Annotated in this window: 41 protein-coding genes and 1 tRNA gene (1 of these 42 running past the window's edge); 26 read left to right on the forward strand and 16 right to left on the reverse strand. The window is 32.5% G+C overall.

What is annotated here, in order from left to right; genetic code table 11:
- From AC23MC_RS03000 to AC23MC_RS03020, 5 genes are all read left to right on the forward strand, one after another.
- Positions 1 to 321, forward strand: partial view of an ABC transporter permease gene (locus tag AC23MC_RS03000; RefSeq protein ID WP_487566948.1) — the end only. It extends 519 nt beyond the left edge of the window; 321 of the gene's 840 nt are visible here — the last part of the coding sequence; the start codon falls outside the window, past its left edge; it ends in the stop codon at positions 319 to 321.
- Between the two features lie 16 nt (positions 322 to 337).
- Positions 338 to 2,629 (forward strand): choice-of-anchor L domain-containing protein, encoded by a 2,292-nt coding sequence (locus tag AC23MC_RS03005; protein ID WP_487566949.1) that lies wholly within the window; start codon positions 338 to 340, stop codon positions 2,627 to 2,629.
- A 33-nt stretch (positions 2,630 to 2,662) separates the two neighbouring features.
- Positions 2,663 to 7,747: a T9SS type B sorting domain-containing protein gene (locus AC23MC_RS03010; protein ID WP_487566950.1), complete on the forward strand. Its 5,085-nt coding sequence runs from the start codon at positions 2,663 to 2,665 to the stop codon at positions 7,745 to 7,747.
- A 2-nt stretch (positions 7,748 to 7,749) separates the two neighbouring features.
- Positions 7,750 to 8,667, forward strand: coding sequence for an alpha/beta hydrolase (locus AC23MC_RS03015; protein WP_487566951.1), 918 nt, complete (start codon positions 7,750 to 7,752; stop codon positions 8,665 to 8,667).
- A gap of 142 nt (positions 8,668 to 8,809) precedes the next feature.
- Entirely contained in the window at positions 8,810 to 10,597 is a 1,788-nt protein-coding gene (locus AC23MC_RS03020) for an SPOR domain-containing protein (RefSeq protein WP_487566952.1), read from the forward strand.
- Between the two features lie 70 nt (positions 10,598 to 10,667).
- Here the strand turns inward: AC23MC_RS03020 and AC23MC_RS03025 are convergent, their stop codons facing one another.
- Positions 10,668 to 10,919 carry a type B 50S ribosomal protein L31 gene (locus AC23MC_RS03025; protein WP_487566953.1) on the reverse strand — a complete coding sequence of 84 codons (252 nt, stop codon included), beginning with the start codon at positions 10,917 to 10,919 and terminating at the stop codon, positions 10,668 to 10,670.
- 231 nt (positions 10,920 to 11,150) lie between these two features.
- Here AC23MC_RS03025 and AC23MC_RS03030 point away from each other — a divergent pair, with 231 nt between their 5' ends.
- The 7 genes from AC23MC_RS03030 to AC23MC_RS03060 all read left to right on the forward strand — a co-directional run bounded on the left by AC23MC_RS03030 (position 11,151) and on the right by AC23MC_RS03060 (position 17,717).
- The gene (locus AC23MC_RS03030; protein ID WP_487566954.1) at positions 11,151 to 11,678 is read left to right on the forward strand and encodes a DUF4199 domain-containing protein; all 528 of its coding nucleotides are present in this window, start codon (positions 11,151 to 11,153) and stop codon (positions 11,676 to 11,678) included.
- The gene (locus tag AC23MC_RS03035) at positions 11,679 to 12,638 is read left to right on the forward strand and encodes a glycosyltransferase family 2 protein (protein WP_487566955.1); all 960 of its coding nucleotides are present in this window, start codon (positions 11,679 to 11,681) and stop codon (positions 12,636 to 12,638) included. It abuts the gene before it with no gap.
- Between the two features lie 39 nt (positions 12,639 to 12,677).
- Positions 12,678 to 13,169, forward strand: a complete 492-nt coding sequence (locus tag AC23MC_RS03040; RefSeq protein WP_487566956.1) for an ORF6N domain-containing protein — start codon at positions 12,678 to 12,680, stop codon at positions 13,167 to 13,169.
- A 4-nt stretch (positions 13,170 to 13,173) separates the two neighbouring features.
- Entirely contained in the window at positions 13,174 to 14,901 is a 1,728-nt protein-coding gene (locus AC23MC_RS03045; protein WP_487566957.1) for a phospho-sugar mutase, read from the forward strand.
- Positions 14,902 to 16,728, forward strand: a complete 1,827-nt coding sequence (locus AC23MC_RS03050) for an ABC transporter ATP-binding protein (protein ID WP_487566958.1) — start codon at positions 14,902 to 14,904, stop codon at positions 16,726 to 16,728. It begins immediately after the preceding gene.
- A gap of 62 nt (positions 16,729 to 16,790) precedes the next feature.
- Complete coding sequence (locus tag AC23MC_RS03055) at positions 16,791 to 16,982, forward strand: hypothetical protein (RefSeq protein WP_487566959.1); 192 nt, start codon at positions 16,791 to 16,793, stop codon at positions 16,980 to 16,982.
- A 33-nt stretch (positions 16,983 to 17,015) separates the two neighbouring features.
- Positions 17,016 to 17,717, forward strand: a complete 702-nt coding sequence (locus AC23MC_RS03060; RefSeq protein WP_487566960.1) for a hypothetical protein — start codon at positions 17,016 to 17,018, stop codon at positions 17,715 to 17,717.
- On the opposite strand, the gene AC23MC_RS03065 is transcribed toward AC23MC_RS03060, so the two are convergent.
- Genes AC23MC_RS03065 through AC23MC_RS03075 form a run of 3 tightly spaced genes read right to left on the reverse strand, consistent with a single transcriptional unit; the run spans position 17,714 to position 22,654 of the window.
- Positions 17,714 to 18,436, reverse strand: a complete 723-nt coding sequence (locus AC23MC_RS03065; RefSeq protein ID WP_487566961.1) for a hypothetical protein — start codon at positions 18,434 to 18,436, stop codon at positions 17,714 to 17,716. The two genes, AC23MC_RS03060 and AC23MC_RS03065, sit on opposite strands and share 4 nt — an antisense overlap.
- A gap of 42 nt (positions 18,437 to 18,478) precedes the next feature.
- Positions 18,479 to 20,944 (reverse strand): TonB-dependent receptor, encoded by a 2,466-nt coding sequence (locus AC23MC_RS03070; RefSeq protein ID WP_487566962.1) that lies wholly within the window; start codon positions 20,942 to 20,944, stop codon positions 18,479 to 18,481.
- Between the two features lie 9 nt (positions 20,945 to 20,953).
- Positions 20,954 to 22,654: a M23 family metallopeptidase gene (locus AC23MC_RS03075; protein WP_487566963.1), complete on the reverse strand. Its 1,701-nt coding sequence runs from the start codon at positions 22,652 to 22,654 to the stop codon at positions 20,954 to 20,956.
- Positions 22,655 to 22,843: 189 nt separating this feature from the next.
- Between AC23MC_RS03075 and AC23MC_RS03080 the strand changes: the two genes are divergently transcribed.
- The 5 genes from AC23MC_RS03080 to AC23MC_RS03100 all read left to right on the forward strand — a co-directional run bounded on the left by AC23MC_RS03080 (position 22,844) and on the right by AC23MC_RS03100 (position 27,389).
- Positions 22,844 to 23,134 (forward strand): hypothetical protein, encoded by a 291-nt coding sequence (locus AC23MC_RS03080; protein ID WP_487566964.1) that lies wholly within the window; start codon positions 22,844 to 22,846, stop codon positions 23,132 to 23,134.
- A 6-nt stretch (positions 23,135 to 23,140) separates the two neighbouring features.
- Positions 23,141 to 23,434 (forward strand): cell division protein ZapA, encoded by a 294-nt coding sequence (locus AC23MC_RS03085; protein WP_112084614.1) that lies wholly within the window; start codon positions 23,141 to 23,143, stop codon positions 23,432 to 23,434.
- 214 nt (positions 23,435 to 23,648) lie between these two features.
- Positions 23,649 to 25,214, forward strand: a complete 1,566-nt coding sequence (rny, locus tag AC23MC_RS03090; RefSeq protein WP_487566965.1) for a ribonuclease Y — start codon at positions 23,649 to 23,651, stop codon at positions 25,212 to 25,214.
- A gap of 82 nt (positions 25,215 to 25,296) precedes the next feature.
- The gene (locus AC23MC_RS03095) at positions 25,297 to 26,859 is read left to right on the forward strand and encodes a hypothetical protein (RefSeq protein WP_487566966.1); all 1,563 of its coding nucleotides are present in this window, start codon (positions 25,297 to 25,299) and stop codon (positions 26,857 to 26,859) included.
- A 5-nt stretch (positions 26,860 to 26,864) separates the two neighbouring features.
- Positions 26,865 to 27,389, forward strand: coding sequence for a DUF4199 domain-containing protein (locus AC23MC_RS03100; protein ID WP_487566967.1), 525 nt, complete (start codon positions 26,865 to 26,867; stop codon positions 27,387 to 27,389).
- A 105-nt stretch (positions 27,390 to 27,494) separates the two neighbouring features.
- Here AC23MC_RS03100 and xerD read toward each other — a convergent pair whose 3' ends face one another.
- From xerD to AC23MC_RS03115, 3 genes are all read right to left on the reverse strand, one after another.
- The gene (xerD, locus tag AC23MC_RS03105; protein ID WP_487566968.1) at positions 27,495 to 28,391 is read right to left on the reverse strand and encodes a site-specific tyrosine recombinase XerD; all 897 of its coding nucleotides are present in this window, start codon (positions 28,389 to 28,391) and stop codon (positions 27,495 to 27,497) included.
- Between the two features lie 74 nt (positions 28,392 to 28,465).
- Complete coding sequence (locus tag AC23MC_RS03110) at positions 28,466 to 29,092, reverse strand: outer membrane beta-barrel protein (RefSeq protein ID WP_487566969.1); 627 nt, start codon at positions 29,090 to 29,092, stop codon at positions 28,466 to 28,468.
- Positions 29,093 to 29,201: 109 nt separating this feature from the next.
- Entirely contained in the window at positions 29,202 to 29,795 is a 594-nt protein-coding gene (locus AC23MC_RS03115; protein WP_487566970.1) for an outer membrane protein, read from the reverse strand.
- A 177-nt stretch (positions 29,796 to 29,972) separates the two neighbouring features.
- On the opposite strand from AC23MC_RS03115, the gene AC23MC_RS03120 reads away from it, so the two are divergent.
- Positions 29,973 to 30,515: a porin family protein gene (locus AC23MC_RS03120; RefSeq protein WP_487566971.1), complete on the forward strand. Its 543-nt coding sequence runs from the start codon at positions 29,973 to 29,975 to the stop codon at positions 30,513 to 30,515.
- Between the two features lie 81 nt (positions 30,516 to 30,596).
- Here AC23MC_RS03120 and AC23MC_RS03125 read toward each other — a convergent pair whose 3' ends face one another.
- Together AC23MC_RS03125 and AC23MC_RS03130 are read right to left on the reverse strand one after the other, a co-directional pair.
- Positions 30,597 to 32,351, reverse strand: a complete 1,755-nt coding sequence (locus AC23MC_RS03125; RefSeq protein ID WP_487566972.1) for a M14 family metallopeptidase — start codon at positions 32,349 to 32,351, stop codon at positions 30,597 to 30,599.
- A 7-nt stretch (positions 32,352 to 32,358) separates the two neighbouring features.
- On the reverse strand, positions 32,359 to 34,002 hold the full coding sequence (locus tag AC23MC_RS03130; RefSeq protein ID WP_487566973.1) for a M14 family metallopeptidase: 1,644 nt from the start codon (positions 34,000 to 34,002) through the stop codon (positions 32,359 to 32,361).
- 133 nt (positions 34,003 to 34,135) lie between these two features.
- Here AC23MC_RS03130 and aroQ point away from each other — a divergent pair, with 133 nt between their 5' ends.
- A complete protein-coding gene (gene aroQ, locus AC23MC_RS03135; protein ID WP_487566974.1) occupies positions 34,136 to 34,552 on the forward strand; it encodes a type II 3-dehydroquinate dehydratase in 417 nt (138 codons plus the stop codon).
- A 51-nt stretch (positions 34,553 to 34,603) separates the two neighbouring features.
- Positions 34,604 to 37,081, forward strand: a complete 2,478-nt coding sequence (locus tag AC23MC_RS03140; RefSeq protein ID WP_487566975.1) for a DUF5686 and carboxypeptidase regulatory-like domain-containing protein — start codon at positions 34,604 to 34,606, stop codon at positions 37,079 to 37,081.
- Between the two features lie 55 nt (positions 37,082 to 37,136).
- On the opposite strand, the gene murA is transcribed toward AC23MC_RS03140, so the two are convergent.
- The 3 genes from murA to AC23MC_RS03155 are packed head-to-tail and all read right to left on the reverse strand — an operon-like array spanning position 37,137 to position 39,466.
- On the reverse strand, positions 37,137 to 38,447 hold the full coding sequence (gene murA / locus AC23MC_RS03145) for a UDP-N-acetylglucosamine 1-carboxyvinyltransferase (RefSeq protein ID WP_487566976.1): 1,311 nt from the start codon (positions 38,445 to 38,447) through the stop codon (positions 37,137 to 37,139).
- A 15-nt stretch (positions 38,448 to 38,462) separates the two neighbouring features.
- Positions 38,463 to 39,170, reverse strand: a complete 708-nt coding sequence (locus AC23MC_RS03150; RefSeq protein ID WP_291093515.1) for a DUF4290 domain-containing protein — start codon at positions 39,168 to 39,170, stop codon at positions 38,463 to 38,465.
- 11 nt (positions 39,171 to 39,181) lie between these two features.
- A complete protein-coding gene (locus AC23MC_RS03155) occupies positions 39,182 to 39,466 on the reverse strand; it encodes a DUF493 family protein (protein ID WP_291093513.1) in 285 nt (94 codons plus the stop codon).
- Positions 39,467 to 39,688: 222 nt separating this feature from the next.
- Here AC23MC_RS03155 and AC23MC_RS03160 point away from each other — a divergent pair, with 222 nt between their 5' ends.
- From AC23MC_RS03160 to AC23MC_RS03180, 5 genes are all read left to right on the forward strand, one after another.
- Positions 39,689 to 40,228 (forward strand): AAA family ATPase, encoded by a 540-nt coding sequence (locus AC23MC_RS03160; RefSeq protein WP_487566977.1) that lies wholly within the window; start codon positions 39,689 to 39,691, stop codon positions 40,226 to 40,228.
- Positions 40,229 to 40,231: 3 nt separating this feature from the next.
- On the forward strand, positions 40,232 to 42,124 hold the full coding sequence (locus AC23MC_RS03165) for a RecQ family ATP-dependent DNA helicase (protein ID WP_487566978.1): 1,893 nt from the start codon (positions 40,232 to 40,234) through the stop codon (positions 42,122 to 42,124).
- A 1-nt stretch (position 42,125) separates the two neighbouring features.
- Positions 42,126 to 43,073, forward strand: coding sequence for a methionyl-tRNA formyltransferase (fmt, locus tag AC23MC_RS03170; RefSeq protein ID WP_487566979.1), 948 nt, complete (start codon positions 42,126 to 42,128; stop codon positions 43,071 to 43,073).
- Between the two features lie 179 nt (positions 43,074 to 43,252).
- Positions 43,253 to 43,525 (forward strand): HU family DNA-binding protein, encoded by a 273-nt coding sequence (locus AC23MC_RS03175; RefSeq protein ID WP_112084759.1) that lies wholly within the window; start codon positions 43,253 to 43,255, stop codon positions 43,523 to 43,525.
- 121 nt (positions 43,526 to 43,646) lie between these two features.
- Positions 43,647 to 44,207: a YqgE/AlgH family protein gene (locus AC23MC_RS03180; RefSeq protein ID WP_487566980.1), complete on the forward strand. Its 561-nt coding sequence runs from the start codon at positions 43,647 to 43,649 to the stop codon at positions 44,205 to 44,207.
- On the opposite strand, the gene AC23MC_RS03185 is transcribed toward AC23MC_RS03180, so the two are convergent.
- Positions 44,204 to 45,040: an aminotransferase class IV gene (locus AC23MC_RS03185; RefSeq protein WP_487566981.1), complete on the reverse strand. Its 837-nt coding sequence runs from the start codon at positions 45,038 to 45,040 to the stop codon at positions 44,204 to 44,206. The two genes, AC23MC_RS03180 and AC23MC_RS03185, sit on opposite strands and share 4 nt — an antisense overlap.
- Before the next feature lie 47 nt (positions 45,041 to 45,087).
- The gene (locus AC23MC_RS03190) at positions 45,088 to 45,480 is read right to left on the reverse strand and encodes an START-like domain-containing protein (RefSeq protein ID WP_487566982.1); all 393 of its coding nucleotides are present in this window, start codon (positions 45,478 to 45,480) and stop codon (positions 45,088 to 45,090) included.
- A gap of 148 nt (positions 45,481 to 45,628) precedes the next feature.
- On the opposite strand from AC23MC_RS03190, the gene AC23MC_RS03195 reads away from it, so the two are divergent.
- Positions 45,629 to 45,702: transfer RNA gene (locus tag AC23MC_RS03195), tRNA-Met, on the forward strand.
- A 97-nt stretch (positions 45,703 to 45,799) separates the two neighbouring features.
- On the opposite strand, the gene AC23MC_RS03200 is transcribed toward AC23MC_RS03195, so the two are convergent.
- On the reverse strand, positions 45,800 to 46,597 hold the full coding sequence (locus AC23MC_RS03200; RefSeq protein ID WP_487566983.1) for a transposase: 798 nt from the start codon (positions 46,595 to 46,597) through the stop codon (positions 45,800 to 45,802).
- A gap of 74 nt (positions 46,598 to 46,671) precedes the next feature.
- A complete protein-coding gene (locus AC23MC_RS03205) occupies positions 46,672 to 48,570 on the reverse strand; it encodes a T9SS type A sorting domain-containing protein (protein ID WP_487566984.1) in 1,899 nt (632 codons plus the stop codon).
- Between the last annotated feature and the right edge of the window lie 156 nt (positions 48,571 to 48,726).

Consider the following 48,726-nt stretch of genomic DNA (forward strand, 5'->3'; position numbering starts at 1 on the left):
AGATCCGCTTTTGCAATTGGTTTTTTGTTTGTATGGAATATTATTGAAGGAATAATCATTGGCGTTATGAAATGGAGAATCTTTAAAAATTCTGATACGGCTGATACTATCGCTCAATTTTTACCTTTGGAATCCATGTCAAATTTGATAAAAGAACCTTTCACTCGTTTAAGTGTTATTAAAAACATAGAAGAAACCATTGGTGGTGTTCCAAACGTAAAAGATTACGGCGTTCATTGGTATTCCATGCTCATTGTAATTTGCTGGATTGTTATATTTGTGTTAATGTCGTATAAAATTCTTCAGAAAAGAGATTTGTAGTATCTTTGCAAACGCTATGAAGTTTGCTAAAAACATTCTATTTCTATTCTTTTCGATTGCTTTTTCACAAAGCATCACAGCACAATACATTCAGGTTGATGACAACCGAACCGTTGAAGATTTAGTAGAAAATATTCTAATCAATTCTTCTTGTGCTAATGTGTCGAATATTTCGGTTTCCGGCTGGGCTTTTACGAGCGGAAATAGCTATGGTTATTTCAATGGTGCCGGTAGTTCTTTTCCATTTGCAGATGGTGTTATCATTTCCACAGGAAGAGCTGCTTCTGCGGTTGGTCCCAATTCAAATTTGCTGAGTGAAGGACCAAGTTCTTGGCAAGGTGACCAAGATTTGGAACAAGCAATTAATGAAGGAAATACGATTAATGCAACCGTTATCGAATTTGATTTTCTTCCGTTTGCTAACAAAGTAAGTTTTGAATATATCTTTTCATCAGAACAATATTTATCCAATCCAAATCCAAATCAATGTAATTTTTCGGATGGTTTCGCTTTTTTATTGAAAGAAGCCAGCTCATCAAATTATACCAATCTTGCTGTTGTTCCCGGCACCAATATCCCCGTAAAAATACCAACTGTTCGAGGTTCAGGAACCATTTGTACGCCAGCCAACGAAGAATATTTTGATGCTTTTAACGGAAACGAACATCCTACAAATTACAATGGTCAAACCAAAGTTTTAAAAGCCGAAAGCACTGTTACGCCCGGTGTTTTGTATCACATTAAATTAGTCATTGCTGACCAAGGAAATAATTTATATGATTCAGCTATTTTTTTAGGTGGTGGAAGTTTTTCTGTTGAAACCGATTTGGGTGTAGACCGATTAATTTCTACCGGAAATCCGCTTTGTCCTGATGATACTTTACTTTTAGATGCAACAAATGCAACTGCAATTGGTTATAAATGGTTTAGAAATACGATTGAATTAGTGGGCGAAACCAATCCAACGTTGTTGATAGATGAATTTGGACTTTATGAAGTAGAAGTTATTTTTAATCCAACTTGTTCTTCTTTTGGCGAAATTGAAATAGAATTTAGTACGAATCCAATTCCAAACAACACAACTATTACACAATGTGATTCGGATGGAGATGGTTTGGCCTTGTTCAATTTAAACGATGCAAATGCGGCTGTGATTGGGGCAAATACAAATGTTGGTTCACCTTTTTATTATCTCACACAATCAGATGCTGAAAATAATGTAAGTTCAATTGCAAACTTTTCATCTTTTCAAAACACAAGTGTTAATCAGGTAATTTATGCCCGATTACAAAATAATTTTGGGTGTTTTGGAGTTTCGGAAGTAACGCTTTCAACCTCAACAAGTACTGTAACGATTGCTTCGTTTGCTATTTGCGATGGTGATGCAGTTCAAGACGGAATAACTTCCATCGATCTGAATACTGAAATTTCTCCAACAGTTTTATCAAATTTTGCACCAGGTTTGTTAGTATATTATTATCAATCGGAAGGTGATGCTCAAGTTCGAACCAATCAAATAGCTTCACCTTTCACGAATTCAACAGCTTTTGAAGAAATTATTTTTGCACGAATTACGGACGGAGTGAGTTGTTTTGGTATTATTCCCATCACAATAAATATCAAAACATTTGAACCGGCTAATTTTGAAAACGAAGAACTTTTTCTATGCGAAAATGAATCGATAACAATTGGTGTGAATACTATTTTTGAAAGTTATGTATGGAATAATGGTGAAACAACTCCGGAAATTACAGTTTCTCAACCCGGAACTTATACAGTTGTAGTTAGTAATATTGATGGTTGTTTAGCTCAAAAAACTTTTTTGGTTACAGCTTCCGGCCCGGCAACAATTACTTCTATTTCAATAAATGACTTTCAAGGAAATAATAATACCATTCAAATCAATTATACCGGTATAGGGAATTATGTTTTTTCAATTGATGGAAGTTATTTTCAAGAAAGTCCAGTTTTTTACAATGTTGGTGCAGGCGAATATACCATCACAATTAATGATTTGAATGGTTGTGATTCCACTTTTGAATCCATCTTTGTGCTTGATTATCCTAAATTTTTCACTCCAAATGGTGATGGAATTAATGATTTTTGGAAGATTGAAAATCTCAATCAATCGTATGCCAAAATATACATATTCAACCGTTACGGAAAATTACTAAAACAAATTGGCTCCAACGGAACTGGTTGGGATGGAACATTTTCTGGTTCACAACTTCCTTCTTCTGATTATTGGTTTACATTATTTTTAGAAGACGGAAGAATCATCAAAGGACACTTCGCACTGAAAAGATAATTCGTTATCTTTGTTATCCTTTGAAAAAGAAAAATGAAAAAAATTGCTATATTTTTTCTATTATTTACGTTGAATTGTTTTGCACAATTCAGTAAAACGCATTACATACCACCCATTACCGGAGCAAGTATTCAACCTATTCAAAATCAATTTATTTATATTTCTTCGCCAAGTTTAACACCGGTTAATTTTACGATCAATTCTATTGGTGGAAATACGGTAAACGGAACTGTTTCCAGAGATCAACCCTATGTGTATAATATTGGATTTGGAGATAACACCTCTTTATTTGTTTCTACAGGAAATCTAAATACTGTTTTTAATAATAAGGGATACATTATTGAAGCAGAAGATCAAATTTATGTAGCCATTCGATTCACAGCATCCAACGAAAACAATCAAGCTAGTGGAATTGTCTCAAAAGGATTAGCCGGACTTGGAACAGACTTTAGAATTGGAGCCTTCATTAATACTGGTTTATCAAACTTTGGTTACACAAATAATCATCTTACATTTATTTCAGTTTTGGCAACTGAAAATAATACAACTGTGTCTTTTGACGACATTAAACCCGGTGTTCAATTAATTGGTAATGCTGGTGTTGGAAATGCTCCAGCAGATGTAATTCTAAATCGTGGAGAAAGCTATGTGATTGCTGTAACCGGTCCAACTTTTGCAAATCGAGATGGATTAATTGGATCTTTGGTTAGTTCAGATAAACCAATTGTGGTTAACTGTGGTTCCTTTGCAGGAACTAATGGAAATGTTGACAATAATTTAGATTTAGGAATTGACCAAATTGTTTCAGCAGAGAGAACAGGGACAGAATATATTTTTGTAAGAGGATTTGGTGATGATTTAACCGAAAGAGCTTTGATTGTTGCCCATGAAAATGCTACAGAAATTTCAATAAATGGAAGCATATTTCAAACAATAAATGCTGGCGAATATTTAGCAATTGATGGTAGTTTTTATAGCCCTGACGGCAATATGTATGTGCAAACATCTAAAAATGTATTTGCATATCAATGTGTTGGTGGAGCCATTCAGGCAAATCAAGAAATGTATTTTGTACCGCCATTAAGTTGTCAAACACCAAAAATTATTGATAATATTCCGTTAGTTAATTTAATTGGAAATATATCCTACACCACAAACAGCGGAATTAATATTGTGACAGAAACCGGTGCAGAATTGAATTTTATTGTAAACGGAATAGATTATACGTTGTCTTCGCTTCCGGTAGGAATTAATGTGCAAGGACCTTTTTCAATTACAGGAAATTCTGATTATGAAACCTATCAAATTGTAGGACTAACCGGAAACATTTCTGTTTTTTCTGATAAGCAATTATATTTATCTTATTTTGGTTCTAATAATGCTGCAACCTATGGCGGCTATTACTCTGGTTTTACTTTTCAACCTGAAATATCATTCAATCGATTAGATGTAAACTCATCTAATTGTATTCCAAATGTTAGTTTATCGGTAAATACGCTTTCTCCTTTTGATACGTATCAATGGTATTTTAATGGCTCACCAATTGATGAAGTTGATCCTGATAACAGTCCAACTCAACCCAATTATAAACCCGATCAACCCGGATTATATTATCTCTCTGCCACAATTGTAGGTTGCACCACTACTTTAACGCTGGTATCGGATGAAATTCCTGTCAGTGCTTGTCCGATCGATACCGACAACGATGGCGTTAACGATAATATTGATCAAGATTTAGACAATGACGGAATTGCCAATTGTACTGAATCGTTTGGCAACCAAGATATTAATCTAACAAATACGGCTTTAGGTTCAATTGCCGTTGGAAATTACAACAACACTTTTACCGGAACAATTACAACTGGAGGCCTAAATGCTGCAGTTGCACAACCTTTAGTTGGAAATAATGATGGAAATTTTGTCACTCAACCCGCAGATGGAAAAGATAATACAGTTTCGTATCGATTAGATTTTGCTCAACCAATTAGCTTATCAATGGAATATGTTTTAGTAGCAAACACTATTGATTTACTTTCTTCTACCGGAGAATTTATTATAGAAACTTCTGTAAATAAGACAATTACCTTACTCAATCCAAACGGGCAATTGTTAGTTGATACTAATTATGACGGAATTTTTGAAAACGATGTTACGGAATATTCTTCATTTCAAATTCGTTTCCGATTAAAGGATGCTGTTCCGCTGGCAGCAGGTTCGGGGACTTTTAAATTCATGGTTAATTTAGCTGATTATATTTCCATAACACACAAAAATATTTCTGATAATTCATCAAAAGCAACTTTCAAATTTATCGCCACTTGTGTTCCAAAAGATACTGATGGCGATGGAATTCCAGATACATTAGATTTAGACAGCGATAACGATGGTATTCCTGATAACATTGAAGCCCAAGGTCAAAATTTTATTCCTTTTACCTCAGATGATTTGAATAATGATGGTATAAGTGATGCCTACGGACTTGGATTAACTCCAACTGATACAGATGGAGATGGCATTCCTAATTATTTAGATTTAGACAGTGATAATGATGGAATTTATGATTTAAACGAATCGGGTTCAAATGCTCCTGATGCTGATTTTAATGGTGTTATTGATGGTACTAATTTTGGCACAAATGGTTTATTTTCTTCGTTAGAAACTAATCCAAATAGTGGTGTTTTAAATTATACTATTGCCGATACAAACGCAAACGGAATTGCAAATTATATTTCCTTAGATAGTGATGGTGATTTGTGTAAAGATGTTATAGAAGCCGGATTTTCAGACTTAAACGGAGATGGTTTAGTAGGAAATACAACTGTTTCTGTTGATGCAAACGGAATTGTTTTAGGCTCAGGAGGATATACCACACCAAATCAAAATTACATCATTGCTGCTCCAATTGAAATTTCTACGCAACCAACAAACCAAACAACTTGTAACTATCAAAATGCAAGCTTTACATTAAACGCAACAATTTCAGACAGTTATCAATGGCAGTTGAGTACAGACAACGGAACAACTTGGAATAACATTACAAACAACACAACTTATAACGGAACTACTTCTGCTGTTTTGCAAATAAATGGTGCTGTTAATTCGATGAACAATTATCGCTATCGTGTAATTTTGAACAGAATTGGCAATAGTTGCGAATTAATTTCTGCAGATGCTATTTTATCAATTAATCCTTCACCTATCTTAACGTCGCCAATTTCAATTGTGCAATGTGACGACGATTTTTCTATTGATGGAATTTCTGATGTAAACTTACTTCAAAAAAACGATGTAATTTCATCCAACTTTGCTAATGAAACGTTTACCTATTTTACAACACAAATTGCTGCACAAAATAATGATTCTTCACTTCAAATTACAAATCCATTGGCTTTCAACACAGGAAATTCAACGGTTTGGGTTCGTGTTGTAAATGCATTGGGATGTTATGAAGTTGGAGAAATAAATGTATTCGTTTCTGCAACACAAATCCCGAATACTTTTTTACGAACTTTTGCCAAATGTGATGATTTTGTTGATACAATTAATGATGATCGAGATGGAATTTCTACTTTTGACTTTAGTAGTGTTACCAGTGATTTGATTGCGATTTTACCTTCTTCCACACCATTTACAATAAAATACTACAAAACGGAAGCCGATGCTTTGGCAGAAACTGACATAAATGGTAACTCATTAGAAATTACTAACATCAATAATTATAGGAATAGTGACTTTCCTGGATTTCAACAAATTTGGGTTCGGGTCGATAGCACTTTGGATAATGCTTGCTATGGATTAGGTCCATTTATCGAATTAACCGTTGAACCTCTACCAACATTAAATCAAATTCCGAATATCATTAAATGTGACGATGATCAAGATGGAGAATTTCCTTTTGACACATCTACTATTGTTACTGATTTATTAGGAACTCAAAATCCAACTGATTTTATCATAACTTATTTTGATGAAAACAATGTTCCGTTACCAAGTCCGTTACCAAATCCTTTCTTAACGGCTTCGCAAACTATTAGAATTTTTGTAACCAATGCAACCACACAAGATCCGGACGGTCCATGTTCTGAAGAAACAACTTTAACTTTTGTAGTCGATAAACTTCCGTTTATAGCAAACACAATTCCAGACCAAATTAGTTGTGATGTTGATGGTGTAGAAGATGGTTCGTATGGTTTTAGTACTACAACTTTTGAAAGCTCTTTGCTAGGAAGCCAAACCGGAATGGTTATCACTTATTTTGATGAAGATGGAATTCAGATTAATCCGCTTCCGTCAACGTTTGAAACTAAAACACAAACGATTACGGCTGTTATTACGAATACATTGAATGCAAATTGCACTGCTTCAACAAACATCAATTTCATTGTTCATCCTTTACCACAATTAGAAGATGGTTTTACAGAAATAATTTGTTTTGGAGTTGATTCGATTACGTTTGATGCCGGTCTAAAAGAAGGAAATATTTCAGACTTTACCTATCAATGGTATCGCAATGATGTAATTATTGTTAATGAAACAAACTATGAATTAACCGTTGATGAAGATGGTTTTTATAAAGTTATAGTAACAAATTCATTAGGATGTATACAAGAAAGAACTGTTGAAATCGTTTACTCGCAACCTGCTACTTTTAGCGATATAATTGTTGTAGATTTAGTAGAAAACAACACAGTAACAATTATTGTAACTGGTACTGGTGATTATGTTTACAGCCTAGATTCTGCTAACGGATTATATCAAACTTCGAATATTTTTGAAAATGTGATTGCCGGAATTTATACTGTTTACGTAAAAGACACGAATGGCTGCGGAATTGTAGAACAAGAAATTGCTGTTTTGGGAGTTCCAAAATTTTTCACTCCAAACGGTGATGGGTATAATGACACTTGGAAAATTAGAGGTGCAAACGAAAAATATAACTTTAATTCGATTATTTATATTTTTAACCGTTTCGGTAAATTAATCAAACAAATAGGAACCACCGGAGAAGGTTGGGACGGAACTTTTAATGGTACTCCACTTCCTGCAGATGATTATTGGTATTCCATTCAATTTGAAGATGGAAGATCAGCCAAAGGACACTTTTCTTTAAAAAGATAATAATGAAAAAAATATTCTTACTACTACTCATTTGCTTGTGTTTTACCTCTGCTATTGCTCAAAAAATAACAGTAAAATATGGACTTTTAGAACTCTATGAAAACTTTGCATCAAAAAATGTGCAACCAAGAAATGTTGGTGTTTGGCTTCCGCAAAATTATTCTCCTAAAAAAAAATATGCCGTTTTATATATGCATGACGGACAAATGCTTTTTGATGCTGGCATAACATTTAATCAAACAGAATGGGGCGTTGATGAATGTTTGACAAAACTCTTCCGCGAAGGAAAAATAAGAAACACAATCGTAGTTGGTATTTGGAACACCAAGGAAAATAGGCATCAAGAATATTTTCCTCAAAAACCGTATGAAAATTTATCTACAGAAGACAAAGAAAAAGTTGGCCTTTCATTAGAAAAAATTGGTTTATCTAAAGAGTTCAAACCAACTTCAGATAATTATTTAAAATTTATTGTTGAAGAATTGAAGCCTTTTATAGACAATGCCTATTCCACCTTTAAACACAAAGAAGCCACTTTTATAGCCGGTTCAAGCATGGGCGGGCTAATTTCGTTGTATGCCATTTGTGAATATCCTCATATTTTTCAAGGTGCAGCATGCATATCAACACATTGGCCGGGAACTTTTGAGGCAGAAAACAACCCAATTCCGGAATCTTTTTACATTTATTTAAAAGAAAAATTACCTGAGCCAAAGAATAATAAAATCTATTTTGACTACGGTACTGTTGATCTTGATGCAATGTATCCACCCTTACAAGCCAAAGTTGATGAAATTATGCAATCAAAAGGTTTTACTAAAGAAAATTGGACAACTCAAAAGTTTGAAGGCGAAAATCATTCTGAAAATGCATGGAAAAAGCGACTACACATTCCAATGGAATTTTTACTCAAAAAATAAAAATCCATTTTTAAATTTATATTTATGATATTTTTTTGTTGAAAAAAGTTATTAAATAGGAATGTTAAAAAATAAATTAACTTCAAGAATTAAACGTGTTATAAATTGCTAAATTAGTTTACTTAAATTAGTTATGAGCACTATGAAAATTACACAGAAACTTAATCCATTACTTTTTTGCCTTCTATTACTATTTCTCTTTAATGGCGAAAATAGTTATTCGCAACTCGCAGTTCCATTTAAAGTTCGCTATCAATCATATGTAAAAGGTGATATGACTGTTATTTCTAATACAATTGTGAATCGAAAAGATAATAGAAATTCTACTTCAGACCCTTACAACGACATCACAGAAATTGCAAAATTAAATGATCAATTTGAAATGAATTACATTGATATTGACAATGATAAATCAACTTTCAGCTCAAGCTCGGCAGAATTAAATTTAGAAAATTCATCTTCAAAAAAAATTAAATATGCGGGTTTATATTGGTCTGCAACTTATAAATATGATACAGGAATTAGAGATAAAAAATGGAATTATGTTGCGGTAGATAACAACAGAGCTTCCGTAAACGAAATTAAATTAAAACTTCCCGGTCAAAATGAGTACATCAACATTAATGGTGATATTATTTTTGATGGTCTTACTGAAAAAAATTTTAAAGAAAGTGCTCCTTATGCGGTTTATGCCGATGTTACAAAACACATTCAATCTCTTCAAAATGCAAATGGAGAATATACCGTTGCAAATATTCGAGCTACTCAAGGTATAATTAGTGGCGGTGTTGCAGGTGGTTGGACATTATTTTTAGTGTATGAAGATGAAACAGAAACCGGTAAATTTATCACTTCGTTTGATGGTTTTGTTGGAATTACGGCCAGACCTGTAGAAATATTATATTCGGGATTCAGCACTCTTCCTGAAGGAAAAGTAAATGCAAAACTGGCAGGATCTGTTTTAGAAGGCGATAGAAATTTAGTTGGTGATCAATTGGAAATTAAATCCGGAGAGAGTAAAAATTACACTTTATTGAGTCATTCTTTAAAACCGATTGATAATTTCTTCAATAGTACGATTGTTATCAACGATTCCTATTTTGAAAATAGAAAACCTAATAGCATGAACACATTGGGTTTTGATACTTTTTTAATTCCTATTGAAAATGAAAACAATTCAGTTATTCAAAATAACAGTTCAAAAGTTTCTTTAAAATTAAAATCCTCCGGCGATCGCTATTCAATGTTTTTTAGTGCTTTTAATGTAGAAGTACAAGATCCTGCAAGTGAAGTGGAACAATTAATTTCGAGTCCTGAAACTACTTCTAAAATTGTAAAACCTTCTGTTTCTGAAATGTTAATTAATGCGATGCCATCGAACGTAATTAATAATGAAGAAAAAAAGGTAGCAGAAGTTGGTCAACCGGATTCGACTCAACAAACAATTGCCAATACTGCATCTGAAAAGAAAAACAGCGAACTCACTCCGGAAGAAATAAAAGCAGAAATGGAAAAACTTTTGGTGGACGAATCTTTCAAAGCAACTGAAACCAAATTTTACAGTATTCGCGACATGATTAAAGAAAGTGAAAAATTAAATGCTGAAATTGATGAAAGTAAGTCAAAAAAAAGAAGCACTGTTTTGCCGGGAGCCGATGTTTTAATCCCTAATCAACCCAAAGGATATTATGTGGTTGCCAATGTTTTTGCAAAACCAAATAACGCAGAACGATTTGAAGCTAAATTAAAAAAGAAAGGATTAGATGCTCAAATTTTATATAATCCAACAACAAATTTAAAAAGTGTTTATATTGGAAAATTTGGAACTTGGTCTGATGCAATTAAATTCTATTATTCCAATGCAGAAGGAAACTACCATGATGAATTATGGATTATGTTAGTCAATACATCAACAGGAACAATTTTATAAAAAATTACAAAACCCCTAAAAACAAAAAATCCCGATTGCTCGGGATTTTTTTATTATTTGTAGCGAGAACTTATTTAGTTCTGCTAGCGTATTTAGTTTTGAATTTATCAATACGACCTGCAGTATCGATAAGTTTAGATTTACCTGTATAAAATGGGTGAGATGTTCTTGAGATCTCCATTTTAAACACCGGATATTCAACTCCTTCGTGTGTAATTGTTTCTTTTGTTTCAACAGTAGATTTAGTGATAAAAACATCTTCATTAGACATGTCTTTAAAAGCAACTAATCTGTAATTTTCTGGGTGAATTCCTTTTTTCATTTTGTGTAAATCTTTTTCTTATTAATGGTTGTGCTTCTTTTTGCGGCTTTTCAGTTAGAAAAGGTATAAACGAGACACAACTTTTTGTTTATACTTTTTGAACGTGCAAATTTACAACTATTTTTCAATATTCAAACCTTTCAAATACATTTTTTTAAATTCTTTTAAACTTTGATTTTCCTTACCATATTTGTAATATTACTATATTTGTACATTAAATACTTTAAATTTATGGAAAACATTATCAAAAAGAACGGTTCAACTTATGGTTTGATTTTAGGAATAATTTTAGTTTTGTTTACCACCGTCATGTATGTGGTTGATTTATCATTATTTACAAGTACTTGGGTTGGAATAGTCAATTTTGTTATTATAATTGGTTTTGGAATTTATACTTCAATTGTAAATAAAAAAGTACTAAAAGGTATAATGACATACAAAGAAGCCTTTTTAAGTTTCATTCTACCTATAATTATAGGAATGGCGATATATGTTTTGTATAATATTCTTTTATTTAACGTAATTGACCCGGAAGCTAAAGGAGTCATCACTGACAACATTGTTAAAATGACAAGAGACATGATGTCTAAATTTAATGTTCCAGCCGCAGATATCAATAAAGCAATTACAGAAATTGAAAATAAAGACAATTTTGGACCTTGGCCTCAAATTCAATCGTATTTTTTTATGATTGTTTTCTATTCTGTTTTAGGTTTACTAGTTGCCTTAATTTTTAAAACTCCTTCGAATAAAGAATAAATGAATTTATCCATAGTTATTCCATTACTTAACGAAGAAGATTCAATTCGAGAACTTCATGATTGGATTGTGCTTGTCATGAATTCCAATAATTTTAGCTACGAAATTATTTTTATTGATGATGGTAGCACAGACAATTCATGGAATGTAATTGAATCACTATCTACTCAAAATCCGAACGTAAGAGCTATTCGTTTTCTAAAAAACTTCGGAAAATCGCAAGCTCTTCATGCCGGATTTGCCAAAGCTCAAGGCGATGTTGTGATTACGATGGATGCTGATTTACAAGACAATCCAGAAGAAATTCCGGAATTATATGATTTAGTTTTAAATCAAAATTTTGATTTAGTTTCCGGTTGGAAGAAAAAAAGATATGATTCTATTGTTTCTAAAAACTTACCATCTAAATTATTCAATTGGGCTGCCCGAAAAACTTCCGGTGTTCAATTGAATGATTTTAATTGTGGACTAAAAGCGTATAAAAACCTTGTAATTAAAAACATAGAAGTTTCAGGTGAAATGCATCGCTACATTCCGGTTTTAGCCAAAAATGCCGGTTTTTCTAAAATTGGTGAAAAAGTAGTGAAACACCAAGCAAGAAAATATGGCGAAACCAAATTTGGAATGGAACGTTTTATCAATGGTTTTTTGGATTTAATTACCATTTGGTTTTTGTCAAGATTTGGAAAACGACCGATGCATCTATTTGGTGCTTGGGGAGTTTTGATGTTTATTATCGGATTTTCTACTGCAGGTTACATCGGAATTTCAAAATTATACCGATTATATAATAATTTGCCGTATGATTTAGTCACCAATAGTCCGTATTTTTATATCTCATTAACAACTATGATTATTGGAACACAATTATTTTTAGCCGGATTTTTAGGAGAAATTATTTTACGCAGTAAAGAATCAAGCGAAAATTATAAAATTTCAAACGAATTAAATATGAACTAAAAAACTCAACGCCATTTAAAATTAATAAACGCCATAATCATGAAATTAGAAATTATTCAACAACAAATCATAGAGTTAAGAGGTCAAAAAGTAATGCTCGATTTTCATTTAGCCGATTTATATGAAATCGAAACAAGAACTTTAAAACAAGCCGTCAGAAGAAATAGTGATCGATTTCCTGACGATTTTATGTTTGAACTCAATGAAAGTGAAATACAATATTTGGTGTCACAATTTGTGATACCATCAAAAAGCAAATTAGGTGGTGCCAAACCTTTTGCTTTTACAGAACAAGGAGTTGCAATGCTTTCAAGCGTTTTAAATTCTGATAAAGCCATCGCTATAAACATTGCCATTATGCGAACATTTGTTTCACTAAGGCAATTTGCACTGAATTATAAAGATCTAAATGATAAAATAACTGAAATAGAAAAACAATTTCCTGACATCTATAAAATTTTAAATTTTTTAATGGATAAAGAAAATTCAACTTCATCGAAAGAACGAAATAAAATAGGATTTAAAAAATAAGAATATGAATATTCCACAAAACATTTTAGACAAAGTAAACGAATGGTTATCTCCTGTATTTGATGCAGAGACGCACAAAATAATTGAAGAAATGATGACTTCTTCGCCTAAAGAATTAGAAGAAAGTTTTTATAAAAATCTAGAATTCGGAACCGGTGGTATGCGAGGAATAATGGGTGTTGGAACCAACAGAATAAACAAATATACGCTTGGAAAAAACACACAAGGTCTTTCGGATTATATTTTAAAATCGTTTCCTAAAGAACAAACCAAAGTTGTAATTGCCTACGATTGTCGTCATAACAGCGACACATTAGCCAAAGTGGTTGCCAATGTTTTTTCAGCCAACGGAATTAAAGTTTATTTATTTTCGGCTTTACGCCCTACTCCTATTTTATCGTTTGCCTTAAAATATTTAAACTGTCATGCCGGAATTGTTTTAACCGCATCACACAATCCGCCGGAATACAATGGATACAAAGTCTATTGGCAAGATGGCGGACAATTAGTTCCACCACAAGACGAGGAAATCATCAAATTAATTGAAGAATTAAACTACAGCGAAATCAAATTTTCTGCCAACGAAGATTTAATAGAATATATTGATACGGAGGTGGATCAAGCTTTCATTAAATCATCTATTGAAAATGCTAGTTTTAACACGCCAAAAGAAGCGAAAGAAAATTTAAAAATCGTTTTCACTTCGTTACACGGAACTTCAATCACATTAGTTCCTGAAACATTGGCAAAAGCAGGTTACACGGATGTCAATATCGTGAAAGAACAAGAAGTTCCCGATGGAAATTTTCCAACCGTAAAATCACCAAATCCCGAAGAACCGGAAGCTTTATTAATGGCAACCGATTTAGCCGAAAAAATAAATGCTGATATTGTCATTGGAACCGATCCTGATGGAGATCGATTGGGAATTGCCGTTCGAAATTCTGAAGGAAAAATGACGTTATTAAACGGAAACCAAACCATGGTCATCATGACCGCCTTTTTATTGGAGCAATGGAAACGTGCTGGCAAAATCACAGGAAATGAATTTATTGGTTCTACAATTGTATCAACGCCAATGATGACAGAAATTGCTTCAGGTTATGGTGTAGAATGCAAAGTGGGATTAACCGGATTCAAATGGATTGCCAAAATGATAAAAGATTTTCCTAACCAAAAATTCATTGGTGGTGGCGAAGAAAGTTTTGGTTACATGGTGGGCGATGCCGTTCGCGATAAAGATGCTATTGCCGCTACCCTACTCGTTTGCGAAGTAGCTGCTCAAGCAAAAGCCGCCGGAAGCACGTTGTATCAAGAACTTTTAAACTTATATGTTGATTTCGGATTTTATAAAGAATATTTAATCTCTTTAACCAAAAAAGGAATTAAAGGAGCAAATGAAATCAAGCAAATGATGATTGATTTACGTGAAAATCCTTTGAAAGAAATTAATGGACAACGAGTAGTTTGTGTAGAAGATTATCAAAATTCAACTGTTTTAAATTTATTTACCAATGAAATAGAACCATTACATATTCCAAAATCGGATGTGTTGATTTATTATTTGGAAGACGGAACAAAAATCTGTGCCCGCCCAAGTGGAACTGAACCGAAAATTAAATTCTATTTTAGTGTGAATGAACCGTTGGATTCCATAGAAAATTTCAAAAAAGTGGAAGCTAATTTAGATCAAAAAATTAAAAACATCGTAGCAGAAATGCAGTTAAACTAAATGAATTATTTCAAAAAAATATTTCGCTTTGCGAAGCCCTACAAAAAATACATGTATCTGAATATTTTCTTTAATATTTTGTATGCATTATTCAGTGCAATTTCTTTTGTAGCTCTCATTCCTATGCTTACCGTTTTATTTAAAGAGGATAAGAAAATATATGAAAAGCCTCAATACAATGGTTTGTTGGAATCGAAAGATTATCTTGAAAACTACATGAGTTATTTCATCACAACAAACAATGAAACGTATGGTTCACAATACACACTTTCGTTGATGATTATTGGAATAATTACTCTTTTTTTATTGAAAAATCTCTTCAATTATTGGGCTATGTATTTCATTACATTTCTCAGAAATGGTGTTTTAAAAGATATTCGAAATGCCATGTATAAAAAAACGGTAGAACTTCCGTTGAGTTTCTTTTCAGAAAAAAGAAAAGGTGATTTAATGGCACGAATTTCTTCGGATGTATTAGAAATTCAACATTCCTTTCTATCTGTTTTAGAATTGATTGTGAGAGAACCTCTTACAATTATTTTTACCATCGGAATGATGTTTTTTATCAGTTCTGAATTAACAATTTTTGTTTTTATTTTTATTCCTGTTTCCGGAATCATCATTTCTCGAGTTGGAAAATCATTAAAAAAACAATCAGATCGGGCTCAACAAGAACAAGGCTTTTTTCTGTCCATCATCGAAGAAACGTTGGGTGGTTTAAAAGTTATTAAAGGTTTTAATTCTGAAGTTTACTTTGAAGACAAATTCAAAACTTCAACAGAAAAATTTTATAATTTATCAAACAAAATATTAAATCGCCAAAATCTATCTTCACCCATGAGTGAATTTTTAGGAATTTTGGTTATTGGTATTTTACTATTATATGGTGGAAATTTAGTTTTGGTTGAAAAAACCTTGTCTGGAGCTGCATTTATTTCCTATATGGGATTGGCTTACGGTGTTTTAACGCCAGCAAAAGCAATATCTAAAGCTTCATACGGAGTTAAAAAAGGAAATGCCGCAGCAGAGCGAGTTTTAGCAGTTTTGGAAGAAGAAAACCCAATTACTAGCAAACAAGGTTCTGTTAAAAAGGAAAATTTTGAAAATGAAATCTCGATTGAAAAAATCAATTTTAGATATGGAGAAGAAAATGTACTTAAAAACTTTTCATTAAAAATTCCGAAAGGAAAAACGGTTGCTTTGGTTGGACAATCCGGAAGCGGAAAAAGCACCATTGCTAATTTGTTAACACGTTTTTATGATGTAAATGAAGGAAGTATCAAAATTGATGGAACTGATATTCGTGATTTTAATCTACAATCCTTGCGTGGTTTAATGGGCTTAGTAACCCAAGATTCAATCTTATTTAACGATACCATCAAAAACAATATTCTTTTAGGAAAGCAAAATGCAACAGATGATGAAATCATTGAAGCCTTGAAAATTGCAAACGCCTATGAATTTGTGAAAGATTTACCAAGCGGAATAAACACAAACATTGGTGATGCGGGTGGAAAATTATCCGGCGGACAAAAGCAACGTCTTTCTATTGCAAGAGCCGTTTTGAAAAATCCACCGATTATGATTTTGGATGAAGCTACTTCTGCACTAGATACCGAAAGTGAAAAATTTGTGCAAATTGCTTTAGAAAATATGATGCAAAATAGAACTTCAATAGTTATTGCTCATCGCCTATCAACCATTCAAAAAGCAGATTTGATTGTTGTAATGCAAAAAGGCGAAATAGTCGAGCAAGGAACGCACGATGAATTGTTGACCAAAAACGGAATGTATTCTAAACTAGTTATGATGCAGTCTTTTGAATAGGTTGAAAGTTACGGGTTACGAGTTGCGTGTTGATGAAAATAATTAATCTTAACAAAAATAAAATGACAAGAACAACTTTCACAATTATTTTCATGCTAATTGTCGGAATATTCCTTTATACAATGGTTCATTTTGAAAAATTGGATTTGCTTGGGAAATTTAGTTTTATTCTAATTTTAGCTGGCTATACTGCCGGACAATATTCAACAAAATTTCCTAAAGAAAAAGAAAAATCGAATAATCCAAAAATCTAAAAAATCTAAAAATCCAACAATCTAAAATCCAAAATGTTCATCCATAATCCAACAATCAACCTTCCTGAAGATCCGGACACTATTGTTTGGAAATACTTGGATTTGTCTAAGTTTTTGGATTTGTTGCTTTCAAAGAAATTATTCATGTCGCGATCGGATAAGTTTGAAGACCAATATGAAGGAACTTTTAGCGAACCCACTTACGAAGAAATTAGAAAAATTGCCGAAAACAATCCGAAGTTTTTAGATTATTATAAATCGCATCGCGAAAAAATTGTCATCAGTAGTTGGCATATAAACGAATACGAATCGTTTGCCATGTGGCAAATTTTTACCAAAAACAATGAAGGTTTGGCAATTCAATCTACTGTAAAACGTTTACAAGAAGCTTTGAAACCCGAAAGAAAAACCGAACAATTTATTGGTGAAGTAAATTATATCGATTATAAAAAAGAATATATTCCTTTTGATGATACCTTTTTCCCTTTCTTATTTAAACGAAAAAGTTTTCAATATGAAAGAGAAGTTCGAATTATCTCTGATGTTACTCAAAATAATATTTCAGTAAATGAAGGTGTAAAAATCGACGTGGATATTCATCAATTAATTGAACGAATCTACATTCATCCCAAATCTGAAAACTGGTACAAAAATTTGGTCATTCAGTTAATGGAACAACTCGGTTTTAATTTTACGATTGAAAAATCAGATTTAGAAAGTGATATTCTGATTTAATTAAATGGTTTGTATTCGTTTAATTTCCATTCTGCGTCCATCAAATCTACAAAGTAGTAAAAAACAGCATCATCTTTATCAAAATCCCCATTTTTATTAGAGTCTTGAATTGTTCTAATATACAAACGATTTTTGACTTCCATTAAATTCCAATCTATTAACTCTTGAAAATCGGGTGTAATTTTGGTAAAATTATCTCCTGAAATATCGCTGATATAAAGCGATCTGATATCATTAGCATCTAATTTCCCATCTCGATTGGTATCCATATCCGAAATAGAATAAACTAAAATATGCTTCTTTGATTTTTGAGCAAACGTATTCAAATACGTCGCCGTTTGAATCACCATCGATTTATCTGTCAATGGCTTAGAATTCAATGAATCAATATGTTGAATGTAAATATTTTTTAAAAAACCGGTAATTTCAAAACGATTATAATTCGAAACTGCATAGCTCACACGACTTGTACTGGAAGAACCATAACTCATTTTAGATTTGGTGTCATACACTCTCACCTCACCAACCGGATGAAGTAAATAGGAAGTTCCATCCATGTGCACAGGAAGATCGGCCACTCTTATTTGAGTCGTATCAACTTTGGCTTCCACCTTGGTTGCCGACTCTTCATAAATAACTTTAGGCTTTTCTTCTTCTTGCTCTTTGCAACTGAATAAAACCAAAACCACCAAAAAACTATAATTGAAATTGAAACGCATACAAAATAGAGTTATGTTTCAAAGATATAAAATTTAATCAGATTATAACCTCGCTGTTAACTTCAAATTAAAAACTCTAGTAGTCATATAATTTGGTACACCATATTGGGTTTTTGTATAAACATCTCGAACCCAAGTGTTTGTAATTGCATTTTGATTATTAAACAAATTAAATATCTCTAAACCTAATGATAAATCTTTAAAACGTTTTAGCCAATGACCGTCTGGTTTCAACTCATTCTTTTCCGTCAAAACATATTGAAAACCGATATCTGCTCTTCGGTAATCACGCAAACGCAATTGATAATCATACGGATCGGCATAGGAAGGCGAACCTCCAGGCAAACCAGTGTTGTAAACCAAATTCAAATACATTTTTAAACTTGGAATATTTGGAACATAATCCTGAAATAAAATACCAAACTTCAAACGCTGATCAGTTGGTCGGGCAATAAAACCTTTGTCTTGATAATTTTCTTCTGTTTTTAAATAACCAAAACTAAACCATGATTCGGTTCCCGGAACAAACTCTCCGTTTAAACGCATGTCTAAACCATACACATACGCTTCTGCTTCATTATCAGCAATGTAACGAATACGAACATTGTCTAATGTATAGGTATTTACGTCGGTTAGATTTTTATAATACAATTCACTTACCAACTTGAATGGTCTGTCCCACATTTTAAAACTGTAATCATTACCAGCCACAAAATGAATTGATTGTTGGGCTTTTACATTAGGTCGAACTTGTCCGTCAAATCCGCGAAGTTCTCTGTAAAAAGGTGGTTGATGATATAATCCTCCAGAAACTCTAAAAACCATATCTTTTTCCCATTCCGGTTTAATGGCAAATTGAGCTCTTGGACTAAATACCATTTGGCTTTTTCCATCTAAATCATCGCCTGAAACTTGCCATTGATGCATACGCACTCCTGCATTGTACCAAACTTCACTAGAACCTAAATTCGATTTTCTACTCCATTGAGCATAGCCAGAAAATCGATCTATTGTTGTAAAGTTCGTAGCACGAACACTTTGAAAAGGAACCAAAGGTCCAACATACGGATTATAAGGTTGGTCGTTTACAGGAAAATCACGTGGTGGATTAATAGAAAATCCCGCAGAATCAATAACTTCCCATTCTACTAAACGATCACGAATATCTTCTTTGGTATATTTTAATCCCCATTCAAACGCATTTTCATTGAGTTTATGAAAACCTTTTACTTCTGCATTGATAATTAAAGCATCTAAATCATTTCGTCCGTGATTCAATTGAGTTCCGATTCCACGATTAAATTTTACATCACCAAAAGTTTCCGAACCGATGTTACTATCAACTTCTCCTAAAAAGTAAGCAGCAAAAATATCAAAATGCTCTTGCTCTTGCGTGTGATAAGCCGATCCGATGAACTTTAAAGTATTGTTATCATTGATATTGTAAGACGTTTTTAACGCCCCAAACAACGTTTGATACTGGTCTTTTTCTTGTCCGTCATAAAAAATTTGCAACGCAATTGGTTCATCAATAGTTCCAAAATTGGTTTGACGAGTCAACGGTTCATAGTTGTATTTATTTTGAGAAATATTTCCTAAAAATCCAAATTGCCATTTCGTATTTGGCGTAAAGGTCAAATATGTTTGCACATCTGTAAATGTTGGACGAAAGTTAGATTCCGTTTCCTGACTATTTACCAACAAACTGTTATCTCGGTAACGAACTCCGGTAATATTAGCCCATTTTTGATTTTTGCTCACGCCTTCTACTGTTAAACTTCCACCTAAAAAACTGGCTTCTAAAGCGGCTGCATAACGAGTTGGAATTCGGTATGTAATATCTAAAACCGACGACAATTTATCACCATATTTTGCCTGAAAACCTCCGGCAGAAAAGTCAACGTTTTGCACCATATCGGTATTGGTAAAACTCAACCCTTCTTGCTGACCGGAACGAATTAAAAACGGACGGTAAATTTCAATTTCATTGACATACACAAGATTTTCATCATAATTTCCACCTCGAACGGAATATTGTGTGCTTAATTCGTTGTTGGAATTAACTCCTGGCAATGACTTTAATATATTTTCAACTCCGGCATTTGCTCCAGGAATTGTTCTGATAACGGCGGGTTCAATTGTAGTTATTCCTTCTACCCTTTTTCTGTTTCCGGCTGTAACAATCACTTCACCTAATAAATCTTCAGAATCACTCATTTGAAAATTATATTCATAATCTTCATTGGTTTTTAATTCTAATCTAAGCGTAGCTTTTTTTAGAGAAACATGCGTAAAAACAAGCGTTATTTTTTGGTTTGCAGGAATCGTCAAGGCATAAAAACCATTCACATTTGTGGTAGTTCCTTTATCTTGGTAATTGATATTTACACCTTCAACCGGATTATTATTTTTATCTAAAATGATTCCTTTTATTCTGGCTGTTTGTGCATTTGCAGCAAATCCGATGCAAAAAAGCATCAATGCCACTATAAATTGTTTTGTTTTCAAAAGATGAATTTAAGGTTTTTGACTTCTAAAAAAATGTGATTCAAATATAGTAGAATTTCCGACATTATCCACAACCACAATCTTTAATTCGTTTCGTCCTTCTATAACGATGTTATCTGAAAAATCGTGTACAATCTTGTCACTTTTATAATCATAGTCAAACAAAATCCATTTTCCATTCAAATAACCGTTATAGGATTTGATTCCTGAAAGATCATCTGAAATTGTAAATTGCAGATCATTTTGTTTACTCAACCACTTTCCTTCTTGGAAATTAACGGGTTTTATTTGTGGGGCAATCACATCTTTTACCAATTTAAATTGACCTAAATTTCTAGTCCAAGTGCTAAAAACATTCTCCTTAATTTTGGTAGAATTATAGGTTATTTTGCTTCCTTTTACCGTTGCAATAAAATATTTTTCTCTTTCTTCAGGCGAAATTGAATCAATTTGAAACGTAATGTTCAAATTAGAATGAACCGGAGTGGCATCATCTTGCAAAGTCAGCACATTATCTTTCACATCAAAATTCAAATAAAAATCTTCATAAAATGAATTTTCAGGAATGAAAACAGAAATATTGTCTTTTGTAAAATTGTAATCGTTCGAAGATTTTACAAAATAGTTTGTCTTTTGTTCTTTTTTAGGAATTTTTACCAGCTGGTTTGAATATTGAATCGGAATCGTTACCGTTGTTTTATTTCCATGATAATCTGAAACTTCCATTTTATAATTGTGCGAAAGATTATTTCCAACTTTAATAATTCCATTGTTTTGATTGGAAGAAACTAAACTCAACGGATATTTTTTGGCTAAGAATAATTTTTGAACACGTTGATTCATTTTTTTGAAGCGATGGTAATCTATATAAGCATTAATATAACGCGTTTCGTCATAACTAAACGTATCAAATGTAATTTCAAATGAAGGTTTTCCGTCCAAAGTTGAACTAATTTTATACACGCCATTTTTACCGTAATTATTATCCGATTGATCGTATGTATTTACACCAATACCAATTTCGCCTTTTGCAAGAACTTTTGTAGCCAAATAACTTCCGTCTTTTTGTTGAGAAATCGGAATTTGTATTGGAATTTGCGATTGATTGACCAAACCATCTTCACTCAACGGATAAACCACAATTTCATTAATAACCGGAATTCTTGTATCTTTTACGTTTATATCCAATCCAAAAAAGAAAGGATTAATAATTTTCTCTGTTTTGGTGTCGCGGTATTCAAAATGTAAATGAGGTCCGCCGGAACCACCTGTATTTCCTGATAAAGCGATAATTTCACCTTGTTTTACAACCAAATCTTCGGGTTTTGGAAAAATATCAATTTCAAAATTTTCCAAAGCATAATGTTGCTTTTTCAAATAAGAATCAATTTTTGAAGAAGTCTTCAATAAATGACCGTAAACCGAAGTATAACCATTTGGATGAGTAATATAAATTGCTTTTCCATAACCGAAAGTGGATATTTTGATGCGGGAAACGTAACCATCTGCAACGGCAATAACATTTAAACCCTCTTTTTGTTGGGTTCTAAAATCGATTCCGGAATGAAAATGGTTTGAACGTAATTCGCCAAACGTTCCCGAAAGTGAAAGTGGAATATCTAATGGCGGAATAAAATCTTCCTTTGGATATTGATTTTGAGAAAATATCGCAATTGGGGCAAACAATACGATGTAAAAAATATATTTCATGGCTTAGAATTTTTGCTAATTTAAAAAAAGTAGTACAAAATTCAAACCAAATTCAAAAAAAATCAATATTTTACTGATTTACTTGATTTTATCTCAAAAATAAAAATGAAAACAAAATTTATTTTTTTTATTTGCGTTAATCGTTTAGGAATACTAACTTTGTAACTCGTGTAATGAATACATGCTCCTATGAGTGAAATGGTAGAAATTGTTGATTCTCTTGAAAATAGGCTCTCAAAACTGATTAGCAAAATGCAAAGTTTAGAGACAACTGTTCAGGAATTAAAGCAAGAATTGAAGAATTCTACCACAACTATACAAAAACAAGCCGCTGAAATGGAAGGTTTGAAAAAACAGTATGAAACACTCAAAATAGCCAATTCATTATTAGGCAGTGACGAAAATAAAAGAGATACGAAGCTTAAAATAAATTCATTAATTCGTGAAATTGATTACTGTATTGCACAGTTATCTGATTAATACAGCATGAACGAAAAGCTTAAAATTAAAATATCAATTGCAGACCGAGTTTATCCGTTAACGGTTGAACCTACGCAAGAAGAAGGACTTCGAAGTGCTTCTAAAAAAATTGATGTAATGATTAAGCAATTTGAAGAAAATTATGCTGTGCGAGACAAACAAGATGTGTTAGCCATGTGTGCTTTACAGTTTGCCTCGCAATTAGAGCAAAAACAAATCGAAAAAACGGAAGACAATCAGGAATCGTTAGAAAGACTGAAAAAAATAAATGATTTATTGGCCAATTATCTGGAAAAATAAATACGTTCTTACACATTAATTAAGATACTGCCTACATTAGTTTCTATTTGATAAACTCAACACTAACATTTTAGAATGAGCAAATCTTCATTACTATAGCATGCCCACCTTGTAGTGGGATCCTTGAACAGTGAGTTAGCTCAAAACTTGTCATAACGAGTTTATACAATCACCTAATGTAGGCTTTTTTTATATATAAACCTTACCTAAACAAATGGACAGTACATTACTACTTATTATCGCCGGAATTGTTGGTCTTGCAGCGGGTTTTGCAATCGCAAAAGTCATTGAAAAGAGCAATGTTTCCAATCTTATAAAAAATGCAAAAAAAGAAGCCGCTTCCATCCTAAAAGATGCAAAAGTAGAGGCTGAAAACATCAAAAAAGACAAATTACTTCAAGCAAAAGAGAAGTTTTTAGAATTAAAATCGGAACACGAAAAAGAAATCTTATCAAAAGATAAAAAAATTGCTGAAGTTGAAAAAAGAGTTCGCGACAAAGAATCACAAGTTTCAAGTGAATTGGCTAAAGCAAAAAAATCAGCTGATGATTTTGATGCTAAAATTATCGACTACAACAACCGAATTGAACTACTTGATAAAAAGCAAATTGAAGTTGAAAAACTTCACAAAAGTCAAGTTGAACAATTAGAAGTTATTTCCGGTTTATCTGCCGAAGAAGCCAAAGAGCAATTAGTCGAAAGCTTGAAAGCTGAAGCTAAAACGAAAGCGATGGCTCACATTCAAGATACTTTGGAAGAAGCTAAGTTAACTGCTCAACAAGAAGCCAAAAAAGTTATCATTAACACTATTCAACGTGTTGGTACAGAAGAAGCAGTTGAAAATTGCGTTTCTGTTTTCAATATTGAATCAGATGATGTGAAAGGTAGAATTATTGGTCGTGAAGGAAGAAATATCCGTGCTTTAGAAGCTGCAACCGGTGTTGAAATTATTGTTGACGATACGCCTGAAGCTATTATTCTTTCGTGTTTTGACCCTGTTAGAAGAGAAATTGCTCGTTTAGCTTTACATAAATTAGTAACCGACGGTCGTATTCACCCTGCCAGAATTGAAGAAGTTGTTGCTAAAACGACGAAACAAATTGATGATGAAATCATTGAAGTTGGTAAACGAACAGTAATCGATTTAGGAATTCACGGTTTACATCCGGAATTGATTAAAGTGGTAGGTAGAATGAAATACCGTTCTTCTTATGGACAAAATTTATTGCAACACTCGAGAGAAGTTGCTAAGCTTTGTGGAATCATGGCGGCAGAATTAGGTTTGAATGTGAAATTAGCTAAACGTGCCGGACTATTGCACGATATTGGTAAAGTTCCTGATACCGAAAGTGAATTACCACACGCGATATTAGGTATGCAATGGGCTGAAAAATATGGTGAAAAAGAAGAAGTTTGCAACGCCATTGGTGCTCACCACGATGAAATTGAAATGAAATATTTGATTTCACCAATTATCCAAGTTTGTGATGCGATTTCTGGTGCAAGACCGGGTGCAAGACGTCAAGTTTTAGATTCATACATTCAACGTTTAAAAGATTTAGAAGCGATTGCTTTTGGATTTAATGGTGTGAAAAGTGCATATGCCATTCAAGCCGGACGTGAATTACGTGTGATTGTAGAAAGTGAAAAAGTTTCTGATGAACAAGCTGCTAAACTTTCCTTTGAAGTTTCTCAAAAAATTCAGACTGAAATGACTTATCCGGGACAAGTGAAGATTACGGTTATTCGTGAAACGAGAGCGGTGAATATTGCTAAGTAAATTAGTAAAAAAAAAACATAAATAAATAGGGCTAACTACCCTATTTTTTTTTTACTTTTAATTCCGATAAATAATTTCAAACATGAGCGGAGAAACTTCTAGTGAAACAAAAACCTTATTTAAACAATGGCTAGAAAAATTACAACAGGAATCATGGCAGTTGGAATTACTTATTTCAGGTTTTGCATTATTTGGAATTTATTCTTCTAGAATTTTAATAGCAGATTTTGGTTTATATATTGAAAATGATATTTCTAGTGACAATTTAAAATCATTAGTAAAACCCTTTTTCATCATTTTAAAAGTAGGATGGGTTATATTCTTTTTTAATCTGTTAGGTCATGTAATCATGCGAGGTCTGTGGATCGGTGCAATTGGATTGCGATATGTTTCTCAAGAAATAGAATATGACAAGTTTAACTATTCCGAAATTTTTACTCAATTCCTCAAGAAAAAAGTTGGTAGTTATGATGATTGGATAGAACGACTGGAAATGTTATGTAGTGTAATTTTTGCTTACACATTTCTTTTGTTTGCTTTATTTATGTCTTTGGTCGTTTTTTTTATTCCTGTGATATTAATTAGGCTTGTATTAGAACTTTTCTTTAGTGGATTTGCACTAAACAATATTTTTGGTTTGACTATTGTTGCTTATGTAGGATTAGGAATATTTGTACTATTTGACCTAATTACGCTAGGCGGATTAAAAAGAATTAAAGAAAAATCAATTAGCAAAATCTACTTTTATATTTATAGATTTTATAGCACTATGACATTGTCATTTCTTTACAGACCACTGCTCTATAACTTTATTGATCATCCATATACCAAAAAATTATTTTACTTATCTATACCATATATCTTATTAGTTTTCTTAGGAGGACAAATGTTTACAAATACCTACAATCCATATTCACCGGATAGAAATACATTATTAGAAACAGGTGAATTGTTAGACGATTATTTTTATGATGATTTAAGAGAAAAGTACTTAGTTGAATATCCCAATGAGGAAAGAAAAATCAATAAAGACATAATCAAACGAGTATCATTAGAACATTTTAATATCAAGGAAAATTTTTCATCTGTATTTATTAAAATTACACCTGAACTAATTGAATTACTTGAAAACGATCCAACTTTATCTCCTTATTCTTCTAAAGGGTTATCATTTACATTCTTTAACGGAAATGAAGTTGAGGATCAAAAGATTATTTCCTTAGAAAAACAAAAATCGAAAGTAATTTCAGATTTATTAAAAGAAAAGAGAGCTGTAAAAAAAGATAAAAATGATTCTGAACAAAAATCTAAAATCCAAAATTTAGAACGACAAATCGAGATTGAAAAAGAAAAATGGAATACAATAATTAGAAAAGCAGAAATAGATAAATCTAATACAATAAAAAAAATCTATTTATCACATTTTGAAATTTTTATAGATAATAAAAATATTCCGTTAAATCAATGCGTGTACTACACTCATCCACACGGCAAAGAAAAAGGATTAAAGTGCATTTTTGAAACGGATTCATTGCCTAAAGGATTGCATCAATTCAAGTTTTACTATAATTTTTTGAAGTCAGATTTTGATTCTAACAAAATAATTGCAAAAGATTCACTAATATTACCCATTCTAAAACATTAATCAAAATGAAAAACTTGCAACCATCTATTAAATACGGAATTATTTATGGTGTTATTTCGATTTGCATTTCATTATTTACTTTTCATGTACATTACATTGGAATGATTATGCAAACCCTCTTATCGTTCGCTTTGCTAGTTATATTCCATTATTTTACGGCAAAAGCATATAAAAATCAAAACGAAGGCTATTTAAGTTACGGAGAAACGTTTAAGTATTTATTTATTATGAGTGTTGTAGGTTTTGTAATCAGTACAATATATACAATAGTTTATATGAATTATATAAACCCTGATGCGGTTGCTTTTTTAAATGAAAAAATAATTGAAGGCTTTGAATCGACTTATACTACAATGGGATTGTCCGAGGAACAAGTAATGGTAGCCATTGAAAAAATGGAAGAGGAATTTCAAAAAGAAAGTAGATTTTCTATTGGCAATATGCTATTTGGCTTTTTTACGAATATATTTTTTGTAGTTTTTTTGGTAGCGATAACATCTTTAATTTTCAAAAAAGTAAAAAAAGAGTAAACTATAAACTCAAAATAATATTCTAAAACCGTTTTAAGATTTTAAGACGGTTTTTTTTACTTGGATTTTTACTGAAAACCAATAACAGATAACTTACAACAGAAACTACTTCCTCGGATGAAACTGATTCACAATTTGCGTTAAATGCTTTCGATCTAAATGCACGTAAACCTCCGTGGTAGTAATCGATTCATGTCCCAACATTAGTTGAATAGAACGCAAGTCGGCTCCGTTTTCTAAAAGATGCGTTGCGAATGAATGACGAAATGTGTGCGGACTAATCGCTTTGTTTAAATTGATTTTTACGGCTAAGTCTTTAATAATAGTAAAAATCATCGCTCTGGTAAGCTGCTTTCCTCTTCGGTTGAGAAATAGCGTGTCTTCATGTCCTTTTTGAATGTTTAACTGCGTACGAATATGATTTTTATATAAGTCAATAAATTTTTGTGTTGTACTTCCAATCGGGACAAAACGTTGTTTGTTTCCTTTTCCAGTGATTTTGATAAAACCTTCTTCAAAAAATAAGTCCGAGATTTTGAGAGTGATTAATTCGGAAACTCGCAACCCACAACCGTACAAGGTTTCAAGCATAGCTTTGTTGCGTTCTCCTTCCTCTTTTGATAAATCAATAGCCGCAATCAAGGCATCAATGTCTTGAACGGAAAGCGTATCGGGTAATTTTCTGCCAACTTTAGGTGTCTCAATTAATTCCATTGGATTATCAGATCGATAATCTTCAAAAATTAAATAGGTAAAAAAACTTTTTAAACCGGAAATAATTCTGGCTTGCGAACGCGGATTAACTTCTTTAGAAACTGAATAAATAAAAAGCTGGATTTCCTCTTCACCAATAGTAATTGGATTTTTAGAAATAGAATTGTCATCCAAAAACTGCGTTAAACGTAATAAATCAAACGAATAATTATCGATGGTGTTTTGCGATAAACCTCGTTCAATTTTTAAATACGACTGAAAACTTTTAATATACGCTTGCCAATTCATGTTTCAAAGTTCGACAATTTGGTGGAATAAAAAAACCACGCACGAGGCGTGGTTTAAAATATTAAATTCTATTATTAGAATCTATAATTTACACCAAAGGTTACTGCTCTCCAATCACCTCCAAAAGAAAAAGTATTAGTTTTTTCAGCACCATCACCTCCATTATCATTTGTTGAATAGCCTAAAACAGCAACGCCCGCTTCAATTGAAAAATTAGACGAAACAAAATAATTCATTCCAAATCCTAAACCTAAACCAATTTCATTGCTTTCAATTGAGGATTCAGGTCCGGGAAGAAGCACTAATTCTCCATCAACAATAAAAAACTCATTATCAAACGAAGTATAATCAATATCAAACTCAGCAAATAAAGAGAATTTATTTGCAGGTGTAAAATAATAACGTCCAAAAGCACCAAGACCTAAACCAGCATTTGATGCATCTGAACCATAAATATCAAGCTTTTCTGACTGGTAACCAATAGACGCACCTACTACAATTTTCTCAGTTACAAAATAACCTACTCTAGGTGCAATTTCAAGAAAATTCACTTTGAAATCTCCTGTTTTTGAAGAACTTATTGTAAAAGCACCTGATAAAAAAAGATCTCCTTTAGCAAAGCCGCGTTCGATTTTAGCTTCTTGAGCATTAGCAGTTCCAAAAGCAGCAACTGCCAAGATTGATAAAATAATTTTTTTCATTTTTATATTTTTAAAAATTGAGTGCAAAAGTAAATAAAAAAATTACTACAAAGTATGTACAATAAAAAACCACGCTCAAGGCGTGGTTTAAAATTTTATTTCCTAAGAATTAGAATTTGTAGATAAGACCAAAGTTAATTGAACTTAAATCAACATTTAATCCAAAAGTGTTTGTTTTTTCAGCTCCGTTACCTCCATTATCATCAGTGTTGTAACCTAATCCTGCCCAACCAGCTTCGATAGCCCAGTTGTTAGACAAGAAGTAGCTAACACCAGCACCAGCATTAACTCCAAAAGTTTTAGATTTGTTTTCAACGTTTCCAACTTCAGTTTTAGAAGAACCAACACCAACAGCTAATTCACCAAATACTGAAAATTTAGCAGCTGGAGTAAAATAATATCTACCAAATGCTTCAACACCAAATCCACTAGTTTTTGTTTCTGCAACGCCATTATCAACTTTTCCTGAATCAACATCTAATCTTGCACCAAGAGCAATGTTCTCAGAAATGAAGTAACCAATAGCTGGTGAAAAATTCACTCCATTAGTTTTTACATCTCCAGTTTTAGAAGAAGAAAAACCAATACCACCACTTAGGAATAAATCTCCTTGAGCAAAACCACCATCAGTAGTTGTTGCTTCTTGTGCATTAGCAAATCCGAAAGCGAATACTGCCGCAACTGTTAAAATAATTTTTTTCATGTTTTACTTGTTTTAAAGTTATGGTACAAAATTAGAAACTCTTTTTGTAAGTAATTATTGGACAAATTGCAGTTATTAACAATTTTATCAACAATAGTTTAATATTGATCATCATTTGTTAAACAATAAAATTGCCATAAATTTGTTTTAACAATAAATCAACTAAATAATTAAAAAATGAAAAAGCTACTTTTTTTTATCGCATTCCTGACAATTGGGATAACCCAATCGAATGCTCAAATGTTGAAATTTGGTGTGAAAGCCGGAGCAAATTTTGCCAGTCTTGAAGGAGATGGTTTAGAAGGTTTAGAAACCTATACAAGTTTTCATTTTGGTGCTTTGTTAGAATTAAAAGTATTTGAGAACTTCGCTCTTCAACCGGAATTATTGTACTCTTCGCAAGGAGCTAAAGTCAATGATGACAACGTTAAAGACATCAACTTCAATTATGTTACCGTACCGGTTTTAGCAAAATTTTATTTAATTACAGATAGATTAAGTGTGGAAGCAGGACCACAATTCTCATTTTTAATTGATGATAATGTTGGTGATCAATTTGAATCAGAATCATTTGATTTTGCTGCAGTGGGTGGTTTAGGTTTGAATATTACAGATAATATTTTTGCCCAAGCCAGATATGTTGTTGGTTTAACCGAAGCTTCAAAAGATGCAGAAGTTAAAAACAGAGTGATTCAGGTTTCTCTGGGTTATCGATTCTAACCAATAAAAATTTTAAACCATATAAGTCATATAACTTTTAAGACACTCTAAACTTATATGACTTATATGGTTATTTTTTTTCTATTTTACTTTATCCGAAACAAAGCCGCCTTTGGCACTAGAAACCTCAACGGTTGCTCCGTTTGCATTTCCGCTAACAATCCAGCGAACTTTAATGCTACCCATTCCGCGAATGTTATCTACTTCGATTGATTGTGGACTGTGTTTTTGCTCTGTAAATAAATTCAAATCTTCGTTTTGAACGGTCATTCCGGCAACCACTTTTGCACCTTTTAGCGTAATGAAATCCGGTCGTTCGATTTTATTCTTCACATCAATAGACGAATGCGTTGGAATGATGCGTGTATTCATAATAGTGGCTGTAACGGCTGTTAAACCTCCGGAAAGTTTTTCAGTTTTAATATCAAGAATCTCTAATTTTGGTGTTTGATAAGCGTGATATAATGTGAAAGCCATGTTTCTATGAGCATCTTCCTGCAACATAAAACCGGGATGATTTCTAATGTAATTCTTTTTAGCTCCACCAATTTCAATTTCACCAAATTGCGGATGATTGAATGGTTTCCATTCCACATAACCATCTCCGAATAATAAGTATTTATCAAATTCGTTAAACTCATCGTTATCCCAACGACTGCCTGCATTTTTTTGATTGAATAATTTATAGGAAGTCATTAACTCATTGCTAAACGTAAAAATGCCTCGTGTTAACGACAGAAAATCAATTTCTCCTCCATAAACAGTGTATAAATCTTTGTGCAACACAAAATAATTATAACCCGGAATCATCTTTTCACCTAATTTACCGATGTTATCATACACTTCAATATCTTGTCTGCTGAACAACGCATCATCTTCGGCAGCACCCGGACCGCGGAGAAACATCCCACCATAATTATGATAACTTTGTGCTCCGGCTATGTTTGGATGGCTAACAATAAAATCTTTTACAGCTCTGGTTTCAGGCAACGTTCCGGGATAAAAAAGAGCACCTCTTTGCACATAATCGGGTTGCCAATTCCAAGCCCAGTCACGATTTGGATCGTAGGTTCCCAATTGGTCTTCGTTTACTAATCCGTCTCCATCAGCATCAAGTCCTTCGTAACCCAATAATTCATATTCACCCATTTCATCGCCCCGTACTTGATACATTCTGCTTGGGTATTTTGGATCAATTTTATATCGTCCGGTTTTAGATTTTCTTCTCATCATAACGATATTTCCATCGCCATCTAAATCATTATACTTATCTTCATTCACCAATCCATCACCATCATTATCAAAAGGACGCATTCCTGAACGAGAAGAATTAGCCGTATTCTCTTTGTGTATAAAATTTTCGCGAGCATCCGGACTAATTGTTAACGCAATATAAAATACCTTTTCCTTTAATAAAGTATTGATGAATTTTACGGTTTGAAAACTTTCTGCCAAATACCAAGCAGTATACATTGAAATTTCAACCCCTTGCAATTCGTTGGCATGAATTCCACCATCAATATAGAAACCCGGTTTATTTTCTGTTTTATCGGTTTTGAAATCGGAAACCGTTAACAACCAAATATCTCTTCCTTCAAAAGATTTTCCGATGGATTCCATTTTTACTAAGTTTGGATAGGCTTTTACCAAATCTTTTCCAAACTGCGTAATTTGAGCATAATCATGGTACCGATCCCATGACATGCGAACTTTTGGATTGGCTGGCGAACCAATTGCTCTCATTCCGTTTAAATCTTGCGGAGCAATATCATTTTTTTGAGCATTTACATTTGTCATCAACAAACATAAAATAGTAGTCAGTATATATCTTTTCATGTTTATCTTATTTCAATTCAACCTTAATTTCTTTGATTCCCGTTGTCGCACAACCCGTTGCTATTGTTGCCGTTCCCGATCCGGAAACCAACCACGAATATTCTTCTGATTCATCGGGTTGAAGCGTGTTTCGTAAAAAGTATTTTCTTCCTGAAACCATTTTCTGATTATTGTTCAGCATAATTTCGGTTTTCATGCGAGAAACGAAACGGATTTTATCACCAATTTCGGCATACGTGGGCAACATTCCTTTGTTAACCACTTTAATGGTGATGCGAAATAAATTGCTATCTAACTTTTCTACCACAGGAATTGACGTTTCAATTTTTGGCATAGCATTCATTAATTCTACCAAAAATAATTTGTGTTTTACTGCTGATTCATCTAAAAATTTAGATGGTGGATTATTCATCACATACGGAACAAATCCGCCAACTTCTGCTTTTTGGTTAGGAAAATCAGGATGTTTGATGCTTGTCCAATTCACAAAAACATTATTTAACTGATTTCTTTCTGCCCATTTAAAAAATTCAATTTCAGGATTTACTTCTGATTTTTCTCCCTTTTTAGGTTTCTCAGTTTTTGCTTCGGTTGAATCTTTTTTCTCTTCAGCTTTGTCTATCCACCAACCAGGCGTTGAAAAACTGAATTTTCCGGCATGATAATAAACAGTTTGAGCAAAATTACCTTTTGTCATCGGCAATTTTGGTCCGTCTTTGATGGCTGCTTTTTCGGTGTAAAGTTTTGAAACTTGTTCGGCAGCTTTTACATCATTTTCCAACCAACTTTTTACAATTCTACTGCTAGCCGATTTGCTGTCGAATTTTGGAGCTTCCGACAAATTGTTGTGCATACCAAATGTTAGCACACCATAAATTTGTTGATTGAGGTATAAAAAATCCAACAATGCTCTGGTTTCCGGTTCAGAAGCAACATAAACACCGGAACCTTTTTCAAAAACGGGATGATCAAACGTGAAATTTTTATCGATGTTTACACCTTCCGAAATATCCTCGTTGAATTTACCATCTTTATCATTATCAAATCCTTCGGAAATCAAATTATATTTTCCAACCTGATTTTTTGAAGGATCGGCTTTGACTAAAATTCGTTCATCATCGGGACTTTCGATATAACTTCCTGTTACATCTTCAATTCTAACTTGAGTGATAAAACCGTCGTTATTTAAATCTTCAAAACCATCTTCGCCTATTTTTCCATCACGGTCATCATCAGTTTTGGTTGCATTTCCACTTTTTTCATACTTTAATTTAGTGAAGTACGCCGAAATGGCATCAGGATTTACAGAAGGAACAAAATACAACGTTTTTTCTTCTAACAATTTAGAAAGATTGGCATCGTCAAGCAATTGCTCAATTAGTTTAACGGCAATTTGAGTACCGACTTGGTGTTTTCCATCAATTCCGGCAGTAATTAAAAGTGCGGGTTTTGCTTTTTCGGATGATGAAAGTGTTAAGAGCCAAATGTCTTTTCCGCCACTACTCTTTCCGATTGATTTAACGGAAAACGATTTGTTTTTTGAGGCTAATTCTTTGAGTTTTTGGGATAAATCTTCGTAGTTGAAGTAATCATTTTGGGCTTGACTGAATCCGAAAATGAATAGGAAGAAAAGTAGTATTTTTTTTCTCATGTGATGCTATTTAGTTAGAAGCATAAAAATAGTTGATTCAAACCTATCAAAATGTTAATATTAAACTAATGTTTTTAAGTTAAAGATTTGAAAGTATGATTTTTTTGATATTTTTACTCAAAATCGGTTAACTATGAAAATTATAATAATTAATGGTCCAAACTTAAATCTTTTAGGAAAAAGAGAACCGGACATTTATGGTAATCAATCGTTTGAAGATTTTTTTAAATCGCTTCAAGAGAAATATCCTAATTTGGAACTGTTTTATTACCAAAGCAATATAGAAGGAGAATTGATTAATAAAATTCAAGAAACCGGATTTTCATTTGATGGAATTATTTTAAATGCTGCGGCTTACACACATACTTCTGTTGGAATTGGAGATGCTGTAAAAGCCATTCAAACCCCTGTGATTGAAGTACATATTTCCAACACATTTGCTCGTGAAGAATTCAGACATCATTCCTTTATTTCGCCTAATGCTGCCGGAATAATTGTTGGATTTGGATTAAAAAGTTATGAATTGGCCCTTCTATCATTAATAAAATAAAAAAATTCACTTTCAAATTTATACTACTAACTCGTCTCGCAAAACCTACACATGAAATATTACATTGTTCTATTACTTAACTTAGTAACATTAATATCATTCGCTCAAATTAAAGGAAAAATTACTGATGAGTCAGGAAATCCTTTGCCTTTTGTAAATATTTATATTGAAAACACCTATATAGGAACAACTTCAAACGAAAATGGATTCTATGAACTTAGCGTTCAAAATCAGGAAAAAGTGGCTGTTGTTTATCAATATTTAGGATATAAAACGCAAAAACACATCTTAAACATAAACAAATTATCCTATACTTTTGATGTTAAATTAATTGAAGAAAATTATAATTTGAATGAAGTTGTTTTGAGTTCAAAAGATAATCCGGCCAATGCAATTATTCGAAATGCAATTGCAAATAAGCAAAAAAACTCAATGAAAACAGCTCGATTTACAGCTGATTTTTATTCTCGTGGAATTTTTAGATTGAAAAATGCTCCTAAGAAAATATTAGGTCAGGAATTGGGCGATTTTGATGGTGCATTAGATTCTACCGGAACCGGAATTTTGTATTTATCGGAAACCGTTTCCAAAATCATCTTTGAAAAACCTGATAATTTGAATGAAAAAATCATCGCTTCAAAAATTAGTGGCAGAGACAATGGTTATAGCTACAACACAGCCAGAGCAACCATGTATGATTTTTATGACAATACAATTAATGTAAATATCAGTATGATTTCACCACTTGCAGAAAATGCATTTAGCTATTATAAATATACTTTAGATGGTGCTTTTTATGATGAACGAAACAACTTAATCAATAAAATAAAAGTAATTCCGAGACGAGATGCAGAGCCAGTTTTTGAAGGTTACATCTATATTTTAGAAGATAGTTGGGCGATTTATGGAATTGATTTGGATATTAAAGGATACCGAATGAAACAAGAATTTTTGGATGTGATGAAGTTGAAACAGAATTTCAGTTTTAATGACAACAATCAACTTTGGGCAAAAAATTCGCAAAGTTTAGAATTTGAAGCCGGTGCTTTCGGAATCACATTTACCGGAAAATTTACACATGTTTACAGCAATTATGACTTTAAAGAAGCCTTTGATACTAAAACTTTTTCGAGAGAAATTTTAAGTTTTGAAGACAATGCAAACAAAAAAGATGATTCGTATTGGAATCAAATGCGACCTGTTCCGTTAACCGAGGAAGAAAGTGAAGATTACATTAGAAAAGACAGTATTCAGTTGGTTCGAAAATCTAAACCCTATTTAGATTCAATTGATCGTTTGAATAATAAATTTAAAATTCAGAAAATAATCTCGGGTTATTCTTATCAAAATTCAGAAAAAAATTGGCGTTTAAATTATGCCGGATTGTTTAAAATTCCGCTCTACAACACTGTTCAGGGTTGGAATTTATCTACTTCCTTATCGTATACTAAAAGAAGCGAAGATGATCGAAAATATACCACCTTTGGCACAAAATTTAATTATGGTTTTGCCGAAGAACGTTTTCGGGCATCAGGTTATTTTCTGTCGCGACTAAATGCAAAAACAAATAGTTTTTTAAGTATAAAAGGCGGTAGCGAAGTCACACAATTTAATCAAAACGAGCCCATCGGCAGACTTGCAAACACAGTTGTTTCTTTATTTTTAAAAGAAAACCACATGAAAGTGTATGAAAAAAACTTTGCTAGTGTTACCTATAGTCAAGAAGTTATTAACGGGCTACATATGCAGGGTTCATTGGAATACGCAGAAAGAAGTCCGCTTTTTAATACTACCGATTATGTGATTATTAAAAACAAAATAGATTTTATGTCAAATAATCCGTTAGATGAAGATGATTATATAAATCCGGGCATTGAACGAAATAATTTAGTGAAAGCAAATGTAAATGCTCGTATCAATTTTGGACAAAAATACTTTTCCAGACCGGACGGAAAATTTATTATTCCAAATGAAAAATACCCTATTCTCTATTTAGGTTATGAAAAAGGTTTTGCCGCAAGTGAATCAAAATATAATTATGATTTTGTTGCAGCACGAGTATTTTATGAACAAACACTTGGGAATAAAGGAAATTTTGCAATTAATTTAAAAGGTGGCAAATTCTTCAACGCAGATGAAATTTCGTTTGTAGATTATAAACATTTCAACGGAAATCAAATTATCATTAGTCCAAATAATCGGTATTTAGATATGTTTAATTTGCTTCCGTATTATTCAAACAGCACGAATGATAGTTATACAGAAATGCATGTTGAGCATAATTTTGATGGTTTTATAATGAATAAAATACCCTTGCTTAATAAATTAAAATCTACAATGATTATTGGCTATCATAATTTAGCCACACCGGAGAATAAACCTTATCAAGAATTTAGTATTGGTTTAGACAAATTAGGCTTTGGAAAATTTAAACTTCTTCGATTAGATTATATTCGATCATATAACGGAACTACTTTCTTGAATGATGGAATTATGATTGGCCTTGAATTATTAAAGGTTTTAGACTAAAACAAAAAAGAGAGTAATTAAAAACTACTCTCTTTTTATTCTTCTATTTGTAAAACTACATTCTGACAACGTTTGCTCCAATGGCTCTTAATCGTTCGTCAATTCGTTCATAACCTCTATCAATTTGTTCGATGTTTTGAATCGTACTTGTTCCTTTTGCAGATAAAGCAGCAATTAACAACGAAATTCCGGCACGAATATCCGGTGAAGACATCGTAGTTGCTTTTAATTGCGATTGAAAATTATGTCCGATTACAATGGCACGGTGCGGATCGCAAAGAATAATTTTTGCACCCATATCAATTAATTTATCCACAAAGAACAAACGGCTTTCAAACATTTTTTGGTGAATCAATACTTCGCCTTTTGCTTGCGTAGCAACTACTAGAACAATGCTCAATAAATCAGGTGTAAATCCTGGCCATGGAGCATCAGCAACGGTTAGAATAGAACCATCAATATCTTTCTTAATTTCATAACCATCTTTATGTTCCGGAATATAAATATCGTCGCCACGACGTTCAATCGTGATTCCTAATTTTCTAAAAACAGAAGGAATTACACCTAAATTATCCCAACTCACATTTTTAATGGTAATTTCACTTCTGGTCATAGCAGCTAAGCCAATCCAACTTCCAATTTCAATCATATCCGGAAGTATACGGTGTGTGCAACCGCCTAAACTTTCAACACCTTCAATAGTTAATAAATTAGAACCAACACCGGTGATTTTTGCACCCATCGAATTAAGCATACCGCACAATTGTTGCAAATAAGGTTCACAAGCAGCATTGTAAATTGTTGTAGTTCCTTCGGCTAAAACAGAAGCCATAACAATATTAGCTGTTCCTGTAACGGAAGCTTCATCCAAAAGCATATAAGCTCCTTTTAAACGACCTTCGATTTCAACACCATAAAAATGGTCTTCTCTATTGTATCTAAATTTTGCACCTAAATTGATGAATCCTTCAAAGTGCGTATCTAATCTTCTTCTTCCAATTTTATCGCCTCCCGGTTTTGGAATATATCCTTTTCCGAAACGAGCCAAAAGCGGACCAACAATCATAATAGAACCACGTAACGAACCACCTTCTTTTTTAAATGCTTCGGTTTCAAGATATCCCACATTTACTTCATCTGCTTGAAACGTAATGGAACCCGGTCCGTTTTTTTGCATTTTTACACCTAAGTTTCCTAAAAGTGTAATTAATTTATTAACATCCAAAATATCCGGAATGTTGTTAATCGTAACCTTTTCAGGCGTTAGCAATACCGTGCATAAAATTTGTAATGCTTCATTTTTTGCTCCTTGCGGATGAATTTCTCCTTTAAGACGATGACCGCCTTCTATTTTGAATGTTCCCATATTCGTTTTTAGCGATTATTTCTGATTGTTATTTTTATACGGTTTTGCCTTTATGTTTTTGTTATTTTTCTTAATCAGCGGATTTTTTTGAATAAGCGGCATGTTTTTATTGGAAACCTTTTTATTGGTTCGCATTAAATCGGACGTATTCAGCAATTCTTCTGTACTTTGATGCAAATCAATTCTTCCGCCGGAAAGTTCAAATAAATGATCAAAGATTGCCTTATCATCAACGGTATCTTTATTCCAACTTAAATAAGACTTTTTCATGTGGTTGGCAATCACTTTGATGAGAGCCGATTTTAACTCGCTTTCTTCCCAACTGTTTGCCACATCAATCATATATTTGATGTTGTTTCCGTAAAAACGATACTTTGGAAATTTTTGAGGATAACCCAATCGCTCCGGTTTCAAGTTGATAACTTCACGGGTTGGAATAGGATACGGACTATCAACCTCTAATTTAAAATTAGACATGATGAAGAGTTGATCCCATAATTTATGTTGAAAATCAAGCACATCACGCAAGTGTGGATTCAAACTTCCCATGACTTTGATAATATATCGAGCGGCTTTGTTACGCTCTTCCCTATCTTCAATAATGGTTGCCTGATCAATCAATTTTTGCAAATGACGACCATATTCGGGTATCATTAAATGAGGTCGCTCAGCATTATATTCTAATACATGCACAATATCATGTGCTTTTTCATTGTGAGTCATTTTTGTATTTTTTAAAGCGAAATTATACCTTCAACAGTAGAAACTTCTTGGTATTTTGCCACTACATGTTCCGGACTTTCCATGCTAACATTAATAGAAACACTAGTGAATTTACCGGTTTTTGATTGTACAGTATTGATAACTGCTCCCATGTTATTAAACGCTTCTTCAACCGCAATTATTTTTGAAGTATCAGTTGGAACAATAAATTTATAAAGGTAAATGGAAGGCCAATTTGAAGTAGTTCGTAATTCTTCTTTCAGTCTTTCATAAAATTCTTCCGTATTCTTATCCATAACATTTTTATTATAGGCAAATATACAGTATTGATTTTAGATTTTAGAAAATTGAAATTGAATTTTAATGATAATAGAATGTGAATTAACCGTTAATTACTATGAAATTAAAAAATAGCCGATAATTTTTCTGAACAAAATAGCATCAAACGATTTAAAAATACTCAAAAGTTTGTTTTTAAGCTTACTATTTTTCTAAATTTACCGACTTATTGAATACAAGTGAATAAAGAAATTATAGTTATTACCGGTGGTCCCGGAACAGGAAAAACAACAATTATTAACGGTTTAATTGAAAAAAGCTACACTTGTTTTCCTGAAATTTCAAGAGAAATTATTAACGATGCCCGAAAACAGGGAATTGAACAGTTATTCCTGGAAAAACCATTATTGTTTAGTGAATTGTTGTTGGAAGGAAGAAAAAAACAATACATTCAAGCGAATGAACATTCAGAAAACTTAATTTTTTTAGATCGCGGCATTCCTGATATTTTGGCTTATATGCATTATATTGGAGATAGTTATCCTTCTTTTTTTGATGAAGAATGTCGTACAAATAAATACACAAAAGTCTTTCTTTTACCGCCATGGGAAGAAATTTATCAGTCAGATGAAGAGCGTTATGAAAACTTTGAACAAGCCAAACTCATCTATAATCATTTGAAAGAAACGTATGAAAGTTATGGTTATGACCTCATAGAAGTTCCGCTAGATGTTCAAGATAACAGAATTCTTTTTATCTTAGATGCCATATCACGATAAAAAATGATAAAAGCCGAAGAAATTCTAAAAAAATATTGGGGATATGATGAATTTCGAACGCCTCAAAAAGAGATTATAAATGCCGTTCTATCCGGATCAGATTCATTTGGGTTAATGCCAACCGGCGGTGGAAAATCAATTTGTTTTCAAGTTCCGGCTTTAATGAAAGATGGAATTTGTTTGGTGATTTCTCCCTTGATTGCATTGATGAAAGATCAAGTAGAAAACCTTTCCAAAAGAGATATAAAAGCACTGGCCTTAACGGGAGGAATTTCTACAGACGAAACTATCACATTGTTAGATAATTGTTTATACGGCAACTACAAATTTTTATACCTCTCTCCCGAACGATTAGAACAAGATTGGGTCTTAGAAAAAATCAAAAATCTTCCGCTAAATTTAATTGCGATTGATGAAGCTCATTGTGTTTCGCAATGGGGTCACGATTTTCGTCCATCTTACTTAAAAATCGGACAATTAAAAAGCTTCTTTCCGGCAGTTCCTTTTTTGGCTTTAACGGCTTCGGCTACCGAAAGAGTAAAAAAAGACATCATTGAGCAATTAAAATTAGAGAAACCGGCTGTTTTTCAAAAATCATTTGCAAGAGAAAATATTGCCTATATGGTTGTGGAAACGGAAGACAAGTTGCACAAAATTGAACGAATGTTGAGCAAAAATCCGGAATCTTCTATTATATATGTGCGAAACCGTAAATCGTGTTACGATGTTTCCAATCAATTGCAACAAATGGGTTTTAAAACCGCTTTTTATCACGGTGGTTTGCCGATGAAAGAAAAGACAAAAAGCATGGATTTGTGGATGAGTGAAAAAGTGCAAGTCATGGTAGCAACCAACGCTTTTGGAATGGGGATTGACAAAGCCAACGTAAAAACTGTTATTCATATTCAATTGCCGGAAAATATTGAAAACTATTATCAAGAAGCCGGTCGTGCCGGAAGAAATGGTGAAAAAGCATATGCTGTTTTATTGGTTGGTCCGGGTGATGTGAATTCGGCAAAATCGCAGTTCATCGCCGGTTTGCCTGACAAAGAATTTCTGAAAACAGTTTATATTAAATTGTGTAATTATTTTCAAATTGCATACGGCGAAGGAATTAATGAAGAATTTCCGTTTAATTTGAATCATTTTTGTTCGCAATATAATTTTCCCATCATAAAAACGTATTCGGGTTTGCAATTTTTAGATCGGCAAGGAATCATCAGTTTTACGCAGGAATATTCAGAAAAAATTAATTTGCAATTCATTATTGAAAGCAAGGAAGTGATTCGATACATCAGCTTAAATCCTTCTGAAGAGGAAATTATTTTAGCTTTTCTGCGAACATATCCGGGCATTTATGAATACCAAACAGCTGTAAATCTTTCACTTATTGCACGAAAAAGCAATAGTTCCGAAGAGCAAGTTGAGTCAGTTTTAAATCGATTAAAAGAAAAAGGCATTGTTGATTATATTGCCAAAAATAACGATGCCATAATTACTTTTAATGAAGTTAGAGAAGACGAACGCACAATAAACCGCGTTTCAAAATATTTAGAAAAGCAGAACGATTTAAAAAAGGAACAAATTGAAGAGGTTTTTCATTACGTTACTACTAATGAAATTTGCAAAAGTCGTTTTATATTAGAATATTTTGGAGAAAAAAACACAACCAATTGCGGAATTTGTTCCTATTGCATTTCCAAAAAAGAAAAAAACATAAATTCAAATCAGCTTAGTCAATTGATTTTGAATAGCATTTCCGAAAAACCATATTCATCTCGTGAATTGGAAAAATTAATTGATTGTAAAGAACAGGAACTTATCTTTGCATTACAAGAACTATTGGATGAAGAAAAAATCATCATTCTTCCCAATAATAAATACACAAAAGCTTAGCATGGAAAAATTACGCATCGTTTTTATGGGAACACCCGATTTTGCAGTTGGGATTTTAGATACAATTTTACAACATAAATATAATGTAGTTGGCGTAATCACAGCTCCTGATAAACCTGCCGGAAGAGGTCAGAAAATAAACACATCTGCCGTAAAAGATTATGCTTTAGAAAAAGGACTAAAAATTCTGCAACCAACTAATTTAAAAGACGAAACTTTTTTAGAAGAATTAAAAAGTCTTGATGCCAATTGTCAAGTAGTGGTTGCTTTTAGAATGTTGCCGGAAGTAGTTTGGAAAATGCCAAAATTTGGTACATTCAATCTGCATGCTTCCCTCCTACCAAATTATAGAGGAGCAGCTCCTATTAATTGGGCAATAATTAATGGTGAAACAAAAACCGGAGTTACTACATTTTTTATTGATGATAAAATTGATACCGGAGCAATCATTCTTTCTGCCGAAACACCAATAGAACCAACAGAAAATGTGGGTCAATTACACGATAGATTAATGGTTTTAGGAAGTAAGACCGTGATTGTAACATTGGATGCTATTGAAAACGCAACGGTGCAAACAACTTTACAAACCGATTCGCCTGAAATAAAAACTGCTTATAAGCTAAACCGAGACAATTGTAAAATTGACTGGACAAAATCCGGAGAAGAAATTTTTAATCTAATTCGAGGTTTAAGTCCGTATCCGGTAGCATGGAGCTTAGTACAAGACGGTGAACAAGAATGGAATGTAAAAATCTATGAAGCTACTTTTGAAAAAGAAAATCATTCTCTTGCAATAGGAACTATTGTTTCTACTAAAAAAGAAATGAAAATCGCTGTATCGGATGGTTTTATTCACATTTTATCTATTCAATTCCCCGGAAAAAAGAAAATGACTGTTCAGGAATTGCTTAATGGAATGAAATTTTCTTCCACCGCAATGGCTCTTTAGGTACTGAAAACACTCAAAAAAGGGTAAAATACCGACGAATAACATAGCTTTATCAACAATACAACCCAAGTTATCAACAAATGCGACGAAAACTCACGAAAACACTTGTATAATAAGGAAATCCTATTAAATTTGTTTTAATTAACTTTATGTTTAACCAACAATTAATAACTATTATTATGAACAAATCAGAATTAATCGATGCTATTGCTGCAGACGCAGGTATCACTAAAGCAGCTGCTAAATTAGCTTTAGAATCATTTTTAGGAAACGTAGGTGCTACTTTGAAAAAAGGTGGAAGAGTTTCTTTAGTAGGTTTCGGATCATGGTCAGTTTCTAAAAGAGCTGCAAGAGATGGTAGAAACCCACAAACAGGAAAAACTATCAAAATTGCTGCTAAGAATGTTGTTAAATTCAAAGCTGGTGCTGAATTAGAAGGTACTGTAAACTAGTCTAATTGATTTGATATAAAGAAAAGTCTTCCATTTCGGGAGACTTTTTTTTATAGTTTTTCTTGAAATATTTGGATAATTAAAAATAAAATTGTTAAATTTAACTAAAAATTGCAACGATATGATTTCAGAAAAACTCAAAAAAGGTCATTTACTCATTGCAGAACCATCTATTTTAGGTGATTTATCATTTAATAGGTCTGTTATTTTATTGGCTGATCACAATGATGAAGGTTCGGTTGGATTTATTCTTAACAAACCCTTAGAATACACTTTAATGGATTTGGTTCCTGAAATTGAATCCTCTTTTACAATATATAACGGAGGTCCGGTTGAGCAAGATAATTTATATTTTATTCATAGCATTCCTGATTTGATTCCGGATAGCATTGAGATTTCGAACGGAATTTATTGGGGCGGTGATTTTGAAAAAACCCGTGATTTAATTAATAGTGGAGAAATCAATAAAGATAATATTCGCTTTTTCTTAGGATACACCGGTTGGGATGCCAATCAATTGGAAACCGAAATGAATTCTAATTCATGGATTTTAATTGAAAACAGCTATAAACAAAAGATTCTTCAAAAGTCATCTTCCAATTTTTGGAAAGAGAAAATCATGGAATTAGGAGGAGAATACCTAATTTGGTCTAACGCACCGGAAAATCCGATGTTGAATTAATTGATTTCTGCTAACTGATTTACTTTTTCTACTAAAATTTTGGACCAGTTTATTGCAAATTCTTTTTTGCGATACTTTGTGATGGGTTGAACTCCTTGAATAATATTGGTTATAAAAAGTTCGTCTGCTTTTTGCAAGTCAAAAGGTGAAATAGGCTCTTCTGAAACTTCTAATCCTTCAACTTTTTTGGCTAAAGCTAAAACTTGTTTACGCATGATTCCGTTTAAACCCCCTTCAGAAAGTGGCGGAGTTATTAATCGATTTCCGGTTATCATAAACAAATTACCATTCAAAGCTTCAACTACATTTTTTTCTTCATTGAGTAAAAGGCAATTTTGATAACCATTTTCATCAGCAAAAATACTTCCTACTGTGTTGATTAACTTGTTGGTAGATTTAATAGTTGAAAGTAATTGTTTGGTTACATAAAAATCTTTGAACAATTCAACCTCATAGGGTTCTTCTTTAACTATATAAGATTTACTTTCCAATTTTGTAGTTGAAATTAGAAAAGAAACATTTCGATCTTTTGGCAAATAAAATCCACCATCATTTCGATAAACAGTGAAACGAACACGGCAAGAATCAGAGCAAGAATTTTTATCTGCCAACTCTAAAATTAGATGTTCCAAATTTTCTAAAGTAAAACTCATTGGAATTTGCATTCTAATAATCCTCATGGATGCCATTAATCGAAAATAATGATCTTCCATAAACAATACTTTACCGTTCACTACTTTAAGTGTTTCAAAGACCGAATCACCATATAGAAATGCTCTATTCTGACTTAACACCGACTCGTGTTCTACTAAATTTCCGTTGAGATTAACCATAAAAAAGCCCTGATTTTACAGGGCAAATATACGTTTATTCCATTAAATTACACCGAACCAATAACATGCTTTAAATCAGATATTTGGTTCTCCCATAATAATTTAGATTCGCTTAATTCATCTTCAAAGGCAAAATCAACTACAACTAAAGAAACATCTTTTGTGATTTCATCTTCCATAATTCTCAATTCAAAAAAATAATCGGTGTCTTTATCTTGTTCATCCAACCATTTAAATTTTATTCTTTCATTTGTTTTTTTGGAGGCTAAACGAGCTTTTTCCAATGTATCATCCCAAATGAAAGTAAAAAATTCACCTCTAGAATTCACATTATCAGCAAACCACTCAGACAAACCTGATGGTGTTGAGATATATTGATAGAGTAACTGTGGTGATGAGTTTAAAGGAAACTCTATTTCATATCGTACTTTTGTATCCATTCTTAGTATTTTGTGGCAATATATTGAATATTACTTCAAAAAAAAAGCGTTTTTTAAAATAAAAATATTTTATCATTTTATGTTTGGAAGGTTTACTATTATTTATATATTTGCACCCGCATTACCGACGAGGTAATTCAAAGAATTTGGCGAGATAGCTCAGTTGGTTAGAGCGTTGGATTCATAACCCAAAGGTCCCGAGTTCAAATCTCGGTCTCGCTACAAGATTATTACTTTGAAATCAAACGGATTAAGGTTCTTAATCCGTTTTTTTGTACGTCTTCAAACTAAATTGGACTTTTGCTAAGAGAGTATTTAGTTAATAATTCAAAGATAAAAGATTTTTTTGATTTGTTGTTAATTTTGATTTTTGGTACTCATTTCTTCGGTTTATAATTGCAATTTTCTTTAATCGTTCACGTTCTTTTAAAATCAGTTCACCTCTCCCAAAATATACATCTGCTGGGGTTAAGTTGTTTAATGATTCATGATAGCGTTCATTGTTATACCTATAAACAAATCTTTCTAAAGCAGCTTCTAATTCTTCTGGAGCGAAGTAATTATCAAGTTTCACAACATTTTTCATGGTTCTGTGATAGCGTTCAATTTTTCCTTGTGTTTGTGGATGATTGGGTCTGCCGTGAATTTGATCCATTTGATAACTATCTTTTAAATAGGATTTTAATTCAGTTGCAATGTAGCATGAACCATTGTCAGACAAGAGTTTTGGCTTTTGTTTAGTTACCAATTTTGCTTTCTTAATGGCAGTATCAATGGTTCTTTTTACATCATCTGCTTTCATGTTCGAGCAAAGTTCCCAGTGCACAATGTATCGGCTGTAATCGTCCAAAACCGTACTCAAGTAATACCAACCCCAACCCAGTATTTTAAAATAGGTAAAATCCGTTTGCCACATTTGATGTACGAAGCCTGTTTTATTGGTAAATTCATCGCCTGCACTCAGGAAAATATGAGCTGGAGCTGTAATTAACCCTCTTGCTTTTAAAATTCGATAAACACTTGATTCTGATAGAAATATTTGCTGTTCAACGGTCATTTTAAAGGCTAATTCACGTGAAGATAAATCAGGATAATCCAACGCTAATTTTACAACCAAATTCTTCTGTTCTTGTGGAATGCTATTCCATTAGCATTAAACTAAGTTTTACTTTTTTTAGTATTTTCATTCTTTTATTTTTTTATTATTTTTTTAGTAGAAATGTTATCTGATTTGTCTATTATTTTGACAAGATATAGCCCGACAGGAAGATGACTAATATCTACTTGATTTATATTGTTTTCTTCTAAATACTTTATCATTTTACCAGTATAGTCGTAGAGTTCAATTTTCTTAATATTTTCAATATCTCCCGAAAAATTAAATTCTCCACTTGTTGGATTAGGAAAAATATCAATAAAAGTCATGTTGTTATTCTCGTCAAGTCCTAGTGTAGAATTATTAAATTTGGCAATAAATGCGTCTGTAAAGCCTCCAACTACTGGATAACCATTTACAATGTTTCCGTCAAAATTAATATTATCTTGAATTAGAGTACCACCAAAAACAATATCATCACTGTTGGATAAATCCATATTCACGGGTGACATTCTGAATGTACTTCCAGCTTGTCTTGACCAAACAAAATTATTGGAAGTTGTATCAAACTTTACAAAAAATGATTTTCTAGCATTTTGTGTGATACAACCATTTGTTTCGGCTTCACAATCAGAATTTGGAAGTATTACTCCATTAGCAATTTCAACAGGTTGTATATAAGATCCTAAACCGATAATATTACCATTAGTGTCAAAAGCTATATCATTCATGCCAATTGAATAATTATACAAATCATTAGATGTTTTTAACCATAATCTATTTCCCACACTATCAAATTTAGCCAAAAACATAAATGAGTCTCTGCGGTAATTTTGACTATTTCCTCCATTAGGGTCAACAACATAAGGAGCAAATATAGTTGAACTACCAAAGCTTAAGTTAAAGTTTTGAAAAGTTTCCCATAAGCCAGGAATTGCACCACAAATATAAATATTACCTTGATTATCAATTAACGACTCACTAACACCTAATGAAACATAATAATCAAAACCAATATTTATTCCTGAATATGTACTTAGTGTAGTTGCCCAAATTCCATTACCGGTATTGGCATCAATTTTGGCTAAAAATCCAGGCTGGGCTTCTAAGTTAATTGGATTATTGAAAACAAAATTACCAATATTAACAGTCGCTGCTCTAGCAGTACCAGCAATTGCAATAACATTATTTTCATTGATGTTAAATTTTGAATAACTCTTAGTATCAAAACTTTTTAAACCTGACAGCCATGCAACATCTCCGGAAGGATTTAATTTTAACATAAAGTAGTCTTCTTTATATTGATTGGTATTGAAGACACCACTACCCGTTACTGAAAAATTATCTACAAACATTGTTTCTCCAAAGAAAAAACCTAAACAATAAATATTGTCCAAATGATCTACTTTTACTTGACGCATAGTAATACCGTTTGGACCAATATTTAATGGATAAGTCCCTAAATTAACATCGATAGGTTTAGTCCATATATGTTGCCCATTAGGATTTAGTTTTACTACAAATCCTTTAGCTCTGTTTGGAAATTGACCTATTGGGTGTGGAAGAGGAATACTTCCTAACATAGCATCATAAGATCTAGTACTAATTACGAGTATGATATTATTTTGACTATCGGTATCTACCGATTGTATATTTTCAAAATAGCCGCCGGATGTTTTTAAGTACCACAATAGCGTACCTGAAGAACTGTATTTTGCAATATAAGAATCAGACCATCCATAATCTGGCGTGTAACCACCATATTCTGCTGCAGGCGGAGATTGAGGTAGTATATTGCCTTGAAGATTAAATTCTAATCCTTCATACCCTCTTGTAGTTCCAATTTCAATTACATTTCCTACTTGGTCGACAGCAACCCCATTACCAGAATCGTTTAATCCTGAGTAATTAATTTTCCCCCATGAAAAAGTTGGAGCTTGTGAAAAGCTAGTTATGGAAATAACTAATGTAAAAAAGTAAATAATTTTTTTCATAATGTTTGTTTTATATTTAATGTAAAACAATCTTTTTAGACTCAACCCTACCGATTACAAAGGTAATTTGATATTAAAACTGTATATCTTCAAACTAAATTGGACTTTTGCTAATAGAGTATTTCGTTAATAATTCAAAGATAAATGATTTTTTTG

The organism is Flavobacterium sp. T50_26 (genome assembly GCF_057652995.1).

Coding starts and splice junctions, on each gene's coding strand:
- AC23MC_RS03045 (WP_487566957.1), top strand. CDS start 13,174: ATGAATATTCCACAAAACATTTTAGACAAAGTAAACGAATGGTTATCT.
- AC23MC_RS03205 (WP_487566984.1), bottom strand. CDS start 48,570: ATGAAAAAAATTATTTACTTTTTTACATTAGTTATTTCCATAACTAGC.
- AC23MC_RS03050 (WP_487566958.1), top strand. CDS start 14,902: ATGAATTATTTCAAAAAAATATTTCGCTTTGCGAAGCCCTACAAAAAA.
- AC23MC_RS03065 (WP_487566961.1), bottom strand. CDS start 18,436: ATGCGTTTCAATTTCAATTATAGTTTTTTGGTGGTTTTGGTTTTATTC.
- AC23MC_RS03005 (WP_487566949.1), top strand. CDS start 338: ATGAAGTTTGCTAAAAACATTCTATTTCTATTCTTTTCGATTGCTTTT.
- AC23MC_RS03150 (WP_291093515.1), bottom strand. CDS start 39,170: ATGACTCACAATGAAAAAGCACATGATATTGTGCATGTATTAGAATAT.
- AC23MC_RS03095 (WP_487566966.1), top strand. CDS start 25,297: ATGAGCGGAGAAACTTCTAGTGAAACAAAAACCTTATTTAAACAATGG.
- aroQ (WP_487566974.1), top strand. CDS start 34,136: ATGAAAATTATAATAATTAATGGTCCAAACTTAAATCTTTTAGGAAAA.
- xerD (WP_487566968.1), bottom strand. CDS start 28,391: ATGAATTGGCAAGCGTATATTAAAAGTTTTCAGTCGTATTTAAAAATT.
- AC23MC_RS03040 (WP_487566956.1), top strand. CDS start 12,678: ATGAAATTAGAAATTATTCAACAACAAATCATAGAGTTAAGAGGTCAA.
- AC23MC_RS03155 (WP_291093513.1), bottom strand. CDS start 39,466: ATGGATAAGAATACGGAAGAATTTTATGAAAGACTGAAAGAAGAATTA.
- AC23MC_RS03100 (WP_487566967.1), top strand. CDS start 26,865: ATGAAAAACTTGCAACCATCTATTAAATACGGAATTATTTATGGTGTT.
- AC23MC_RS03190 (WP_487566982.1), bottom strand. CDS start 45,480: ATGGATACAAAAGTACGATATGAAATAGAGTTTCCTTTAAACTCATCA.
- AC23MC_RS03025 (WP_487566953.1), bottom strand. CDS start 10,919: ATGAAAAAAGGAATTCACCCAGAAAATTACAGATTAGTTGCTTTTAAA.
- AC23MC_RS03140 (WP_487566975.1), top strand. CDS start 34,604: ATGAAATATTACATTGTTCTATTACTTAACTTAGTAACATTAATATCA.
- AC23MC_RS03015 (WP_487566951.1), top strand. CDS start 7,750: ATGAAAAAAATATTCTTACTACTACTCATTTGCTTGTGTTTTACCTCT.
- AC23MC_RS03110 (WP_487566969.1), bottom strand. CDS start 29,092: ATGAAAAAAATTATTTTATCAATCTTGGCAGTTGCTGCTTTTGGAACT.
- murA (WP_487566976.1), bottom strand. CDS start 38,447: ATGGGAACATTCAAAATAGAAGGCGGTCATCGTCTTAAAGGAGAAATT.
- AC23MC_RS03055 (WP_487566959.1), top strand. CDS start 16,791: ATGACAAGAACAACTTTCACAATTATTTTCATGCTAATTGTCGGAATA.
- AC23MC_RS03185 (WP_487566981.1), bottom strand. CDS start 45,040: ATGGTTAATCTCAACGGAAATTTAGTAGAACACGAGTCGGTGTTAAGT.
- AC23MC_RS03165 (WP_487566978.1), top strand. CDS start 40,232: ATGATAAAAGCCGAAGAAATTCTAAAAAAATATTGGGGATATGATGAA.
- AC23MC_RS03080 (WP_487566964.1), top strand. CDS start 22,844: ATGAGTGAAATGGTAGAAATTGTTGATTCTCTTGAAAATAGGCTCTCA.
- AC23MC_RS03035 (WP_487566955.1), top strand. CDS start 11,679: ATGAATTTATCCATAGTTATTCCATTACTTAACGAAGAAGATTCAATT.
- AC23MC_RS03085 (WP_112084614.1), top strand. CDS start 23,141: ATGAACGAAAAGCTTAAAATTAAAATATCAATTGCAGACCGAGTTTAT.
- AC23MC_RS03120 (WP_487566971.1), top strand. CDS start 29,973: ATGAAAAAGCTACTTTTTTTTATCGCATTCCTGACAATTGGGATAACC.
- AC23MC_RS03010 (WP_487566950.1), top strand. CDS start 2,663: ATGAAAAAAATTGCTATATTTTTTCTATTATTTACGTTGAATTGTTTT.
- AC23MC_RS03030 (WP_487566954.1), top strand. CDS start 11,151: ATGGAAAACATTATCAAAAAGAACGGTTCAACTTATGGTTTGATTTTA.
- rny (WP_487566965.1), top strand. CDS start 23,649: ATGGACAGTACATTACTACTTATTATCGCCGGAATTGTTGGTCTTGCA.
- AC23MC_RS03180 (WP_487566980.1), top strand. CDS start 43,647: ATGATTTCAGAAAAACTCAAAAAAGGTCATTTACTCATTGCAGAACCA.
- AC23MC_RS03175 (WP_112084759.1), top strand. CDS start 43,253: ATGAACAAATCAGAATTAATCGATGCTATTGCTGCAGACGCAGGTATC.
- AC23MC_RS03125 (WP_487566972.1), bottom strand. CDS start 32,351: ATGAAAAGATATATACTGACTACTATTTTATGTTTGTTGATGACAAAT.
- AC23MC_RS03075 (WP_487566963.1), bottom strand. CDS start 22,654: ATGAAATATATTTTTTACATCGTATTGTTTGCCCCAATTGCGATATTT.
- AC23MC_RS03130 (WP_487566973.1), bottom strand. CDS start 34,002: ATGAGAAAAAAAATACTACTTTTCTTCCTATTCATTTTCGGATTCAGT.
- AC23MC_RS03020 (WP_487566952.1), top strand. CDS start 8,810: ATGAAAATTACACAGAAACTTAATCCATTACTTTTTTGCCTTCTATTA.
- AC23MC_RS03115 (WP_487566970.1), bottom strand. CDS start 29,795: ATGAAAAAAATTATTTTAACAGTTGCGGCAGTATTCGCTTTCGGATTT.
- AC23MC_RS03060 (WP_487566960.1), top strand. CDS start 17,016: ATGTTCATCCATAATCCAACAATCAACCTTCCTGAAGATCCGGACACT.
- fmt (WP_487566979.1), top strand. CDS start 42,126: ATGGAAAAATTACGCATCGTTTTTATGGGAACACCCGATTTTGCAGTT.